Raw genomic sequence first — 57,671 nt, 5'->3', positions numbered from 1 at the left:
TTGAGCTCCATGCGGTAGATGATAAAGCCATCCTGGTGGTTTCTTATATTGGATATAAATCAAAAGAAGTTCCTGCAAACCAGGGAAGTCCGATGACCATCACACTGGAAATTAACCCGGGTTTATTGTCGGAAATTGCAGTGGTATCTACCGGATACCAGGATATTCCAAAAGAACGTGCAGCGGGTTCTTTCAGCGTAATCAATGCCGATAAAGACCTGAGTGGAAAGTTACAAGCGAATATCATGGACCGTATAGAGGGCATGTCTGCCGGATTGACCAGTTATAAAGTTGGTGGCGTACGAAAAACACAAATCCGTGGAATCTCCACCATAAGCGGAGAAAGCGCTCCGTTATATGTGCTGGATGGTGCGCCTTTTGAGGGAGACCCTCAGACTATAAATCCTGCCGACGTAGAAAGTGTCACCATTTTGAAAGATGCTACCGCAGCCTCTATTTACGGAGCGAGATCTGCAAACGGGGTCATTGTAATCAATACTAAAAGGGGTAAAAAAGGCCCTTTAAAAGTTAGTTATAACGCAACTATCCAGTTTACACCGCTTCCCGACCGAAGCTATGCCAACAAAATGAGTAGTGCAGAGCTGGTAGATTTTCAAAGGGAAATGTTCAATTACCGTTCAGGTTCTTATTCAGCGATAGACCCGCGTAAAGCAATGAATGATGTCTATAAATTATTCTACGAACAAAGAGAGGGGCACATCACGGAAGCAGAATTACAAACGGCTCTGGATGTTTACCGGAATAACGATCGTTATGACCAGGTCGTCAATGAGTTTATCCGTAAGACTGCGATAGATCATCAACATAACCTTTCCTTATCCGGAGGTTCAGATTTTTACACCTATAATTTTAGTGGCAATTACATGGGATCGAATCCCTATGAGCGGGAGCAAAGCACTAACCGGATTGGGTTCAATTTCAACAATACCCTCAATCTGAACAAATGGTTGAAGCTGAACATTGGGGTACTGGGTAGCAAACAGAAGGAGGATTACGACAATGGAATCAGTGGAGTGGGGATGTTGAATGCAGGTAAAGCTTCTTACTTTATGTTGAGAGATGGACAGGGCAATCCGGTAAACTGGTTAAATTCCAAATCACAGTTTGAAATAGACCGCCTGAATGGTTTGCGCTTGCAGGACGAAAATTTTGCTCCTGTAAATGAAATGAATACCAAACATTTAAACAACGAGAATAATTACCTGAATATCAATATAGGAACAAATATTAAGATCATAGATGGGCTGTCGCTGAACCTGCTTTATCAAAAGGAAAGAACAGATGAGTATTTCAAACAATATTATAATAGAAATGCCTATAACGTAAAAACGCAGATCAACGATGCGACGCTGATCAAACCTGATGGAACGATCACGAATTTGATTCCAGTTGGCGGACAGCTGAGTGAAATCCGCAGTGATAAAAACTCCCACACCTTGAGGGGCCAGCTTAATTTTAGTAAGTTATTTGGTAAACATCGTCTGGAAATGATTGCTGGTGCAGAACAACGTAAGATTCAGAGCTCAGGCACAAACATCTACAAATATGGATACGATGATTTTAACCTGAGCTATAAGTTGATCAATGAAGCTGCACTTGCGGTAGCGACACTAGGCACAGAGTCTATCAATAATCGTTTTCAATTAAACAGGCTCGAGAAAGGATTCGCTTCTACCGAAAACAGGTTTGTCTCTTTCTACGGTAATGGTTCTTATACCTATGACAATAAGATCACTGTCAGCGCCAGTATTCGTATGGATCAGTCTAACTTGTTCGGTACAGATCCTAAATACCAATACAAACCATTGTGGTCTGTAGGTTTAATGTATGTGATTTCTGAAAATCAGAACGACTGGCTGGATCGCCTTAGCGTTCGTGGTACCTATGGTATCAATGGTAATATCTCCAAATTGAATGGTCCTTATATGATCACCAGGGATGCGGGACCTAATTCCAACACGAACGAATCGCAGGCTTATGTTCAAAGTCCGCCAAATTCTGGTTTGCGTTGGGAAAAGACCAATGTAACCAATCTTGCCTTTGATTTTAGTCTCCTTAAGAACCGGTTCTTCGGATCTGTTGAGTTTTATAATAAATCTACGACTGATCTTCTGGGTTTTCAGACCACCGATCCTACGATTGGCTGGAGCTCTGTGATGCTGAATTATGGAAGCATGAGAAACCGTGGAACAGACATCTCGTTAACCAGTACAAATCTGACTACCCGTGATTTTAAGTGGAATACCACATTGAATTTCAACTATAATAAAAACGTCCTGACCAAACTGGAAAATGAAGGGAAGAGCGTATATTCTTATATTGATAAGGGCCAGAATAGAGTAGGGGTCCCGATGAATTCAATTTATAGTATTCGATATAAAGGACTGGATGATAAAGGAAAGCCCATTGCTTTAACCAAAGAGGGAAAGGAAGTTAAAAGTACCGATCAGTTGACGATATCTGACCTGATTCACGAAGGGACTGCAACTCCTCCTTATGCGGTTTCTTTGTCCAATAGCATGAGTTATAAGAATTTCGACCTCTTCTTTATGTTCATCTATTACGGAGGGCATGTGATGCGTGATGTCTACGCCCCTTATTTAACCAAATACGCGGAGTTAAACTATACCAGTAATATGGATAGGAATGCGTTGAACTATTGGAAAAAACCTGGAGATGAGTCTATTCCGGGAATAGCACCGGGTTTTACTTCGGCCGCGAGTTCTGTCATCACCAATATCTGGGAAGCGGGAAATCAGGGGATTCAAAAGGCGGATTACATCAAACTGCGTGACATCACTTTAAGCTATAACCTGTCGAATGCGTTGCTGAAAAGGAATCACATTCAGCGCCTTAGGTTTAGCCTTCAGGTACAGAATGCATGGCGTTGGTCGGCAAATAAGCAAAACCTGGATCCGGAAGTATGGCTGGGAACGACTAATTCTTCTGCGTTTAGCCCGCTTTCTCCTCCTACGAGAGGAATCCTGCTTCCGCCAACTTACACCTTTGGTCTTTCTGCTAATTTTTAATTCAAAACCATTATGAAAAAGATATTCACCATTTTATTCATCACCATAGTTGCCCTATCCGGATGTAAAAAATATCTGGATATAAAACCCAAAGGGTACACGATCCCGGAGTTTTATGACGATTACGAAAGGTTATTAAATAATTCTTCGCTATATGGAGTTTCTTCATCATATCCCGTTTACTTAACGGATGATGCACAATCCGGGGAAGTAAAAGATCCCAATAAATCTGCTGATTATCAAGGTTACGACCTCTTTAAACGAAATTTATATGAGTTTAAACCTGGGCGTATTTTTGAAGCCGGTCAATCAGACCAGTTTTATGAAGCCGCCTATGAGCATATCTTTGTTTACAATACCATTATCAATAATATAGAAAATGTAAAAGACAGAACGCTGGCTGATCGGATGCAATTGAAAGCGGAAGCGCAAATTGGCCGGGCATTCGAATACCTGACCATTGTAAATGCTTATGCCGCACATTACGATCCGGCCACTGCAGGAACGGATTTGGGCGTGCCTCTGGTGTTGACGGAAGATATCAATGTGAAGTATAAGAGAGGTACGGTTGCGGAGGTTTACGCTCAGATCCGGAAGGATCTGGATGAAGCACTTCCTCATTTATCACTGAGGGCTCCTAATAATTTCCACCCGACAAAGAGTGTGGGATATGCATTTTTAAGCCGGATGTACCTGTATATGGGGAAATATGCAGAGGCGCTGGAGAATGCAAATGAGGCCTTGAAACTAAATAGTAACCTGATTGATTACCGCATTTATACGAACAAAAAGGGAACCTGGGGAAGGGTTTGTACCATCGCAGACCAGACGGTTGTCTTTCCTCGTCCCAATGAAAGTAACGAAAGTATCTGGAGCCGTTTTGGTTCTTCCAGTAACGGACATGTATTTACGGAACTGTATGCAAGTGCCGATTTACTGGATGTTTATCAAAAGGACCTGCCGGCAAATGCTACAGATCAGCGTTTAAAACTTTTCTTCTGCGACGGACAAGCCAATTTTGGCGGAGCAATCACTGTTTTTCCGGGAAGAAAGCTTTGGGCAGCTTATGTAGAATTTAATCATGGATTTGGTACACCGGAACTTTACCTCATCGCCGCAGAATGTGAGGCAAGGGTGGGAAGTAAAGAGGTCGCTTTACAGCATCTGAACAAATTGAGAAACATGCGTATCGCAGGTAATCAGCCACTGGTTGCAGCAACTAAAGATGAGGCACTGCGGATGGCACTCGAAGAAAGAAGAAGAGAAACTCCTTATCAGGGAAGTACACGTCTGATCGATTTGAAAAGATTGAATAAAGATCCCCGTTTTGCAAAAACAGTGACCCATAAGAACGGAACGGAAACTTATACTTTACCGGCAAATGATAAGCGGTATATTCTTCCATTGCCACCGAATGTCCTGGAATTTAATCCTTCGATACCGGTGTACGACCGTTAAACCATCACCTGAATCAAATTCATAAAATAAAGGAACCTGCAATCAGTTGCCGCCTTATAAACAGGCGATAGTTGATGCAGGCTTCTAAACCTATATCAAAGAACATATGACCATAAAAAATATAACCACGATCCTGCTTCTACTAATTGGCGGAAGCATAAAAGCACAGGAAGGCATTAAATTTAACCAGACTTCAAACTGGAAGGAAACTACGGAAAAGGCTGCTGCCGAAAATAAACTGATCTTCATAGATTGTTATACCTCCTGGTGTGGGCCTTGTAAATGGATGGATCAGAATGTCTTTGTAGATCCGTCTGTGGGGGCTTTCTTCAACAAGAATTTCATCAATGCTAAAATTGATATGGAAAAAGGGGAGGGGATTGCTCTGGCGAAAAAATACAATGTGCGCTCTTTTCCGACTTTCCTGTTTGTCAATGATAAAGGAGAAGTAATCCATAGAACCGCTTCCAGGATGCCTGTTGCTGAATTTCTGGAAGAAGGGAAAATGGCCTCAGACCCAGGGAGAAATTTCTCCTCGATGAAGAAGAAATACGAATCCGGACAGAGAGACCTCGCTTTCGTATTGGACTATTACCTGACCTTACAAAAATCAGAACGTGGAACCGCCGATAATATCGGGAAAGACATCGTTGCAAAAATTACAGCGGAAGAATTGAATTCTGCATTGGGATGGAAAGCGGTAAAGGCCCTGGCCAGATCTGAAACGGATCGTCTGGGTGCTTATTTCATGGCAAATCAAGCCCGGTTCGCTGCATGGAGTAGCGTTGCAGAAAGAGAAGAACTAACAGACCGCCTGATCAGCAGCAGTATGTACGGATACATTTATGCCAAAGATGAGCCTGCTTTCATGAAGAAACTGGCTTTTTTCAATACCTCTGATAAGGCAGACCGTAGAAAACAAGGAGCAATGCTGGAAGCTGATTTTTACCTGGAACAAAATAGAACTGCCGACTATAAAAAGGTTACTGATGCAGCGCTAAAAGGGATCTTAAAAACAGATGCTGAAAAGCTGAGCTTTCTGGCCAGAAGGGCAGATTATAAAGCGGCTTCAAATCCCGAAATTTTAGAGCAGGCCTACCTGCTGGCAAAGCGATCCGTAGCACTGGCACCTGAGGAATATTCCATCCAAAGTACGTTTGCTAAAGTATGTCTCTCCCTGAAAAAGAAAGAGGAAGGCTTAAAAGCAGCAAAAAAATCGAGATTGCTGGCGGATGCGGAGACTTCCAAAATTCAGAAGCTGTCTCAGGAATTATTGGATAAGATTGAATTATTATAAGCTCATAAAACACAACAAATGAAAAAGACATTAAAAATTTCCATGCTTTCCTTGGCCATAGTTTCATTGGCAGGTATTGCGGGAGTCAATGCACAAAATACAAAAGGTTTTACCATTAAAGGGGAACTGACCGGCTTAAAAGAAGGAGATAAGGTGATGTTGATACATAGCATCGACCAACGTAAAATGGATACTGTTTTTCAAACGGTAAAAAACAACAGGTTTGAGCTGAAAGGGCGGGTGAAAAACGGAGCTGATTTTTACAGTTTAAGGATAGAAAATAAGCGCATCAGGTACAATGCTTTTTTGGACAATTCCTCTATGGTCCTGAAAGGCGATGCTGAGGACCTTTCCAAGGTTACGCTTTCCGGTTCTTCGGCTCATGACGACTACCAGAGATATACTGCAATCATGGCGCCGACAACCGCTAAAATCAGAAGTCTGAATAAGGAGTATCGTGATGCACGTACCGCGAAAAATGAAGAGCTGGTTAAGACGATCAGTAAACAATTCGACGAACTGGAAGAAGAACAGGCAAAGCTGACAAATGATTTTATCCTTAAAAATCCTCAGTCTTACTATACCCCGTATCTGATTTTTAACGGAGATATCGAACCATCAGTTACTGAACCTGTTTACAACGGTCTTGCTAAGGTGGTTAAAACGAGTACTTATGGGATTAAAGTTAAAGAACGTCTGGCCGATCTTTCCAGAGTAGCTCTGGGAATTAAGGCGCCTGATTTTAGTGCATTAACCCCTGAAGGAACAACACTTTCCTTAAATGAGGTGGTTAAAAAAGGAAAGTATACCTTGATTGATTTCTGGGCTTCATGGTGCGGACCATGCAGACAGGAGAACCCGAACGTCGTTGCTGCTTATGCTAAGTTTCATGAAAAGGGCTTGAACGTGCTGGGTGTTTCACTGGACAAAACCGAAGGCGCTGCCGCATGGAAAAAAGCAATTGCTGATGATCAGCTGACCTGGTATCAGATTTCAGATTTAAAGTACTGGGAAAGCCCGATGGTGAAGCTGTATGCCATAAGGGGAATTCCTCATTCTGTGTTAGTGGACGCAAACGGAATCATCGTGGCGAAAGACCTGCGGGGTAAAGCACTACACGATAAACTGGAGGAGTTGCTAAAATAATTTCCCTTGGGTAACCAAGCAAATCAAAACGGCCATATATTGAATATGGTCGTTTTTTTTAGGGCATAAAAAAGCCCCTGTTTCATAAGGGGCATTGTCTTTTCTTTATATGTTAGAAAGAAAAATCATCATTGTGATTCTTGTTTCCTGCGCCTTCGTGGTTCTCAGAATACTCGTAGCGTTTTTCTACAACATCCTGGTGGCTCTTAATATAGTCAACAGTCTCATTTAATCCTTCTGCAAATTTCTCAAAGTCTTCTTTATATAAGAAGATTTTATGTTTTACAAAAACACCGTCTTCCAGTCTTTTTTTACTCTCAGTTAAAGTTAGGTAATAGTCTCCTGATCTTGTTGCTTTTACGTCGAAAAAGTACGTTCTTTTACCGGCCCTTACTTTCTTCGAAAAAACCTCTTCTCTCTCTTTGTTGTCAAATTCTCCCATGGTTGGTATTGATCTTGGTTTTTGGTTCGGGTAAATATAAAGCAATAATTATTAAACTTCAAAATAGAAAATTACACAGAATACCTTTCGTCAGTGCAAAATTGTTAATTTATCGTTATTTTATTGCTTTTTGTGCTACTGAGGACCCTAAAATGAGTGTTTTCATTTTTCTAAGTCCTTATGTCAGCGGAGAATTACCAGAAGTCTCCTCTTCCAGCAATTGATTTTGATACATTTCAGCATAAGCACCTCCCAATTGGAGTAAATCTCTATGTGTACCTTGTTCAATGATCCTGCCATCGTCCAAAACAAGGATTTTATTGGCATTTTTAATCGTTGATATCCGGTGAGCAATGAGAATACTTGTTTTTCCTTTCATCACTCTTCCCAGGTTATTCAGAATCTCTTCTTCTGTACGGGTGTCTACTGCGGAAAGACAATCGTCGAAGATCAGGACTTTAGGTTCTTTAATTAAGGCACGGGCGATGGATACCCGTTGCTTTTGGCCACCGGAAAGGGTGATTCCTCTTTCCCCAAGCATGGTTTCAAATTTAAGGTCGAAATTGATGATGTTTTGATACACTGCTGCATTTTTGGCCGCATCTATCACTTCTTCCTCTGTTACCTGATCCAGTCCGAAGGCAATGTTATTTCTGATCGTATCGGAGAACAGGAAAACTTCCTGAGGCACAAACCCAAACTGACTGCGGTAATGCTGCAGGTTCAGCTGGCCAATCGCGGTTCCGTCCATTTTTATTTTCCCCTGATCTACATCGTACATGCGCATCAACAGGTTGGCAAGTGTTGATTTTCCAGAGCCTGTGCGGCCAATAATGGCGACAAACTGACCTTGTTCGATCTCAAAGCTAATGTCCTTTAAAGCCTGGATTCCGGTATCGGGATAGGTAAAACTTACATTTTCAAAACTAATATTTCCGTTTAGAGGAACAATTTCGCTGCTGCCGGAAGTGATGTCCGGTTGCAGCTGCAGGAACTCATTGATCCTTTTCTGAGAAGCGGAAGCGCGTTGGATCAGGGTCGTTACCCAACCCAGCATCGATACCGGAAAGGTCAGCTGATTTACATATACGATAAACTCCGCAATGTTTCCCGCACTGATCGATCCTTCGATCACCTGTTTCCCGCCAATATAAACGGTAAGGATGGTACTCAGTCCAACGAGTAACAACATGGTTGGATAAAATAAGGCCTGGACTTTTACCAGCCCCATAGCATTGTCTTTATAACCCTGGCTCTCCGCTGCAAATACATCTTTGGTATGGCTTTCCCTTACATATGATTTAATGACGCGGATTCCGGAGAATCTTTCCTGAACAAAACTACTCAGCCTGGAAAGTTGTTCCTGGATCTGTTCACTTCTTTTATTGATCAGGGTGTTGACAAAATAAATGATGACGACCAGAACTGGTAAAGGAAGCAAGGAGAAAATCGCTAGTGTACTGTTGACCGAGAACATGGCATAGATCACCAGTATAAAGAGTACTGCCGTATTGATCGTATACATGATTGCCGGACCTACATACATGCGGACCCTGTTGACATCCTCGGTTGCACGGTTCATCAAATCGCCGGTATTGTTTCTCCGGTAAAAACCGAGGCTCAGTTCCTGATAATGGGCGTAGATCTCATTTTTCATGTCATATTCTATATGTCTTGACATTAAAATAATCGTCTGACGCATGAAAAACAAAAAGAGACCCCTCATTAAATAAAGGACCAGCACCAATAAACCGAAATAAAACAGGCTGGTGCTGAAGATGTCATAGATGATGCTGCGGCGTTCGAAACCTTCGAACAAGCCATAGATCTGTATATTTTCTGTAATTAGATTAAAGGCATGCCCGATAACCTGAGCGGGGATTACACCAAAGATATTGGAGATGATTACAAAAAATACCCCCGGAATAATCCACCATTTATATTTATAGAAGTATTTGTTTAAGAATCTAAGGTGTTTCATGAGTTGGTAAAGTTAGCCAAATGAAGGTAATTTTTTTTAAGACTTTGGTTAAAACAGTGTAAATAATGTTTTTTTTATGCTAGTTTTGCGACATATCTGATAAACAAAATTATATGCCTGATAATAGTTCTCTTGTGAATTCAGTTTTAGACCAATTAAGTGCCGCAGGGCATAAAAAGGTCGTTTTTTGCAATGATCCCGATACTGGCTTGAAGGCAATTATAGCCATTCATGATACCACGCTTGGTCCGGCTTTAGGCGGAACACGCATGTGGAATTACGTTACAGAGGCTGAAGCATTGGAAGATGTACTCAGATTATCGAGAGGAATGACCTATAAAGCTGCGATCACAGGCCTGAATATTGGCGGTGGTAAAGCCGTAATTATCGGGGATTCCAGAAAAGGAAAATCGGAAGCGATGATGCGCAGCTACGGAAGGTTCATCAAAAACCTGAATGGAGAGTTCATTACTGCAGAAGATCTGGGAACGACCACAAAAGATATGGAGTATATCCGTATGGAAACAGGTCATGTTACCGGAGTTCCTGAATCTTTAGGTGGGGCAGGTAACCCGGCACCACATACTGCAAAAGGCGTATTCCTTGGGATTAAAGCTTGTGTAAAGGAAGTATTTGGAACAGATATGCTGGCAGGACGCTCGGTAGTAGTGCAGGGGATAGGAAATGTAGGAGAGCACCTGGTAGAGTTGTTGAGGGCTGAAAATGTAGAAGTATACATCAGTGACATCAATGAAGAACGGTTACAACATGTAGCACGTACTTATAAAGCGAAACCTATTGCTGCGGATAAAATCTTTGGAATTGATGCAGATATTTATGCACCATGTGCCTTAGGAGCTACCGTAAATGATAAGACCATTCCTAAAATGAAGTTTGCGATTATCGCAGGTTCTGCAAATAATCAATTGGCAGATGAGCAGACACACGGTAAACTGTTATTGGATAAAGGAATCTTATTTGCGCCCGATTACCTGATCAATGCCGGCGGATTAATCAGCTGTTATTCTGAATTAACCGGTTTCGGAAAGAAACGGACGATACAGCTGACAGAGAACATTTACAATGCCACGCGCGACGTGATTAAAATGTCTAAGAAAGACAACATCCCAACGATATGGGCTGCGAACCGCATTGCTGAACAAAGAATCATCGACATCAAAAAAATAAAATCATCATTTTAATAAACAATTTTAATAAACCGGTAATTTACCACTCGTTCTTACATTCATGTTAAACAGAAGGCACTTAAGAATTAAAGCTTTGCAGAATATTTTTGCATGGCAGATGACAGACAAGAGAGATTTAGCTTCTTCAAAGAAAGCATTAATGCAGAGTATTGACAGCGTGTACGAAATGTACATCTGGATGCTTTCGCTCCTTGTTGAGGTCACGGAATACACTAGCACGGATGCTACAGAAAGGTCAAATAAACATTTGCCTACAGCAGAGGATCTCAATCCAAACATGAAACTGCTCCACAATAAGTTTGCGGTTACATTGAAAGAGAACCCGGCCTTTATTGACATGGTTAACAAATACCAGATCAACTGGTTGTCTGACCCGGAATTTGTAAAAGGTATTTTCAATACCTTGAAAACCACTCCTGAATACCTGGCTTACCTTGCCGATGAGGACAACAGCCTGGAGGAATCCAAAACCATTATCAAATACATTTTCAGAAAGATTATTTTGAAAAGCCACAACATCATTCAGGCTTTTGAAGATAAGTTTATCAACTGGTCTGTAGATAAAGAAGTGATGCAGGGAATGGTGGCCAAGACTTTGAAGAATTTCACCTCTGAAGATCCACGTAAAAATAAACTGACGCCAATCAGTCAGGATTGGGATGAAGATAAGAAGTTTGTCGAAGACCTTTTTGTTTATACCTTGAAAAACAACAAGGAATATCAGGACCTGATCGCAGAGCGTACTAAAAACTGGGAATCGGAAAGGATTGCTTTAATGGATACCATTTTGATGAAAATGGCCATCTGTGAACTGTTAAACTTCCCATCTATACCAGTTAAGGTAACGATTAATGAATACCTGGATCTATCAAAAGATTACAGTACTCCGAAAAGTAATTCATTTATTAACGGTATCTTGGACAAAATTTTAGGTGACCTGAAAAGGACAGACAGCATCCATAAAATCGGTCGCGGACTTATAGAAGAATAACGATTATGAAACAAATCTTGTTATTGGCAATTGCAGCGATGACATTTGCATCATGCCAGCAAAACACAGCAAAAACTCCTGCAGAAAATACTGCAGTTACAGGTTCAACAGCGACAACTGAAGCTTCAGCAAATCCTGTTGCAGCAGCAGATGCGCCTGTAATCACCTTCGATAGCGGAATCTATAACTTTGGTAAAATAGCTCCGGGAGAAAAAGTGAATTATAGCTACAAATTTAAAAACACAGGTAAAAGCCCGCTGATCATCAGCAATGCTACTGCGACTTGTGGTTGTACGATTCCTGAACCTCCTAAAGAGCCAATTCCACCGGGTGGAGAAGGAGTGATTAAAGTGGTATTTGATAGCCATGGTAAATTTGGAATGCAGGATAAGGTGATCACTGTAACTTCAAATGCCAATCCATCGGTTGCAGAATTGCACCTGACCGGAGAGATTAAAGAAGTAAAATAGGCAATACAAAAATTTTATAAACAACAATATGATATCTACAGTAATCTTACAAGCAGGTGGCAGCAATATGCTAGGTACCCTGGTACCGATGGTTTTAATCATGGTCGTATTTTATTTCTTTATGATCAGACCGCAGGTTAAAAAAGCAAAAGACCATAAAAAACTGGTTGAAGACTTGAAAAAAGGTGATAAAATCGTAACTACTGCCGGAATTCACGGAAGAATCGTTGATATGAACGATACTACGTTTTTAATCGAAGTAGAAGGCGGTACTAAAATCCGTTTTGATAAAACTGCGATCTCTTTAGATGCAACGAAAGCTGCAGCTCCTAAAGTTGATCTTGCAAAAACTGACGCTCCTAAAGCATAGGTTTTCAGCTATACTGGTAAAAGCCGCATCCTTGTTTGGTGCGGCTTTTGCATTTCAGTATATTTGTTTACTTTACCACCATGCCAATCATCAAACTCACAAAAGTAGAGCAAAAGCGTTTTCTGGCGCTGGTCACCTGCCTGTTCCTGGCAGTTGGTGCATGGCTGTTCATGGCTTTGAACAACAAGTATGTCTATACCGCAAAGACGGTGCTGGACTATAGGAATTTCCCTCAGAAGAAAGCTTTCCATCCTTTGCAGTCGGACACGGTAGATTTACAGGTAGAAGGGACGGGATGGCAGTTGCTGTTTGCCCGTCTGCGGATTAAACCTCAATCCATCTCCATCAGTCTGGAAAAACTAAACAACAGGAATTTTGTGCTGTTTTCTGAGCAGCTGTTCAATGTGAACCGGCAACTGGAGACTTCTCAAAAGATCATTTCTGTAAAACCCGATACCCTTTACTTCGATTTTTCTGAAAGAAGGGTGAAACGTGTGCCTGTAAAGCTGGTCTCTAACCTGCATTATATGCCACAGTATGGAGTTTCGAATGAGATTCAGATCAATCCCAGTTATGTGACCATTTCCGGCCCTGAGCAGGACATTAGAAACATCAACGAATGGAATACCGATACTTTGAAAATAGAGAAAATCCAGGCGACCACAGTGGCCAGGGTAGCGATGATGCAAAATAAGATGAAGAACGTGAACATCTTTCCGACGAGTGTAGATGTGAAACTGCCGGTCGACGAATTCACGGAAAAAGTCATAGAGGTTCCGGTTAAAGTCATCAATAACAAAGAATATTACAATGTCAAACTTTACCCTAAAAAGGTGAAGATTACGCTATTGGTTGCCCTTTCTAAATATACGCAGGTAAATGAGGAGTTCATTGAGGCGGTGGTAGATATGAATGAGTGGAAAATTTTTCAGCACAATGAACTGAGGGTAAAGCTCATCCGCTTTCCGGATTATTGCAAGCTGGTGCAGTCACAACCAGCAAAAATTGATTTTATCATAGAAAAATAATGTTAAAAATAGGAATAACAGGAGGCATAGGAAGTGGGAAGACCACGGTGTGTAAGGTGTTCGGGAGCCTGGGCATTCCTGTCTTTTATGCAGATGCAGTAGCGAAGCAGATCATGGTCAGCGATCCGATCCTGGTTGCGGGTGTTAAAGCGGCTTTCGGAGCAGAAAGCTATGCTGCTGATGGCAGTTTGAATAATAAACATATTGCAGGTATCGTCTTTAATCAGGCCGAAGAACTGGCGAAATTAAATGCGCTGGTACATCCTGCCGTATTCCGTGCATTTGAACATTGGGTAAAAGATATTCCGGCAACGGTGCCTTATGTGCTGAAAGAAGCAGCCCTGCTTTTTGAAAGCGGTTCTTACCAGATGTGCGACCGGAACGTATTGGTGGTCGCCCCTTTAGCGCTCAAATTACAACGCGTGATGCAACGTGACGGGGTAACAGCAGAACAAGTTCAGGCCCGGATGGATAAACAGCTCTCCGATGAGGAGAAGGCGAAAATGGCGGATATGCTGATCCGCAATAATGAAACAGATTCTTTAATTATACAAGTGATGGAACTTCACCATCAATTTTTAAATATACTTCCTTAATGATATTAGATGATTTTATAGTTGCTACAAAAACAGGTTTATTTTGTAGATATGGTGATTTTTATCTGGATCCTAAGGAAATTGTAAAATACGCGGTGATTTCCCATGCCCATGGAGACCATGCCATAGGTGGAAACCTGAACGTATATTGCACGGAAGCTACGGCACTTTTTATGAAGCACCGGTATAAGAAATTTGCCGGTGGCGAATTTCACCTTAAAGCTTATGAGGAAACATTCGTTTTAAACGGTGTGAAGATCAGCTTTATTCCTGCCGGGCATATCCTGGGATCTGCGATGATTCTGATGGAATATGAGGGGATTAAATACCTGTATACCGGAGATTATAAGCTTCAACCTGATGATACCTGCGAGCCTATCGAATATGTGCAGGCAGATGTGCTGATCACGGAGACGACTTTTGCAGATCCCAATACCCGGCATCCTGCAGCGGAGGAAGAAATTCTGAAGTTGAATGCGACACAAAGTAACATCATGTTGGGTGCTTATGCCTTGGGGAAATGTCAGCGTCTGATCAGTCTGATGAATAAATATTGTCCGGAAAAGCGGATATTGGTACACCATAGTATGATGCCTTTTGTGAAGATTTATGAGCAGAAAGGTATAGACATGGGTAAATATGAGATGTACGACAGAAAGGTGATGAAGAACAACCAAACGAATATGGTTTATCTTGTGCCGCCGATGGTATTCAGGAGTTATTTCCGGGCGATCAATGTGATCAGGGTATTTGCGACCGGATGGAAACACTTGCAGAACAACAATGAAATCCAGTTGTATGTCTCTGATCATGCCGATTGGGAAGACATCATTTATACGATAGGGCAGGTTAAGCCTACGCAGGTCTGGACCAATCATGGGGATGGTTTACAATTAAAAAACCATTATGAAAATAGTTTGGTAGTTAAATTGCTTACTTAAAATGGAAGAAGGGGTAGACTATTATCTTAACGAAGATGGGTTAATGGTTTTCACAGCAGCTTATCATTTGAAAAGAGGGTATTGTTGCAAGAATAAATGCAGACATTGCCCCTGGGGATTTGGTAAAAAGAAGACCAAACCAAAAGAAGAGAACGATACTTAATGAAAAGATTGGAGATGCAGTTGCAGAAAGAAACAAAAACGTCAAAATTTGAAAACATTTACCAGCAGGCGATTGTAAATGTAGTGTTTACCTATAGTTGGTGTAATGAACATTTCAGGCAGGTCATTCAACCTTATGAAATCACGCCGCAACAATTCAATATTCTGAGGATTCTGAGGGGTCAATATCCTGCACCTTCTACCATTAACCTCCTGAAAGAGCGAATGTTGGATAAGATGTGTGATGCTTCCAGGATTACAGAGCGCCTGGTTCAAAAAGAGCTGGTCGTCAAAAAAGTAAATCCAAACGATAAACGGGCCGTAGATATTCTGATCAGCGATAAAGGACTCTCGCTATTGAAAAAGATGGACGAAGAGCTTGACCTTTCGGCACCGGTTTCCAAAAATCTGACCCAGGAAGAAGCCACGCTTTTAAATAATTTACTGGATAAAATGCGGGGATAACGCCCCGCTTAATGACTATGTCCGCCTGCCGAGAAATAACCGATCAGGGCGATTCCTACACCGCATAACACCGCAATCATCTTCCGCTTACTGACCTTATGGTCTACACTGGATTCAAACAGGATGGTGGTGGAGATGTGAAGGAAGATTCCGATTACAATTCCCATGATCTTGTTGAAGTAGTTTTCTACACCTCCAATGCTGCCATTGCTCAGTCCATAACTTACATAAAAACCAAGCGGGGCCATGATTGCAAAGATGCTGATGTAAAAAAGCACGTTGCTTCTGTTAAATTTACTTTGCATCAGGATGCTGGCCAGTGCAAAGGCTGCAGGAATATGGTGTAATGAAATTCCAAAAATCAGGGCGTTGTGCGGATCTTTTGCCAAAGGCATTCCTTCCAGGAAAGCATGCAGGCATAAACTGATCATGATGCCATAAGGGAAAGCTTTCGAATCCCCATGTTTATGAATATGCCCGTGTTCTACGCCTTCGGAGAACTGTTCCAGCAAGATTTGCAATAAAAAACCAATCAGGATAAAGATGCCGATTTCTGCATGGTCCGGACCGCTGTATGCATCAGGGATCAGGTGTAATACGGTAATGGCAAATAAATAGGCCCCACTAAAAGATAGGATTAACTTCAGCAGCTGCGACTTATCGCTCTTTACCAGAAAGATGGCAGAACCTCCTAAGAAGGCGCTAAAGAATAAAATAAACAGCTTCCAGACTTCCATTATACTTGCGGTTGTATTTTTTTATAGATAAAGGATGTTGCGATTCCGATGGAACTGCCGAGTATTGCGCCGGCCATGGTATCAATCGGGTAATGTACCCCAACATATATTTGTGAAAAAGAAATGATAAAGGCCCAGATCAAGGCAATGGGCAAAATAGGTTTCCATTTGTCGTAAAAGACAAAAATGAGAAAGAGGGCGATGGCGAAATGGTTGGTGGCATGTGCGGAGGGGAAGCTATAACCGCTTCCGCAGGGCACGCGATGGATCAGTTCATCTGCCAGGCTGAGGTCATTGCAGGGCCTGATGCGTGCCACGAGGGGTTTAATGACCCTGGAGGAGAATAAATCGCCTATGGCTACCGTAAAAAGCAACATACCGATGATGTACCATCCTTTTTTCTGATACTCTTTTACACAGAAGATGATGATAAACAGGTATAGGGGCGCCCAGAAGTAACGGTTCCTCATTAAAGGAAGCAGCCAATCGAAAAATGGATTTGCGAGCCCTCTGTGGATTTTAAGGAACAATTCGACATCAAACTGTTGCAGGCTTTCTATCATACTTTTTTGCAGATTAAGATCAGGCGGTCGGACTTGGTTTCGTCAAATGGCTCCAGGCCATAGCTTCCGAAAGTCTCGGTGATCTGCAGGCCGCTCTTCAGCAACATTCTTTCAAAATCTTCCAGCTGGAAGGCTTGTACGCGCTCTTCAAAAGCAAAGGCTTTGTTCCGGTGTTCAAAGTTGATGTGTTTGATGATCTTTCCTTCCGACACAAATTTATGGAGGTGGAATTCTATCCCTTCTACCGTTTTTGTTTCCTGCTGCGTTAGGTTTTTAATGATTTTCTGGGTGTTGAAATAGTCGATAACCAGCGTTCCATCAGCCTTTATTCCTTTTCTGAAGGATTTTAACGCATTCACATGGTCTTTTTCCGTATCAAAATATCCAAAGCTGGTAAACAGATTCATGGCGATGTCAAAATAATTGATGAAGGCCAGTTTGCGCATGTCATGAACAAAGAAATGAAGGTGTTTTTGTTCGAACTGCTGCGCATATTTTATGCTTTGTTCTGAAAGGTCTATTCCAGTCACATCATATCCTTTTTTATTCAGGTAAATGGAATGACGACCCCTGCCACAGGCAATGTCCAGAATCCTGGAATTTGCTGCAGGTTTTAAATAAGCTGAAAGGTTATCGATTAAGAATTCTGCTTCAGCATCATTACGTTGACTATATAAAATATGGTAATAGGGGGAATTGAACCAATATTGAAACCATTTACGCTGCATAGAGCCAGAATTTTTGATGTTTAGGAAAAAGACAAATATAGTATTTTGAAATGCAACAATGAGGATTATTTGAGCTTCATTGCCAATTTTAATGATGTTAATTTTACGATTGAGGGCCTTAAAAATCAATCATTCTGTTCTTTTTTTGCTATTTTTGAAAAAAAAACCGAATAACTTGACACTAATAAAATCTATCTCTGGAATAAGAGGAACCATCGGTGGAATTGCCGGTAATGGTTTGACTCCTATTGATATCGTTAAATTTACGGCAGCTTACGGCTCCTGGATCATCAATAAAACGAACATTAAAAAAATTGTTGTCGGTCGTGACGCCAGGATCTCCGGAGAAATGGTGAACCACCTCGTGATTGGCACACTTCAGGGCTTGGGAATTGAGGTCATTGACCTTGGCTTATCGACTACGCCAACTGTAGAAATCGCTGTTCCGCTTGAAAAAGCAGGTGGCGGAATCATCTTAACGGCAAGTCACAATCCTAAACAATGGAATGCTTTAAAATTACTCAATGAAAGAGGGGAATTCATCAGCGATGCGGATGGAAAAGAACTTTTAGACATTGCTGAAAAAGCAGAATTCAGCTTTGCTGATGTTGATGATCTGGGTAAAGTGACCAATAACGATACGTATTTACAGAAACATATAGATGCCGTTCTTGCCCTGCCATTGGTAGATGTAGAAGCGATCAAAGCAGCCAATTTTAAGATTGCCATTGATTGTGTAAACTCTACAGGAGGGATTTTTGTACCGGCTTTATTAAAGGCATTGGGCGTGAAAACCGTTTATGAGTTGTACTGTACTCCAGACGGTCATTTCCCTCACAACCCGGAACCATTGCCGGAAAACCTGACTGAAATTGCTAAACTCGTAAAAGAGAAAAATGCAGATTTAGGAATTGTAGTTGACCCGGATGTAGACCGTTTGGCCTTTGTATGTGAAGATGGCGGAATGTTTGGCGAAGAATATACCCTGGTTGCAGTTGCGGATTATGTAATTAAAAATACCCCTGGAAATACAGTTTCTAACTTGTCTTCGACCAGAGCATTGAGAGATGTGACGGAAAGAGCAGGAGGGGAGTATAATGCTTCTGCAGTGGGAGAGGTGAATGTAGTGAACCAAATGAAAGCAACCAATGCGGTGATTGGCGGTGAAGGTAATGGTGGAATCATCTATCCGGAATCTCATTACGGCCGCGATGCACTGGTTGGAATTGGATTATTCCTGACCCATCTCGCGAAGTTTGGCAAGTCTGTTTCTCTTTTGAGAAGTAGCTATCCAGCTTATTACATTTCTAAGAATAAAATTACCCTGACTCCTGAAATGGACATCGATGCTTTGTTGCTGAAAGTTCAGGAGAAATATAAAAACCAGCCTACCAGTACGATTGATGGGTTGAAAATTGAATTTGATAAAGAATGGGTTCATTTGCGCAGGTCAAATACTGAACCGATCATTCGTATTTACAGTGAGGCCGGCAGCGAAACTGTTGCAGAGAACCTTGCTTCGAAAATCATATCAGATATTAAAGAAATTTTAAAATTGAACTAATGCAGACAAACAGGATCTATTTGGATAACGCGGCAACGACGCCTCTTGATGCAGAGGTGATCGCGGAGATGGTGAACGTGATGACTAATCATTACGGAAATCCATCTGCAATTCATGCTCAGGGCAGAGAAGTACGTACATTGGTGGAAAAAGCAAGAAAAACAGTTGCCGGTCTTTTAAATGCGACTCCTGCAGAGATCTTTTTTACCTCTGGAGGTACGGAAGCAGACAATACCGCGATTCGTTGTGGCATTGCAGCCTATAATATTAAACATGCCATCACTTCGAAAATTGAGCACCATGCAGTAGAGCATACTTTAACGATGTTGTTGAAGCAGGGAGTGATCGACAAGCTGAGCTTTGTGAATATTGATGAAAAGGGAAATGTAGATTATGCACATCTGGAAGAGTTGTTGAAAGACAACGAACGCAGTTTTGTATCCCTGATGCATGCGAATAATGAACTGGGAACGCTAACAGATATTGAACGTGTAGGAGAGATCTGCGAGCAGTATGAGGCAATTTATCATTGTGATACAGTTCAGACCATGGGACATTATGTACATGATGTCAGGAAACTAAAGGCCCATTTCATCGTTTGTGCAGCACATAAATTACATGGACCAAAAGGGGTAGGTTTTCTTTTTGTAAACCATAACATCAAGATCAGTCCACTGATTCACGGTGGTGCCCAGGAGCGCAATATGCGTGGTGGAACAGAAAATGTATATGGTATTATTGGCTTGGCGAAGGCCCTGGAAATTGCTTATTCAGAAATGGAAAGTCACCAGCACCACATTCAGGAACTGAAAGATTACCTTAAAAACAGGTTGAGTACAGAAATTGCAGATCTAAATTTTAACGGGGAAACGGATGCGGATAAAAGTTTATATACCGTATTGAATGTTTCTTTTCCGGCGATGGACATGTCTGATATGCTGTTGTTTAACCTGGATATCAATGGCATCTCTGCTTCTGGTGGTAGCGCCTGTTCTTCGGGCTCTAATATCGGTTCACATGTACTGAATGGCATTAATGCCGATCCGAACCGACCTTCGGTAAGGTTCTCTTTCAGTAAGTACAATACTAAGGAAGAACTGGATATCGTGATCGATAAAGTAAAACATATTGTAAGTCAAAACGTTACTGCATAAAGTAATCTTTCTATGCAGTTTCAACGCATCACGTCGGTAAACGATCCGGCGCTGACTTTTATCAAAAAATTATATGAGGATGCCTTCCCTCCGCATGAGCGGAGGGACTGGGCTTCCCTTCTTCAACTGGTTCCTGATGCCAAAGAGATGCACCTTGATCTGGTGCATACTGCGGATGAAAACATTGGTTTGATCACCTGGTGGGAAATCGATGGTTGCTATTTCATTGAACATTTTGCAGTTGATTCCAGCCTTCGCGGACAAAATTATGGTGCCCGTGTGCTGGATCACTATAAGGAACAGTTACCGGGAACGATTATTCTGGAAGTAGAACACCCTGAAGATTCTTTTTCCATTAGAAGGATCGCTTTTTATGAAAGATTGGGTTATCATATCCTGTCTCTTCCTTACCGGCAGCCTGCTTATGGTAATCCGAAAGCATCTTTTCCTTTTCTATTGATGAGCAACAGGATGTTGTCCGATCAGGAGGCCAGTCCGCTTGCAGAAAAGATCAAAAATAAAGTCTATCTGACACCGGCTCGTTAAGCTGGTTTTAACACGCATGATATCTTCCTTTTAGCTGCTTTATACCTGCCTGGAAACAAGGCCGGAAATCACTTGTTTTATACTCAATATTTACACGTTGCTTACCCGTCTTTAACACGCTTTCAAGCGGGTGGGCACCGAGTATAGAGCGTGTATAGAGCCTGGTTAGAGCGCGTATAGGTAGAAGCAGGTATTTAGCTGTCCTGAAGCCGCCCCTGCGGTAAACTTTATTCAGGAATAAAATACTTTATTTTACGTCATTCCTGTCTAAACATGATCCTGGCTTTTACCTTTTTTGATGTTTAATTTCATTCAGATCAGTTCAATAAATAAAACGTTTTACTATCTCCCGGGCTCTTTAACCAAAATGTTATACTTTTTATTTAGTTATTCCACAAAAATCTATTACTTTAGAGCTTAGCTAAAACGTTTTTTAGATGAGAATATAAAAGAAATAACGAAAGACGAATTCCTCCATATCAACGTTGGATTCCGGCTTTGTGCCGATTTCGTATATGAGAAGCAAGATTTTGAACCAAATATTATAATTTTATTTATCAAGACCACAATGATGAAACGATACCTAACCGCATTATTAATTGCAGGCTGCTCTTCGGCTTTTGCGCAAAACTTGGGTAAGCTGAGCGATCCAGTAGAATGGATCAATCCTTTAATGGGAACAGCCAGCAAGCCTTCCATGTCTAACGGAAATACTTATCCCACCATTGCTTTACCATGGGGAATGAATTTCTGGACTCCTCAGACCGGTAAAATGGGTGATGGCTGGGCTTATACTTACGATGCCGATAAAATCCGCGGCTTTAAGCAAACCCATCAGCCATCTCCATGGATGAACGACTACGGACAATTCTCTATTATGCCGGTGACGGGTAAAAAGAAGTTTGAGCAGGACGATCGCGCCAGCTGGTATTCTCATAAAGCAGAAGTTGCGAAACCTTATTATTATAGTGTTTACCTTGCAGATGCAGATGTAACCACAGAAATTACGCCGACAGAAAGGGCTGCTCAGTTCAGATTTACTTTTCCAAAGTCCGACAGCTCTTTTGTCGTGCTGGATGCTTTTGATAAGGGATCTTACATTAAGATCTTCCCTAAAGAAAGAAAAATCATTGGTTATACTACCAGACACAGTCATAAGCTAACTCCGGAAAACTTCAAGAATTATTTTGTGGCTTATTTTGATAAGGACTTCAGCTCGGCAAATGCCTGGAAAGGAAAAGAATTGCTGAAGGATGAGCTGGAAATCAAAGCCGATCATTCCGGTGCGATTATCGGGTTTAAAACCACAAAAGGGGAAAAGGTAACGATGAAAGTGGCTTCCTCTTTCATTAGTTTTGAGCAGGCGGAGCTGAATTTAAAGAGAGAATTAGCGAATGATTCTTTCGATGCCACTAAAGCAAAAGCAAAAGCAATCTGGAATAAAACACTGAGCAGGGTAGCCGTAGAAGGTGGAACCGTAGATCAGACCAGAACCTTTTATTCGAGCTTTTACCGGACTTTGTTCTTTCCCAATAAACTATATGAATTGGATGCCAGCAATAAAATTGTACACTGGAGTCCTTATAATGGAAAGATCTTACCTGGCTATATGTTTGCCGGAACCGGATTTTGGGATACTTTCAGGGCCTTATATCCCTTCCTGAACCTGGTATATCCTTCAATCAATAAAGAAATGCAGGAAGGACTGATCAATGATTACAAAGAAGGAGGATGGTTGCCGGAATGGTCGAGCCCTGGATATGCCAATGTGATGGTAGGAAACAATTCTGCTTCTGTAGTGGCTGATGCCTACATTAAAGGACTTCGCGGTTACGATATCAATACTTTGTATGACGCATTGACACATGGAGCCAATAATGAAGGTCCTTTAGAAGCTGTAGGAAGGGCAGGAGTGAAGTATTACAATGAATTGGGATATGTACCCTATGATGTGAAAATCAATGAGAATGCAGCGCGTACTTTAGAATATGCCTATGATGATTTTACCATTTATCAATTGGGTAAAGCATTGAAAAAGCCAAAAGCAGAACTTGATTTATACGCAAAACGCAGTATGAACTATAAAAACCTGTTCGATCCTTCAAGTGGACTGATGAGGGGTAAAAATAAAGACGGTTCTTTCCAGTCGCCGTTTAATCCTTTTAAATGGGGTGATGCATTTACAGAAGGAAACAGCTGGCATTATTCCTGGTCTGTATTTCAGGATATCGACGGATTATCGAAGTTAATGGGCGGTAAAGAGAAGTTTGTCAGCAAACTTGATTCTGTTTTTAGCTTACCTCCGATATATGACGAAAGCTATTATGGAAGTGTCATTCATGAAATCCGCGAAATGCAGATCGCCAATATGGGACAGTATGCACATGGTAACCAGCCGATCCAGCACATGATCTATCTGTATAATTATGCAGGCGCACCATGGAAAACGCAATATTGGGTAAGAGAAACGATGGACCGTATGTATAAAGCGACACCTGATGGTTATTGTGGAGATGAAGATAACGGGCAGACTTCTGCATGGTACATCTTCTCTGCAATGGGCTTTTATCCGGTAACGCCTGCAACAGACCAGTATGTATTGGGTGCGCCTTTATTTAAAAAGGTTACCCTGAACCTGGAAAATGGCAAAACGGTAACGATCAATGCCGCCAATAACAGCGCAGACAACAAGTATGTTCAGGGGCTTAAATACAATGGTACTGCCTATCCTAAAAACTGGTTGAGCCATTCAGAACTAACCAAAGGGGCAACGCTGGACTTTAACATGTCTGCAACACCGAATAAACAAAGAGGAACCAAGGAAACAGATTTCCCTTACTCTTTCTCTACTGATCCGAATAAATAACGGAAATCAAGAACACAAAAAAGGCGGGAGTTTTGCTCCCGCCTTTTTTATTGAGTAAAATTTTTTATTAGTTGTTGAGCATTTTAAGGAAGGCAGCTAATTTCGCTTTCATCGCCCTGCGGTCAACAATAAAATCAAGGAAACCATGTTCCTGCACAAATTCTGCAGTTTGAAATCCTTTAGGAAGGTCTTTTTTAATCGTCTCTTTAATTACCCTTGGACCTGCAAAACCGATTAAGGCACCAGGCTCAGCAATATTAATATCGCCCAGCATCGCATACGAAGCCGTTACGCCACCTGTTGTCGGATCTGTGAGTAAAGAGATGTAAGGAATTTTAGCCTGGCTTAGCAGGGCTAATTTAGCCGAAGTTTTAGCCATTTGCATTAAAGAGAATGCGGCTTCCATCATTCTGGCACCTCCGGATTTGGAGATCATCAGGAATGGGATTTTGTTTTTGATACAGTAATCAATAGAACGGGCGATTTTTTCACCTACTACTGATCCCATAGAACCACCAATGAAATTGAAGTCCATACAGGCAATCACCAGGTCCTGGCCTTCGATTTTACCGTGTGCAGCTCTGATGGCGTCTTTTAAGCCAGTCTTAGCCTGACTTTCTACCAATCGTTCTACATAAGGTTTACTGTCTGTGAAATTCAAAGGATCACCTGAAGTCAGGTTCGGGAAAAGTTCTTTGAACTCATCGTTATCAAATAATACCTGAAAATATTCTTTTGATCCTACCCTTAAATGAAAGTCACAATATTGGCAAACGTATTTATTTTCAACCAGATCAGCACTGTGGAGTGCTTTTTTACAATTAGGACACTTGTTCCATAAACCGTCTGGCGCTTCTTTTTTTTCTTCTGTCAGTGTACTGATACCTTTTTTTTCTCTCTTAAACCAAGCCATGTTATTTGTTGAAAAATGCGAGTACAAAGAAACAAAAAAAAATTAGAACAGAAGCCCTTGTTTCTAACTGCCTCATACTTTATGATGAGGCAGTTAAAAAACAGGTGTTTACCAACCAAATATTTGTTTCAGATTAGGATTTAAAAGTACTTGTTGTTGTGGAACAGGGCGGTAATAATACTTAGGTTCTTCAAAGTTACGGGGTACAGATTCCGTCACAATAAGGCCTCCGGCAGTTCCGTTTTTCAGATAAACTGTGGCATCAGTACCGATTGCCCCAGTGCGGTAATACATCAGTTTTACGCCTAAAGAATTGGATTCTTTATTATCTTCTGCAGGAATGGTCATTGAACGGTCGATCAAAATGATGTCTTCTACGCCGTCTCCCGTCAGGTCATATTTACCTAAACCCTGGAAATACATGCCTTCCGGACTTTTGGCCAATAGTTTTCCTGCTTTCCATCGCATGATGTCATCATATCTGGTGTTTTCAAAAGCAAACTCTATTCTACGCTCTCTTCTAATTTCCAGAATGACACCGATGTTTGAGTTTACATTTTGAAATTGTTGTACCATCAATGGATCCGGGTTTGCATTTGCTGTTCCCATATTCAGGTTGGGCTGTCCGGCTCTTTTTCTAAGTAGGTTGACCGATTGATCCAGCTGAGTCTGGTTTAATGTGCCGAGCTCCGCCAAAGCTTCCGCATAAGTCAGCAGCACTTCTGCATAGCGGTAAACCGGGAAATCTACCCCATTCAGAATGCTTTGATCGGTGCTGTTTACATAACCTTTTAATTGATGATAACCAGTGAAGTTTTTATTTAAACTCTGGATGTAAGGTTTCGTATCCGGAACCCTGATCCATCCGGGATAGGCCATGGTTTGCATCAGGCGGGCATCGCGGTTTTCAAATTCTTTCACAAAGCTGATTTTATTAAAGTCCGGCAGGTCCGTGAAGCGGCTGCCATCCTTCATCAGGTAACTTTGAATCAAGTCTTTTGCCGGTGCCTGTTCGTAATCACCAAAAACTACAGAATTTACGTTCTGGCTCCTGTTTTTGCTCATGTCAAAAGCATTAACCAGGATGATTTCAGGGTTTGTACTCAGGTCCTGACTTCCAAATAAAGCAGCATAATCCTGTTCAGGTTTGCCGGTGTTATAGATCGAAAATTTATTGGAAGTCATGATTTCTCCGGCCACTCTCGCTGCAGTTTGAAGAAAGGCATTGGCCGTACCTTTCAGATTGAGCTCATCATGGTATTTACGGTAGGTACCTTCGTAAAGCGCAGCTCTGGCATAAAGTGTCGCTACAGACCATTTTCCCGGCGTTCCGCTCAATACTTTTTCCCTTGTATTTTTGTAAGCGAAATCCAGGTCTGCCATAATGCTATCGATCACCAGGGAGCGGGAATCCTGTGCTTTAAGTAACTTATCATCACCCGGATTTAAAGTGTTTGAATACCATGGGACATCTGAAAAGCGTTTCACCTTGTCCAGGTAAAATTCTGCGCGGTAGTATCTGGCTAGTCCGGCATAGTGATTTTTGATTTCGGTGCTTACTTTGGCTTTATTGTAATTCTCTAAAAAGTAATTGATGTTGCGTAACCTTTCCCAGTTCCATCCGGAGGTTATGTTCTGTGCATTGGCTTTGCCCCCCATAATGTTTTTTACTTCGACCGCAGCGGTGGTCGCCACGTTGTCGCTGCTCTGGTCGTTGAGATAACTGTTCCGGTCTGGTTGTGAGATCAGTCCGTTAACGTACAAGGCCAGGTCTTCTTCTGAGTTAAAGAAAAGCTCAGGTGCAATTTGTGTTTGTGGAAAGCGATCCAGATCTCCTTTTTTGCAGGCCATTAAGGTGCTGATAAGGACGATGAATAGGATATATATATTTTTCTTCATGACTGATTTTTTTATATTGATGAATACCTGATGGTTAAAAATCCAGATTCAGACCAACTGCATACTTTCTCTGAAAAGGGTATGCCCAGGCACTTGAACCCTGGTTTACCGCTTCCGGATCTACATACTTTTTGATCGTAGAGAATTCATAAAGATTTTCTCCGGATACATACACGCGAAGGCGACCTAGTTTGAGACGTTTGGTGATTTGTGCAGGTAAGGTATAACCCAGGGATATGTTTTTGATCCTCAGGTAGGCACCATTTAACAGGTATTTTGTTTGTGGGATGTCTAAGCCCTGACCAGTGTTGGCATCTGCCAGCCAGGATTGCAATACCGGATATTCTGAATTAAGATTTGCATCTGCCAGACCGGCGGCGATATAAGAGGCAGAGTGTTTTGCCCTTTGCTCCGGAGAATCCGCCGCACCTCTGTAAAAGTTCAGGTTCCATGGGTATACGTTGGCATAAGGCTGCTGGTATGGTCCCCAGAACAGGTAGTGATGCGGGTAGAAATCTCTTTTCAGTACGCCCTGAAGAAATATTCCCAAATCGAAACCATTCCAGTCCATATTCAGGTTGGCACCAACCGTGTAACGGTCTGTGCTGTTACCAATAATTCTGAGGTCTTTCGGGTCTTTGCTGCTCAGTCCTTTTTCTATCTTATGATCCCCATTCAGGTCTTTATATCTTGGCCATCCGGGAACGATGTCCAGAGCGCCCCATGGCACAATGCTGTTTTGATCCAAAGCGGCAATTTGTTCTTTATTCTGAAATAAGCCATCATTTTCTAATCCCCAGATCTCGCCGATGTATTGATCTTCCCGATAATTAGAAAAGAGCTTCTGTTCATTTTTGAATTTGGTGATTTTAGCACGGGAATCGGCAAGGGTAAACTTCGTTTCGAAACTAAACGGTTTAGAACCCAGGTCAAAACGGTCTCTGTAAGTCACAGATAGTTCCCAGCCTTTTGTTCTTAAATTCGCCGAATTTTGTTTGGGTAATGCTGTTCCAAGAACGCCCGGTAATTCCTGAGCTCCGGTCAGCATTCCTTTGGTATCACGAATGAAATAATCGAATGCAATCAGAATCTTATCTTTAAACAGTCCGATGTCCGTTCCCATATTCAAGGTTGACACTTTTTCCCAGGTATAGGTGTTTGGATCAACGGCGAGTGCCGGAGCGCTGGTGATCACCTGTTGCTGCGTTCCATTGATGAGGTAAGGTGAGGGGCCTGTAGGTAAGGTCTGGATGTATCCGAAATCTCTCAGGTAAGGATTGGAAGAGGGGTTTTGGTTTCCAAGATTACCATAAGAAGTCCGGAGTTTAAAGGTCGAAAGCACATTGGCAAGCGGTTGAAAGAACTCTTCTGCACTTGCAATCCATGCTCCGGAGACCGAAGGAAAGAATCCCCAGCGTCTGGAAATCGGGAAACGGGAGGATCCATCATACCTTCCTGTTGCTTCTAAGATATACCGTTCTTTAAAGGTATAATTTAAGCGGCCAAATGCACTTGTTGTCGCATAGGCTTCATATCCTGCCCCGAGCCTCATTTCCCCGCTAGTCAGACTGAGGTAAGGCAATGAGGAAGAGATCAGCCCTTGTCTTGAGGCGTTAACCGTCGAGTATCGGTAGTTTTCACTATTGTAACCGGCCATGGCGCTGAAAAAATGATCGCCTATGGTTTTCTTGTAAGTGGTGTATAAGTTAAATGCATTGGTATACAAATAACCATTGTTTTCTGTCACAAAGCCATTGCCACCTTCCAGTCTGACATCATTCGGGCCGTAGCCAATGCTATATTTTTTAGAATCGAAATGGTATTTCCACAGTTCTCTTTTAAAGGATGCATCTCCATTTACCTGTAGGTCGCCATTTAAAAAGGTAGCGGTTGCGCTGGTGATGTTCTGGAATCCGATCATATTTTCTATGTTCTTACCTCCATCTGTTAAGCGGGCTGCCAGGTTACCTGCTCCGGTATTTGCCCAGGTTCCGTCTGGATTTTTAGCCACATCAGTTGGGCGTAAGTAATAAAGATCCGTGATACTGGCATTTGGCAATGCCTTTTTTGTCTCGTAAATATTAAGGTTATTGTCCAGTTTAAGCCAGTTTAAAGGAGAGAAACCAAGCTTGGAACGCAGGCCGTATCTATCCCAGAAATCGTCTGTTAACTTATTTAATCCATTTTCTTTGGTGTAATCCGCAGAAAGGTAATAGCTTAAGGGTTTCTCGTTGATTGTAACCCCACCTGAAAAGGCAAGGGAATGGTTTTGAGAGAAACTGGCTTTATTAAAGAAGTAATCGTACCAGTCGTTACTCCCCATGTATGCCCATTTTGTAGGGTCATTGGGGTTTATTCTGGTATCTGCGATGGAGGGATTTTCAGACCTTTCTTTTGCCCATCGGTAATGCTCATCTGAATAGTTTACATAATCCCATGGCGTATTGTCTGTTGCCGTTTCCAAAACTCTCGAGAAAATATAAGGATCGGTTACCGGTTTAGGAAGAAGGGTAGGCTTCCCCCAGGACGCATAAGTGTTATAGCTGATGGTTTGTTTACCAATAGCCCCTTGTTTTGTTGTGATCAGAATTACTCCGAAAGCTGCTCTGGCCCCATAAATCGCAGCAGAAGCCGCATCCCTCAATACCGTAAATGAGGAGATGTCGGAAGGATTTAGGCGGAGCATATCGTCGGTGCTTGTGGCAGGAATTCCATCAATAACGACCAAAGGAGATCCTCCGTTAATGGAAGTATAGCCCCTGATGTTAATGACAGGGAGGGTTCCCGGTGCGCCACCGCCATAAGTGATGTTAAGGCCCGGACTCAAGCCCTGAAGCGCCTGTACGACATTGGCTGCAGGTCTGGATTCCAGTGCTTTGCCTGAGATCTGATCTATGGCTCCTGCAATGTTTATCTTTTTTTTGCTTCCGAAACCGACTACAACGACTTCATCCAGTTTACCGTAATCCGGACTCAGGCTGATGTTGAGTTGGGTTTGCCCGCTAAGTTTTCTTTCTTCCTGTTTGTATCCAATGTAAGTAAAGAGGATGACTGATCCGGAAGGAACCATGTTGAGTACGTAATTTCCGTTTACATCAGTACTGGCCCTGAGCGTACTTCCCTTTACGCTGACATTGACCGAGGGAATCGGACCGTTGTTCTCTGCATCCTTAACCACACCTTTTAAGGTGATGGTCTGTGCAAAGCTGATGGTGCTGCTGAACAGGAGGCAGATCGTCCAAAATAATGGATACACCTTGTTCCTCCATTCGGGAGAAAATGGTAATTTTTTTTTCATAATAACATTAATCTTAAGTTGGTTTGGTTAGAAATTTATCCCCTTCAAGGCGGCGCTAAGTTCTTGTGCTCATGTTATTTCAATGTTAAGATCAAATTAATAATTTAATTGAACATTCATTCAATCTATTAAAATAAATTTGTGTGATAACATTACTTTTGATTAGTTTGCCGTATCAGAACTATTAAAGCGTATGGGCAGAAAAAGTCTTAAAGAAGAAAGACAAAGGGAAATTATAAAAGTGTTTTATAAGGTAGCCAAAAAAGAGGGGTACGAAAATACTTCAATCGCGAAAATTGCGAAGGTGATGGACATCAATCCAAGCCTCGTGATTCATTATTTTGAAACCAAGGAAGACCTGACTTATGCATTAATAGATTACATCTTAGAACGATATTTGCTGATTTTCAGCGTAGAGCAAAAAAAAGGGGTGACGATTGCGGACCTGCAGAAAACGATAGAAATGCTTTTCTCCAAAAAATGGAATCTCCTTTTTGATGACGGACTTTTCTATACCTTTTATGCCCTGGCCTTCAGGGAGAAGAAGATTAAGGTAAAATATAAAGCGATTCTTGACTCTCTTCGGTTTACGCTGGCCACGATCATTGACCAATGCAATAAAGCAAATATGTTGAAGATTTCAGATCCGCAGGGGACTGCTGATCTAATTTTTGTATTGGTAGACGGCGCTTATTTTTACCTTTCTCTGGAGAGTGATAAGCAGGCTTATGGGGAGCGGCTGGATTATTATAAAAACAAAGCCTATCAGGTTTTAGGGATAGCACCTGCTATTTCTTCGACGGATTCCGCTGAGTTTTTAGCTGACGGCCAAGTGCATACAGACCTATAAACATCCAAAGCAGGTTTGCTACCGCATTTGGCAGGTCATTACTCTCTAAGGCAATGGTGACCAGGCAAAGCCCGCCAATAATGTTCAGTAATTGAAAAATCCGGGATTCTGCAGTGAGGACCTTGACGCTTAATAAGAAATAGCCCAAAGTGCAGAATATGACTCCAAGCCAGCCAATGCAAGTGAATAAGGTCTGTAGCATAATAAGATGTGTCGGGTTAAAGTTATTAAATAAGTTTAGATTTTGTTGCCCTTAGATTTGGTCAGCGTGATATTTTTCATAACTTCGGCATATAAAAAATTATAAAAAATGAGTTTAAAAGGCTATAAAGGCGTAATTTACGGAGATGCCGTTCAGGAACTATTTGAACAGGCTAAAAAACATCAGTTTGCATTACCTGCAGTTAATGTTACCGGTACCAATACCATTAATGCGGTAATGGAAACGGCTAAGGCGGTTAATTCACCTGTTATGATTCAGCTGTCAAATGGCGGTGCTCAGTTTTACGCAGGAAAGACATTGAATAATGATAACTTAAATGCTTGTGTATTGGGTGCGGTATCTGCTGCTAAACACGTTCATTTATTAGCAGAACATTATGGTGTTGCAGTCGTCTTACATACGGATCATGCGGCTAAGAAATTATTGCCATGGATCGACGGATTGTTGGACCATGGAGAAAAATTCTTCGCAGAGCACGGTAAACCATTGTTCTCTTCTCATATGCTTGATTTATCTGAAGAGCCTATCGAAGAAAATATGGAGATCTCTGCTAAATATCTTGCCCGTATGGCAAAGATGGGAATGACCATTGAAATCGAACTTGGTGTAACAGGTGGTGAAGAAGATGGTGTAGACAACAGCGATGTTGATAGCTCTAAATTATATACTCAGCCTTCAGAAGTAGCTTATGCTTACGAAGAATTGAGTAAAGTAAGTGATAAATTTACTGTAGCTGCTGCTTTTGGTAATGTTCACGGAGTTTATAAACCAGGTAACGTAAAATTACAACCGGTAATTCTTAAAAACTCTCAGGACTTCATCAAAGAGAAATTCGGATTGACTGCTGAAAAGCCGATCAATTTTGTATTCCATGGTGGATCAGGTTCTTCTCAGGAAGAAATCAGAGAGGCGATCTCTTACGGTGCAATCAAAATGAATATCGATACAGATATGCAATGGGCATTCTGGGAAGGTATCTTAGATTATTACACGGCTAATGAAGCTTATCTTCAAGGCCAGATCGGTAATCCTGATGGAGAAGATAAACCAAATAAGAAATATTATGATCCACGCGTATGGTTACGTAAAGGTGAAGAAGCTTTTGTTAAACGTTTAACTCAGGCTTTTGAAGATTTAAACTGTAAAGACGCAAGCGATAAACTATAAGTTTTATTGAGGAGTTTAAAAGCGTGCTGAATTTATTTTCAGCACGCTTTTTTTTGAAGGTTATTTTAGCGGCTGTTTTTACCTTAGAATGGTAATAGACCCGGTGAGGATTTTTTGTCCGTCGTGTAAGTTAATCATATAGTAATACGTTCCTACGGGGACATTCACTCCATTACGTTTCCCGTCCCAGCTTTTCTGACCTGATCCTGAACTGAAAATCCGTTCCCCATAACGGTTTACAATTTTAATCTCTGCTTCCGGGTAGGATTCCAATGCAGGAATGTTCCATACGTCATTAATACCGTCGCCATTTGGGGTGATGGTATTCGGTATTTCCAGTTTCTTATACACTTTAATGGAAACGTCAGAAGTAATGCCCGGGCAACCATTTTCAGACCAGACATTCAAGGTATAGGTGATGTCTTGAGGTGGATTGGCTATGGGGTTCAGTTTCGATGGGTCGTCGAGATAATTGGAAGGTGTCCAGAAATAGCGGATATGATCGCCGGAGACTTTACCATTCAAAGTAACGGATTGTCCTTCAATGATTGCCCTGTTGCTCCCGGCATCAGCTGTCGCTTCCTGAAAAACATTTACGATCACATAAACCGTACTTTCGCAGGCACCGTTGGAAACGGTCAGGCCATATACGGTGGTAATGGAGGGTGATGCAACGGGATTGGCGATGTCGGTAGCGGATAATCCTTCCGATGGGGACCATTTGTAAGTCGTACCTCCGGATGCCTGCAACGTAACTGAAGCGCCTTTGCAAATGGAAACCGACTGCTGATCAACAACAGCTATGGGGCGTGGTAAAACACTGACGTTAACCTGGGCAACAGCTGAGCAACCTCCTGAAGTAACGGTTACCTGGTAGAGCCCTGCATGAGCTAAAGTCGCATTTTCAATGATCGGTGACCGTTCTGTCGAACTGAAATTGTTGGGCCCGGTCCAGGAGTATATCCCTTCGGTACCGCTAAGCTCCATGCTGATGTTATTTCCAATGCAAACACTTTGACGGTTGGAAATGATGAGGTTTGGCGTGGGGTTTACCTGTACTTTAACCGGAGGAGAGGCCGTTCTGCATGCTATGGAGCCAAAGTTAGCCGGCTCCGCAGCCACCAGTCGGTATTGATAGCTACCCGGAGGCAACGATTGAGCAGGAATGGTCATTTGAGTGGCGGTTTCATTGTTTAGGTCAACCCAGTCTCCACCGCTGTTTCTTTGCCATAAATATTGAAGGCTTGGTGATCCCTGCACATTTGCTGAAACAACTACCGGGGTGTTGTCATTTTCACAAATGGTTTTTTCTGTCTCGCCCATATTGCCTATGGTAGCCGTAATTTTAGGGCCACAGGCTCTAAAAGTGATGTCGTCCAAAACCAGGTCGTTGCCTGAGCCTCCCGGTGCATTATTGATAATTCGGATTTTAACTTTCGACGCATTCCCGACGGTGCTGAATAAAAAGCCATATTGTTTCCATTCCGGCACCGGTGTTTCAGGAATATCGTCGGTACTGTAGGTGCCCAGAACTTGATTATCCATGTTCAGTACCATAAAGCGAAGGTTCGGTTTTATCCCGTTCCCTTTGCCAATATTGGCTACCCAGGCTGCAAATTCGTAGGTAGTATTTGGACATAGTTCTGTAGAATCGGTAGTTTCATAAAAAATACCCGGATCAAAACTGGCGTTTACCATCATCATGTATCCATCGGGATCATTAGGGGTATGATTGTTAATAGAATTCCAGGGTGTTCCACCTTGTATCCTCTTTTCTATGGTGTAAAAGCCATCATAGGGGATTGCTGCAGGAATGTATTTGTAATTGGTATTGTTATTGTCCAATGGCGGACCAAAAACATTGCTGCCTCTGCCAAAATCAATATGTACAACAGGATCGCCAAAACTTCCCTGACAAATTTGTGAAAAAGTTTTGTTGCTGAAGAGAAAAAAACTGCATAAAGCAGTCGTTAGAAGAGTTTTATTCATCTTTTGTTTCAGTTAGTCTCATCAATCAATGTTTTACAGCGCTATTTTTAGCACTACAAAACGCTGATTACAGAAGTATCCCCCCTCTGAATTAAAGACATTTTACTAATCTAAAGAGATGTATTGTGTTAACCAAGCATTTGGATGACAATGATTTGGTAGTTAATTAATTAAAATGACATGATTGTAATTTTAATTATTTTAACTACAAAATTCTGTAAAATGGTCTTGTTTTTATTCCTGACCGGGTCATCCATTAGATTTTTAGCATATTTGTATAAATCTATTCGATATGGAAGCACTGTTTGTAAATAAGGCAACGAATAAAGAGGAACTGGAAAAGGTATTCGCGATCAGAAAGACGGTCTTTGTAGAAGAGCAAAATTGTCCGCCTGAACTGGAATGGGAACATGAAGAGGAATCTGTTCATTTTCTCGCCCTGATGGATAATCAGCCTTGCGGCGCTTGTCGCTGGAGAAAAACAGACAATGGTTATAAATTGGAAAGGTTTGCGGTGTTGAAGGAATTCAGGGGGAAAAGAATTGGGCAGGCATTGGTTGCCGCTGCCTTATCTGACCTTCCTGAAGATGCACATTACATTTATTTGAATGCACAGTTAACGGCCATGCCTTTATACGCAAGGTTTGGGTTTGTAGCCGAAGGGCCACAGTTTGAAGAAGCGGGAATCCAACATTTTAAAATGGTTAAAAAAGGGTAGAAGCGGCTGCGGATCTACCCGCGGATTATTTACAGGAAGATTTTTGAGGAGAGCTGTACCGCAGCTTTCCATTTTTCCATGTTCAGGTTTAGTTTTTCAGCCTTGCTTTCCAGAAACCAGATCAGGTCTTCTGTGGCCAGGTTTCCGGTGAGGTCATCAGCGGCCATCGGACAGCCTCCAAAGCCTTTCAATGCACTGTCAAAGCGTAAACAGCCACTTTCATAAGCCGCCTCGATCTTTTCAATTCTCGTTTCCGGAGTACTGTGTAAATGGACGCCTATTTCTATCTCTGGAAATTTTGCGATCAGTCCGGGTAAAATTACTTTTATCCTTTCCGGAGAGGATACACCGGTAGTATCCGACAAGGATAAAATTTTAACGCCGTTTTCTGCGAGTATACCCGCCCAGTTTTCTACGATTTCCTCATTCCATTCATCTCCATAAGGATTTCCGAAGCCCATAGACAAATAAACCACTGCAGTTTTATCATGTTGGTCACAAAGTTCCAGCATTTGTTTCACGGTATCCAGTGATGCCGCAATGGTGGAATTGGTATTACGCATTTGGAAGGTCTCAGAGATAGAGAAAGGAAAACCGAGGTAATTGATCTCTTTATGTTTCACGGCGTCTTCTACGCCTCTTAAATTGGCTACAATGGCTAACAGTTTAGACTTTGACTGGCTCAGGTCAAGTTTAGAGAGTACCTCGGCTGTATCTTTCAGCTGAGGAATGGCTTTCGGAGACACAAAACTGCCAAAATCGATGGTATCAAAGCCCACTTGTAATAATAAATTGATATACTCGGCTTTCAGGTCGGTATCAATGAAATGGTGAATGCCTTGCATGGCATCCCTTGGGCATTCTATCAGTTTAATCGATTTTTGCTGGTTCATGTTGTTCTTTCTTGTGGTATGGGCGAATGATTAATCGGGTTCCGCGGTCGTAACTAAAATAACTCCAAACCCAGTTTACAAAAACCACGAGTTTATTTCTAAAGCCTACGAGCGTCATCAAATGTACAAACATCCAGGTAAACCACGCGAATACACCCTGAAATCTGATTTTATGAAGGTCAACTACGGCACGGTTTCTTCCAACGGTTGCCATCGCTCCTTTGTCAAAATATTTAAAGTTTTCGGTAGGTTTCTTTTCTATGATATTCAATAGATTTTTAGCCAGTAATTTTCCTTGCTGGATTGCGGCGGGGGCTACGCCGGGATGTCCGTTGGGAAATTCCGTTGTGATCATTGCTGCCACATCGCCGATGGCATAAATGTTTTCATAATGTTCTACTTTGCTGACCTCATTTACTTTCAGTCTGTTTCCTCTTACAACGGCATCCGGACTTAAGCCATCTAAAACGACGCCTTTTACTCCGGCAGACCAGATGACGTTTGAAGAAGGTATTTTCTGGCCATCAGCAAGTGATAACTCTTTTCCATTAAAAGACTGAACCCTGGACTCTGTCATGATTTTGACGCCGAGTTCTGTCAGGAAATCATGGGCTTTCTTTTGTGCCTGTGGAGACATCGCACCCAGTAATTCGGGAGAGCCTTCGATCAGATAAATATGAACTTTATTGATGTCCAGTTCCGGATAGTCACTTTTCAGCACGTGTTTCTTCAACTCTGCAATCGCACCTGCGGTTTCTACGCCTGTTGGTCCGCCACCAACTACTACAAAACTAAGGAGTTCATTTACAGTTAATGCATCCGGGGCGATCTGTGCCGCTTCTAAATTCTGTAAAATCAGACTTCTCAGGTTTAAGGCTTCAGGGATGGATTTCATCGGCATGGCATTTTCTTCGATTGCTGTGTTGCCAAAGAAATTACTGGTGGAACCTGTGGCAATCACCAGATGGTCATAGTCAATGGTACCTATGGAAGTTTCTATATAGTTGTTTTCGGGATTTACCTTTTTCACTTCAGCCACGCGGAAGGTCAGGTTCTTTTGCCCTTTAAAGATTTTTCTAAGTGGGAAAGCAATGGAGTCCGCTTCCAGTCCTCCGGTAGCCACCTGATAGAGCAGGGGCTGGAAAGTATGGTAGTTGTGTTTGTCTACCATAATGATTTCAATATCTTTATTTCTTAATTTCTTTGCCAGTTCTATTCCTCCAAATCCTCCGCCTACAATTACTATTCTGGTTTTGTTGCCTTTTGGGAAATGCTGCTCCATAATGATCTGTTTTCGTAAAGATAAGTAATCATCAAAAAGGTGTCCAAAAAGGAATGATTCAGATTTAATTCTGTCAGATTAGATTACTTTTTTGAAGGAGATAAACGGAATGTTAGTGATAAAAAAAGAGCCGCATCATTGATGCGGCTCTTTTTTTATTTCAGTAAGTAATTTCTTACTTGTTCTTTCCTAAATCAATTACAATCGGAGTAGAGATACATAACGAAGAGTATGTACCGATTACACGGCCGATCAATAAGGCGAAGATAAATCCACGGATACTTGCTCCACCGAAGATGAAGATGACAAGTAATACGAAGAATACAGTTAGTGAAGTCAAAATAGTACGACTCAATGTGCTGTTTAGGGCAAAATTGATCAGTTTATTACGTTCTTCCCCATGTAGGTCTTCTTTTCCGCTTTCTGCCAGTTTCTCACGGATACGGTCAAATACAACCACTGTCTCTGTCATGGTATAACCCATTACTGTTAAGATCGCCGCGATGAAATCCTGTCCGATCTCTAAAGAGAATGGTAAAACACCATCTAAGATCGTATAGAATGAAAGTACCAGTAACACGTCATGGAATAACGCGATTACCGCACCTAAACCATAATTCAGTTTCTTAAACCTGACTACGATATAGATAAACATCACTAAACAAGAGAATAGGATAGATCCGTAAGCTCTGGTCACAATGTCACTGGCAATGATTGGTCCTACCTTCTCATTACTTTCAATGGTATAGTTAACACCTGTTTTAGCCAGACCATCTTTTAACGCTTTCTCTACCAGTTTATCTGCGCCGGTATTCTGGTCAGTGATGTGGAAAGTTGTCGTGATTTTTAATTCATTGTCTGCACCTGCAGTTTTAACGATGGTTTCAGACTCAGGGAATACTTCTGCTAATTTAGATTTAACATCTTCTGTATGCATTCCTTTATCGAAGTGAACGATATAAGTTCTACCACCTTTAAAGTCGATACCCAGGTTTAACCCACCATTTTTGAAATAGAAGATGAAACCAAGAACGATGATTGCAGTAGAGATTGCATAATAGATTTTTCTATGTCCTACGAAGTTAAACGCAATGTTTTTGAAAGCGTGAATCGTGTGTTTGTTACCAAAAGTAATGTTTGATTTTTTCTCTAATAACCATTCGAATACTAAACGTGAGATCAATACTGCACAGAATAGTGAAGAAAGGATACCGATACAAAGTGTCGTTGCAAAACCTTGAACCGGACCTGTACCGAAGATGAAAAGGATCACACCCAATACCAATACCGTAACGTTGGAGTCAATGATAGAAGACATCGCATGTTTGAAACCTTCTTTGATCGCAACTGGTGTTGGCTTTCCTAAAGTCAGCTCTTCCCTTACACGCTCAAAGATCAGGATGTTCGCATCCACGGATAAACCAATTACCAATACGATACCTGCGATACCTGGCAAGGTCAGTACGGCGCCCAGTGAAACCAGGATTCCCATGATGAAGAATAAGTTGATCACCAATGCAAGGTTAGCTACCCATCCTGCTTTGTTGTAATATAAAGCCATGAAGACTAAGATTACGATAAAGGCAAGGACAAATGATAGTAAACCATTGTCAATTGCAGCTTGTCCTAATGAAGGACCAACAACGAACTCACCAACGATTCTTGCCGGAGCAGGAAGTTTACCCGCTTTTAAGATGTTTGCTAAATCCTGAGTATCATTCACGGTAAAGTTACCGGTGATAGAAGAGATACCGTTAGGGATTTCGTTCTGTACAGTAGGAGCAGAGTAAACGGTATTGTCTAATACAATGGCAATAGATTTTTTATTGTTTACATCAGCCGCAGCTTCAGCAGTAATTTTTTTCCATTTTGCAGCACCGTCACCAGTCATGTACATGGTTACTTCCGGTCTGCCTTTCTGATCGTAATCATGACGGGCATCGCTGATCGCATCACCACCTAAGTCTGGCTTACCATCCATAGCTGTTGCTTTGATGGCATACAATTCAAAAACCTTAGCACCATTAGTGGTGGTTACGTCCATTGGTTTAACACTCCACATGAACTTGAAGCTCTGAGGAATGATAGAAGCAATTTCTGGTCTTTTGAAGTAAGCGTTTACTTTAGCAGTATCTTTTTGAGCTACCCAACCTACCACTGGTCCCGGACGCAATGAAGTCTGCCCATTTTCTCCCTGGTAAGTAGGAACGTTTAATACAGCGAATAAAGGATTTGATTTTGTAAGTTCTTTCGTTTTTACAGATGCAGAATCTTTAGTGTCTTTATTTTTAGCCAGACCTGCAAGTTTACTTTCAGATTTAGCAGCAGTGTCTGTTGTTGTTGCCGGAGCAGCAGTTTCAGCAATTTTCAACGTTGAAGCAAGTGTTTTGTTGATGTTCTCCATGATCGAGTACACTTCCTCATTGTTGTATACCTGCCAGAATTGTAATTCTGCGGAACCTTGCAATAATTTGTGAACCCTTTCTTTATCCTGAACACCTGGCATTTCAATCAGGATACGGTTGGTACCTTCTTGTTTCTGCATGTTCGGACTTACCACACCGAAACCATCGATACGGCTTCTGATGATGATGAAGGAACGGTCAATCGCACTTGTCGCTTCTTTCGACAAATAATTTTTTACCTCTGAATTGCTTGCGTTCGCTTTCAGCAATTTAGCGTTGTCCTGATTCGAGAAGAAATCGGCTAACTTCACATTTGGAGAAAGTTTTTCGAATTCATCTACAAATAAAGCGATGAAATCTTTTCCACCTGCGTTTAGTTGTGTTTGTGCAGTAGACAATGCTTTGTTGAAATTAGCATCATCGGTATTGCCGGCTAAAGATTTAACCAATTCAGATAACGAGATCTCCATCGTTACGTTCATACCACCTTTAAGGTCAAGCCCAAGGTTAATTTCTTTTTCTTTACAGAACTGGTAGTTAAATCCAAAAACAGGATACACCGGCACTGTGGCCATGGAGTCTAAATAAGCTTTTTCCTTATCCACATTCCCTTTAGCATAAGCTTTTGCGTCTTTTTCAACTTTCGAAGTGACAAAGTTGAATGAGAGAGAATACACACAGACAATACCTAAAAGTATTGCCATAAATTTAATAAAACCTTTACCCTGCATTTGTTTGTAATTATTAGTCTATATAAGCTATATATTTTTTTAACAAGTCGGCAAATCTAATTATTTTTTTAAATAATAGGCCACGTTATTAAAGTTTTTATTATGGGGACTTAACTATTTGCGTTCAAGCGTTGAAAACGTATAAGCAAGCCCATTTTTTTCATCTGGCTGATGATTTTCTATACTTGTTTCATTCCAGGTTCCGGGCGCTATTTCGGGGAAAAAAGTATCCGCGTCATAGGTATGGTGAACTCTGGTCAGGTAAATTCTGTCTGTTGCTTCCAGTGCATGTTTGTAGAGTTCGGCACCACCGATGATGAATACCTCTTCTTCTGCAGCACAAAGACGCAATGCTTCTTCCAGGCTATTGGTCACTTCGGTTCCAGGCAAATTCAGTTCCGCGTTTCTTGTAATTACAATATTACGTCGGTTGGGAAGGGGCCTGCCAATAGAATCATAGGTTTTTCTACCCATGATGATGGTATGTCCGCTGGTGATGTCTTTGAAATGTTTTAAGTCGGCAGGAAGGTGCCACAACAATTGGTTGTCTTTTCCTATGGCGTTATTCTCAGCAATGGCGACTACTATGGAAAGGATCATACGGCAACGGCTCCTTTAATATGAGGGTGTGGCTCATAACCTTGCAGGTTGAAATCTTCAAATTTGAAATCCAGCAGGTCTTTGACCCCGGGGTTAATCTCCATCGTTGGTAATTTTTTCGGCTCCCTGCTCAATTGCAGCCTGGCCTGTTCAATATGGTTATTGTACAAGTGGGCATCTCCAAGGGTATGGATGAAGTCTCCGTACTGAAGTCCGCATACCTGGGCAACCATCATGGTCAATAAGGCGTAAGATGCAATATTAAACGGAACTCCCAAAAAGATATCTGCACTTCTTTGGTATAACTGGCAGCTTAATTTGCCATCTGCTACATAAAACTGGAAAAAAGCATGGCATGGAGGTAAAGCCATCTCTTCAATATCTGCTACATTCCATGCAGAAACAATAATTCTTCTGGAATCAGGATTGTTTTTAATGGTGTTGATGATCTGACTGATCTGATCAATTTTCCGGCCATCTGGTGTTGGCCATGATCTCCATTGTGATCCATATACGGGACCGAGATTTCCATTGGCATCTGCCCATTCATCCCAGATCTTTACGCCGTTATCTTTCAGGTATTTTATATTGGTATCTCCACTCAGGAACCAGATCAGTTCGTGGATAATAGATTTTAAGTGTAATTTCTTGGTGGTGACCATTGGAAAGCCTTCCTGAAGGTTAAACCTCATCTGATAGCCAAATACACTAATCGTCCCTGTCCCCGTCCGGTCATGCTTCTGTGTGCCATGATCCAGCACATGCTGCATTAAATCTAAATATTGTTTCATGTATTGTTAAGCTCCTTTTTCTTTCTCCGATGCTTTAGCGCAAGATACTATGTTATCCTGGTTTTCACAGGATCGTACAAAATTAAAAAATAATAATTGAGCATTGTTCAAATCGGGTCTTTTTTTCAGGATTGCTTTGTCTGACTCGTCCCGCCCTGAGTTTACCTACAAAATATTAACGTTTGGTAATCGAAGAGAATCTTTATGTAAGTTTGCGATACAATCAGAAAATCAATGCTTGCATTTGCCAACGCCAAAATTAACCTTGGGTTGCATGTTACCGGAAAACGTGCAGACGGTTATCATAACCTGGAAACCATTTTTTATCCGGTAAAGATTTATGACGTCGTCGAGATACTGGATGCAGATGTTTTAAGTTGTACCATTCGCGGTACGGATATTCCCGGGAATACTGAAGACAACATCTGCCTCAAAGCCTATCATTTGCTGAAAAAAGATTTTGACTTGCCTACGCAGCACATCTGTTTATTGAAAAATATTCCGATTGGCGCAGGACTCGGCGGAGGTTCTGCTGATGCGGCTTTTCTGATTAAACTGCTCAACGATAAATTCCAATTGTCTCTTTCGCAGGAACAGATGGAAAATTATGCAAGGCAGCTTGGTGCAGATTGTGCTTTCTTCATCCTGAACGAGGCAGTCTATGCAGAAGGAAAAGGGGATGAGTTCAGTGAGATTAGTGTAGACCTTAGCGGATATTTTCTGGTACTCGTGAAACCAGACGTTCATGTTTCCACCGCAGCGGCTTACGATGGAATAAAGTCTACTAAACCTATTACTTCGCTAAAAGATTTAATACATTTGCCTTTGAGTGAATGGAAAGCGAACCTGAAAAATGATTTTGAGGCTTCTGTGTTTCTGAAATATCCTGAAATTGAAGCCATAAAAAACAGTCTTTACCAAAGCGGGGCAATCTATGCCTCGATGAGTGGCAGCGGATCTTGTGTTTATGCAATTTTTGGATCAGCAGTAAAACTTCCTGAGCTCGAAAGAACCAATAAAGTATTTTACAACGTTTAGTGAATTATGGAAATCAACCTGATAAGAAAAAGCGGTAAATTTAATTTTGAAGCAGAAAACTCCGGCGGACATACCGTGGAACTGGATGCTAAACCTGAAATAGGTGGAGAAGGGAAAGGCTTCAGGCCAATGGAAATGTTGCTGATCGGCCTGGGAGGTTGCAGTGGAATCGACATGGTCAATGTACTAAATAAACAAAAAGAACCTTTGGACGATGTGAAAATCAAAATCAAGGCAACAAGAAAAACAGCCGAAATGCCCCCGATTTTTGAGGTGATTGACATTCATTTTGAATTGTATGGTGCGCTAAATGTTCAAAAAGTAGAGCGTGCTCTGGCACTTACCTTTGATAAATATTGTTCGGTATCCAATATCCTTGGACGCTCTGCTACGATAAACTTCAGCTACACCATTCATCAGTAAGCGTAGTTAACTGATATAATCGCGATCTTCATCGCTGATAATTTTTTTATGATCCTCGGGTTTTACCTGGGGATTTTCATTTTTGTCGTAACTGCTCACCGTCACTTTTGGTCTGCCAACCCAATAACCAAGAATAAAACCTATAAAAGTACAAACCCCCACGACTAAAAGTTTAGAGATGTCTTTCTTAACGAATATGAAATTGAACTCTACGACATCTGTGTTGATCATTAAAAAGATGGTGATGAGCACCGTAAAAATGATGATGAAAATTGTTTTAGTACGCATGACTTAAAAGGTATAATTTAAAATTAATTCTAATATAGGGTTTTGGTTGTAGATTTTGTTCACAAAAACGACCCTTCCCCCGACATCTACCAGTGGTTTGTAACGAAGCAGGTTCATACTACTACGTAATTCGAAGCCAAAAGTTTTAGGTTCTGCGAGATTTGTTTCTTCACCCAGGTTTTCATAATGACAGAAAAAGCCACCACGAAGATTTCTGATATAAGCCAAAGGTCCGATCTCCGCATCAGGAAAGACAATTGGAAAACGGTAATTGAGGAGCAGCGTATTGCTGAGTTTACTTCTCGCAGGAATGTTGCTGTATCCGTAAACGGTATTGATCTCCCGGTCATATCTTCTGATCCCTGAAGTTCTCTGGAAACTGAAATTGGCCAGAAAGGAGTGGTTCCTTGCGATGCCTGGGAAATAAAGAAAACTTTCTGCGGAAAAAAGATCACCGCCTAATTGTTTGTCGAATGGCTGATGAAGGTATGTCAGTCTGAGGATTTGTGCCCATTTCGGTGCAATGTCTCTTTCCGACTGGCGGGTGGTATGAGTAAATGTGAAATTGTATTCCATTGGGAACTTCAAAGTAGTGATGTAATCCTTTGGCATATTTTCAGGAAGGTACCTCTGGGTATAGCTGGTTGCGGTATTCAGCGAGAAATTGTAACTGTCATTCAGCGCATTCAGGCTAATGGGAAGCGAGGCCTGAACCTTTACGTAATTTTCCCTCCAATCGCCTTGCTGTATGCCTGATTTGCTGTTGTAGAACGTTCTTCTTGGCCTGTTCCTGTAAACGGCACTCAATACCGGATAAAACCCTTTGTAGGTTAGTCCTGCGTTATATTCGAAACGGTTGAGGTCACGGAAATAATTTACGCCAGCGAAAGCGTTCATGGTGCTGAGCAGGTTGTCCGAGTTGATCTGTAAACCGCCGCGGTATTCATCTTCAATTACCGGAATGATGCTGTGGACATTGAACAGATTTCCAAACGCATGGTAAGGCTTGGAATCAAAAGTGCTGTCAGGGATTGCTGTAAACACATTCCCCGAATTTTCCTGAGCTGCAGCAGCTGCACCTAGAAAAACGAAGTTGTTTTCTCCAGGTATTTCTGCCTTTATCGGGCTTTCAGCAATTTCATAGCCCTGAACGCCATAATTGTTGAAAACGATGGCCTGCCCATCTGGTGTAGGGCTTGGGTTGAAGGCGCCGTATTTTGCTGCGCTCAGAGCGCTTATCTTTTTGCTGACAGGTTCTACCAGGTAAATGTTGTCGATCCCGTTGTAATGCGCATTAAAAGCGATTCCCTGAGGAAGGTAAACCGGCCTGCTCAGTTGCTGTTGAGATTCTTCAATCAGGATGCTCGTTTTTCCGGAGTGATCAATGAGGCGCAACGCCTTTCCTTTTTCGCTGACAGAGATGAAGGCAACCTCTTCTCCATCCGGCCGGTAGGCAGGAGTCTGAAGAATCAGGTTATCTGGATTCGGATAAGTGTGAAGCAATGTTCCATTGAAGGCATCGATCTCCACCAGGTTACACTGATTACTCAGGTCAAACCGTACTGCAATAATTTTTTTGCCATCGGCCGACAGCGTAGGGGAGAAGAGCCTGCTGCGTGAGCTGAGCTTTTTTGTCCGTCCGCTTTGGAGGTCATAACTGCTAATGACACTGTAACTCCTCTGTCTATACCTGGGGTCGTACCTTACCTCATCCCAAACGACAACTCCATTGGCATAGCTGAACCAGGGTTGTTCCTGGTATCCGATGGACAATAGTTTTTTTTCTTTCTGGTCCGGACCGATTAATGCAAAATGTGCAGGTTCAGACTTGCTTTGTTTCAAGGTCAGGATTTGCTGGTCATTGATTTTTACAGGCAAGAACCAGCTGGTCGCATAGCTTGCTTTTTTGTTGAGAGAAGGGTAGGGTTTTGAAGGTGTCTTTTCTGCTTGCTGTGCCCATTCTTTCCGGAGGTTTTCACTGGTGTTGTCAAACCATTCTTTGCTGCCTTTTCCGCTGAATTTTTTTAAGCTTCCGGAGAAGGGGTAAGGACGAAGCGGGCGTCGTTTGATATCGGTCAGGACGCTGTCAAAAATGTTTTTTCCGGACTGCTTTCTGAGGTTGGAAGCGATGACATATCCAAGCTGGTAATAGCCGGGAGTAAGGTCTTTATCCGAGTCGAAATTTACCTTGCTGTAGGAGAATTTTTTTCCCTCCAGGAGCTGTGTCCGGTAGGGCATAATCCAGGAAGGTATCCTTCCACGTCCGGCATTGGTTAAGGACGTTTCGGTACTTACAGCATCACCCTCAAAGAACCATAACGGAATACTTACCCCAAACCAGGCGAGGTAAATATCTTCAGGGAAAGGATGCGCCTGTCCACCGGTCAGTTTGTCGAATTGTGCAACGTGACGAAGCTCATGGACTGCGAGATTATTTAGCCAGTCCTGACTATCAAATTGCTGAGGTGGGGTGGTGTAGAATTCCGATTTTTTGGGCCCCAACTGGACAAAGCCATTGGCAATCACTCCGCGGTTTTGAAGCAGGATAGGGATGCTGGTATTCCTCCTTCCGATACTCGCTCCGACATAAGGATAGATGTGTCTCAGGGTATTGGTCATTCGTTGTGCCTCCTTCTCGAGTTCATCGGGATAGATGACCCTAAATCCTGAAGCGTTAATTTGTCTCCATTTTACACCAGGTGGGTTTTGTTCTGAGTTGAAGATCTGAGAAAAGCCGGTATGTGATATTAAACTTAATGCAAGTGTGATTATTGTACTGAGTATTAGTTTTTTATTTCTTCTTATTATTGTCATTATTTTGTGGTGCTAAAATAATTAGTTTTTTAAATTTTATGAGGTTTTTTTTATTTGATCTTTAATTTTAATTGATGATGTTTATTGGGTTGGTATTTAGTGTTTTGTGATTTTTTATTGAAATGTGATGCTTGGATTTAGGGTCTTTTTCTATTGAAAAATCAGTATTTTTTTGTTGATTTTCACTTTGAAATATACCGGGTAAGAATCAGGGCTTAAGGTACACCATTTGATGGTTAGTTACAATATGAAAATTGGACGAAATATTTGATTTTTATAGGTCATCATCTATGATTTATGTTTTAAACAGCCGGGAATATTGCTGGATTTTGAGGCTGTTTTTCTCTCCCCTACCCCGGGGGATTGAGCGGTCTATGAAAAATAACATCCATTATTCTGACCAAATTGCCAACTGATTTCTATAGGAATCTGAGTCTTTGAGAGGGACTTATGTGGAGGTGTATCTAATGGATTGTGGATATCGATTGGCCGTTATTTGCGTCTTGTTGTTGCCGTGTTATTTAACTGTGTTTTCTTATGCTGACCTCGCGTGTTGTCTTTGGATTGGGTGAAAAAATGAGGTCCTACTTTGGTGTTGTTCAGAAGAATTCGGGCTGCTTTTATGAGGTGACTGATCAGAATTAAGAGATGGTTTTGGTTCTTGGTCCGGGGAAATATTTAAGTTAAATTCCTGCGTTTTTTGTAGATCGGGTATAGAAATACGGCCCCGATAATTAAGATAGCGCCGAGGTAAAAACCAATGGACATGGTCTCCTTGCTGCCAAAGAATATGAAGGCTAAAAGGATTCCGTAAACAGGTTCAAGATTGGTAATTAATGCTACCCGAAAAGCGGATAAAGTACGCATCACAGAGACCCCTGCAACATAAGCTAAAGCGGTGCATATGGTGCCTAGTAAAAGCAGGTAGGACCAGTCCTTAACGCTTAAATTAAAGGACTCTGAAAGTAGAGATTTGTCAAACAAACGGTAGAGTGTGATCCAGAAAAAAGCTCCGGTCATTTCATAAAAACCAATGATTTTCGGATCACTTTTTTGCACTAATGTCGAGTTGATTGTACTGAACAAGCTCGAAGCTAAGGCCGATAAAAGGCCTAAAATGATACCTAATGTATAACCCGATTCGAATTTAAAGACCATATAGATGCCCAGGATCATAATTAATCCGATGACGACATCTGGTATTAAAATAGATTTTTTCTTGATCAGCGGCTCTAATATTGCCGTAAACAGGGTGTAAGAGGAGAGGGCGACGAGTGTAACGGAGACCGTAGAGACTTTAATGGCATGAAAAAATAGAATCCAGTGGGCGGCGACAATACTTCCTGTAAAGAAAAATTGTAAAAATTGCTTTTTTGAAATCCTTAAACTGGTCTTGGTAATCAGGAAGTAAGCCAGTAAGCTAAGGCTGGCAATGAGTACTCTGTACCATACTAATTGTACAGCATTGATGGAAATAACTGCGCCAAGAATACCGGTAAATCCCCAGATAAAAACAGTAAAATGTAAGATTAACAGGTTTCTATTTGGATGACTATCGACTGGATTGCTCATTTTATTTTGGTGCTTTTCGGAGTAAATAGTATCCCAGTAATCCGAAAAATATGGTAGGTACGAGTACAGCAAATAGCGGTGAAATACCCCCTTTAAGAGAGAACATTTTCGCGAATTGATTCAATACTATATAACAGAAGCTTAAAATAATGCCTATTCCAAGTGGAAGTCCCACGCCTCCACGGACCTTCCTGGAGGATAAGGCGACGCCGATCAGGGTGAGTACGAAGGCCGATAAAGGTTGCAAATAACGTTTATAACGCTCAAAAAGCAGGTCGTTCATGATACCAGAACCTCTGATTCTTTCTTTTTTAATCTTATCCGAAAGGTCTTTGTTGGACAGGTTTTCGAAGATATTATCATAGGCCGAGAAGTCGTCAGGACGCATATCCAGAATGGTGTCTTTGGTTTTTGTTGCGCCATTGACCATGCTTTCTTTCAGGCCGTCTATGTTCCTTACGGAATAGTTGGTTAGCCTCCATGACCGCTTTAATGAGTCCCATTTGATCTCATCAGCCACAATCTTCCTGGTCAGTATATCGCCTTTAAAGTTGTCTAATGAGAACTGGCTTCCTACTTTACTCCTGTTGTCAAAGCTCCTCATGTAGATATAAGTATGATCATCCAGTTTCATGTGAATATCAGTCTTACTGGTCGGATCATTCTTCTTTATAAAGGTGTTTTCGAAGTTATTCTTTATCTGATTGGTATAGGGAAGGATGTATAGATTAGAAGCGAGGTTAATGGAAAAAATGATAAATGCGGATATAAAATAGGGCAATAAGAATCGGTTAAAGCTGACTCCTCCACTTAATATGGGTACAATCTCCGTTTGATCGGCCATCTTTGCGGTGAAAAATATCACCGCAATGAAATTGATCAGCGGGGAGAGCATATTCACATAAAAGGGAATAGAGCCCGCATAATATAAGGAAATCACTTGCCAGAAGGTCAGGTTGTTGCCAAGAAAATCGTCCAGTTTCTCTGAAAGGTCAAAGATCACAATGATGACTACAAATAGCGTCAGAGTATAAATAAATGTACCCAGATACTTGCTGATAATATACCAGTCGATAATCTTAATCCTGCCTTTGATAAAGTTCATTTACAATTTATTACCTAATATAGTCACCATTTTGTTCTTCCAGGCGTAAAACTCGCCACTGATAATTTTCTCCCTGGCTGTTTTAACGAGCCACAGGTAAAAATGCAGGTTGTGAAGGGTTGCAATTTGTGCGCCAAGCATCTCTTTTGAATGCATTAGGTGTCTTAAATAGGCTTTAGAATATACCTGATCTGCATGAAGGTCACTTTCCGCATCAATCGGAGAGAAGTCATCTGCCCATTTCTTATTTCCGATGTTAATGATGCCGTTCCTGGTAAATAACATTCCGTTTCTTGCATTTCTGGTAGGCATTACGCAGTCGAACATGTCGACGCCTAAAGCAATGTTTTCCAGTATATTAATTGGTGTTCCTACCCCCATCAGGTATCTCGGTTTGTCGTACGGAAGAATGTCACAGACTACTTCTGTCATTCCGTACATCTCCTCTGCAGGTTCCCCTACGGATAATCCACCGATTGCATTTCCCTCACGGTTCATTCCTGCAATAAATTCAGCAGATTTCTTCCTCAGGTCTTTATACACTGATCCCTGTACAATAGGGAATAAGGTTTGGTTGAATCCGTATTTTGGTTCTGTTGAGTCAAACCTGTTGCAGCAACGCTTTAACCAGCGGTGGGTCATGTTGATGGAATTTGCCGCGTATTTATAATCACAAGGATAAGGTGTACATTCATCAAAAGCCATAATGATATCTGCACCAATGGTACGTTGGATATCCATGGCATACTCCGGTGTAAAAAGGTGTTTCGAACCATCAATATGCGAGCGAAAAGTAACGCCTTCTTCCTTAATCTTCCTTACTTTACTCAAGGAATAAACCTGATAACCTCCGCTATCGGTTAAAATCGGACGGTCCCAGCCAATAAATTTATGCAATCCACCGCTTCCTTCTATAATATCTAAGCCTGGTCTCAGGTATAAATGATAGGTATTGCCCAAAATGATCTTGGCGTCAATATCGTTTTTAAGTTCCCGTTGATGAACTGCTTTTACAGTTCCTGCAGTGCCCACAGGCATGAAAATAGGAGTTTGTATGTCTCCGTGATCTGTTGTTACTGTTCCTGCTCTTGCCTTTGAATGTGTATCGTTTGCCTGTAAGGTAAATTTCATAAATCTGTATGCTCCACTAAAATCTGCCAAAAGTAGCAAAAATAGCGCTATAAATGGGCTAAATTTTTTATCAACAAAAAGGAACATTACAGATTAAAAAGCAGAAATTTGGCAGCTACAAAAATACATCGTGGAATTAACCTTAATAGAGAGTTGTCTGCTCGGCTCATTGATCTTCTGTTTCTTAATACAATTATACTTTAGTTTATTTGTTCACCTGAAACTGGCTTTTTTTCCGGTAGAACCCATACCGGAAACTGCTGCAAAACCCTTAAGCGTTGTCATTTGTGCACGCAATGAAGTGGACAATCTAAGAAATTACCTGCCTTCAGTTCTGGAACAAAATCATCCTGATTTTGAGGTGGTTGTTGTAAATGACCGATCCTGGGATGGAACCAGACAGCTTTTAGAAGAGTTTGCCAAACAATATAAGCGGTTGAAGATCGTAACGATCTCAGAAGGGGAAAAGTTTATTGCAGGCAAAAAATTTGCCGTTACCATGGGAATTAAAGCCGCTTCCAACGACTGGCTGGTATTTACAGATGCCGATTGTGTTCCCGCTTCAGCAAACTGGTTGTTGGGGATGCAACAGTCTGAAGATCCAAAGGTGGAGATTGTTTTGGGTTATTCCCCATACCTTAAAAAGAGAGGTATTCTAAATGCTTTAATTCGTTTTGAAACGTTTTTTACCGCTGTAAACTATCTTTCTTACGCGATTAAAGGTATGCCATATATGGGCGTAGGAAGAAATATGGCTTATAGAAAGACGCTTTTCTTCAAGAACAAAGGTTTTGCTGCGCACATGCATATTCCTTCTGGTGATGATGATCTGTTTGTAAATGCGAATGCACATTCCCGCAATACAGAGATCCGGATCAACAAAGAGAGTCAGGTATGGTCTGAACCGAATACCAGCTTTGGCGCTTACCTGAGACAAAAGAAAAGACATTTCGGGGCGGGTAAGTTATATAAAGGGAAACATAAGTTTATCCTTTCCTGCCAGATCATCTTTCAGTTTCTTTTCTATGCTTTCTTTGCCGCATTATTATGCTTCAAAGCGACATTATACCCTGCTTTAGGTGTTTTGTTGGTGAGTATTGTGATCAGATGTTTCATCTATCCCCGCATTTTAAAACGGTTAAATTATAGTGATTTACGATGGTGTTTTCCCATCCTGGACATTCTCTTGTTCATTTTTCTCGTGTTTAATGGCATTCTGTCTATATTTGTTAAAAAAGTAAAGTGGAAATAAGATCAACGCTAATACAAGAATATTTTAAGGATCTGACTGATGAACAAATTGCTCAGTTTGATCAGTTGTACGATTTATATAGTTTCTGGAATGCCCAGATCAATGTAATCTCCAGAAAAGATATTGATGAACTCTATGTTCGCCATATCCTTCATTCTCTTGGTATTGCAAAATTTTGCACTTTCAAACCGGGAGAAAAAGTACTGGATGTGGGAACCGGAGGAGGTTTTCCAGGAATTCCTTTGGCCATTCTATTCCCTGAAACTCAGTTCCATTTGGTGGATTCTATCGGAAAAAAGATTAAAGTGGTTACTGAAGTTGCGGCTGGACTGGGATTGAAAAATGTGAAGGCCAGCCATTTAAGGGCCGAACAGGTAACTGATAAGTATGATTTTGTCGTATCCAGAGCTGTTACAAGGCTTATTGACTTTTATCCATGGGTAAGAGGGAAGTTTAATAAAGATTCTAAAAATGCAATCCCCAATGGTATCCTTTACCTAAAAGGTGGTGATCTTGCTGAAGAAATCGAAGAATCCAGGTTGAAAGCAGAGTTGTATCCACTGGCAGACTATTTTAAAGAAGATTTTTTCGAAACTAAATTTGTGGTTTATATTCCTCAATAACAAGGTTCTTCTCTTTGAAGAAATACTATAAAAAGCAGATATACTTTTCATCCCCGAATCTTTGCTGAAGGGCAAATATTCGAATGTCTTCAAAGTACATCTGCTTTTTTTATGAAATCCTGCATGCAATCATCACAGGGAATGCTGTCCCAAATCATTCCAGGCCGGATTAAAAGCCTATGTCATTTTGTAATGCCTTAATCTCCTCTTCTCTGTGAACTGGAAATATCGGTTATTGAAGTTAGATATGCTATTTTTTCTACTTCCAATTGACTGAAAATGGGGGGCAAGTCAGATATGTGAATTTTTCGTACTCCTGATTAATTCAAACTAAGGGGGGTTGAAGTTGAGTATCCTAGTGCTCCTGTTTTGGTTACAACGATCGCTGTTGAGGCAGAGCGCCCTTAATACTTTATCTGGAGCAATATTTCTCCTGAAAAAGATGCGTTCCGGGAAAAGGCATAGAAAATTTTGGGCTTCTTCAGCCCAAAAGATTTCCGCCTTTGAGTGGTAATGCTTCTTTTTTCAGCAAGATATTTCTCTTCTATAGTGATTATTCAAGCGATAAGTTATAAGTTAGCCAATGAGCTTAATACATAAAATCGCCCTTACCATGATCAAAAATGTAGGGCACATTACTGCTAAAAATCTATTGGCACATTTCCTTAGCCCTGAAGCGATCTTTGGTGCAAATGCGAAAGAATTGATGGAGGTACCAGGGATTGGGTTACAAACCGCAACATTAATTCTTGGGAAAGAGGCCATGGCCAAGGCTAAAATACAATTGGAATTTATTAAGAAATATCAGGTTCAGGTGTTATTTCTGACAGATGATAATTATCCTGTCCGACTAAAAAATTGTGCGGATGCGCCTGTCTTATTGTACTACAGAGGGAATGCGGATTTAAATCATTCCCGGATCATTAGTGTGGTCGGTACCCGTCAGGCCACAGCCTATGGTAAGCTGCTCTGTAAGCAACTTGCGGAGACACTTGCAGGTTATGAGGTGCTGATCGTAAGCGGGCTTGCTTATGGGATCGATGTAACTGCTCATCAGGAGAGTCTCCAAAATGGGATTCCAACAGTAGGGGTTTTAGCTCACGGATTAGATCGTATGTATCCCCAGGCCCATAGTCATATTGCGAAGAAGATGGTTCTTAATGGCGGTTTGCTTACCGAATTCCCATCGCTTACCAATCCGGATAAGGAGAATTTTCCAAAAAGAAACCGGATCATCGCAGGGATCTCAGATGTGACCATTGTAGTAGAAGCGGCATCAAAAGGTGGGGCGCTCATTACGGCAGATATAGCGAATTCTTATCACCGGGACGTTTTTGCTTTTCCGGGAAGGGTGAACGACCTGAGTTCTGAAGGTTGTAACTTCCTGATTAAGACCAATAGGGCTGGGCTGATCAGTCACGCCAGGGATCTTGCTTATTACCTTGGCTGGGAGCTTCGTAGAACTGAGAAGATGACGGTAAGAACAAATTTTCCTGTTGAATTGAGTCCGGAGGAGCAACAGATTCTTCAGGCCCTGACGATTTCAGCAATTGCTATAGACGAGTTGGAGCTGCGTCTGGAAATTCCAAAAAGTAAGCTTGCTTTGCATTTATTGAACCTGGAAATGCAGGGGATCTTGACTTCTCTGCCTGGGAAGTTGTACCAGCTGAATCAGGATATTTCCTCTTTACCTATAAAATAGATTGCAGATAAGTCTATTGGACTAGTAGAGTAAAATGTTATTTTGTTTATTTTTATTTTTTAAAATTAAATATTGAATTATCATTTGTAAATAGAATTCTAAGCCTCAATTTGTATTTTTGTATCATGTGGTACAATAATATTTTGGAAACCATTGGCAATACGCCACTGGTAAAATTGAATAACATTACGAAAGAAATCCCGGCTACAGTGCTGGCTAAAATTGAGACCACCAATCCTGGTAACTCGATTAAAGATCGTATGGCAGTCAAAATGATTGAAGATGCAGAGAAAAGCGGCAAGCTTAAACCTGGTGGAACAATCATTGAAGGAACATCCGGAAATACCGGGATGGGTCTTGCTATGGCTGCGATCATTAAGGGATACAAATGTATTTTCACTACTACGGATAAACAATCTAAAGAAAAGGTAGATGCTTTACGTGCTTTTGGTGCGGAAGTTATCGTATGTCCTACTAACGTAGAGCCTGAAGATCCAAGGTCATATTATTCGGTTTCTTCGCGTTTGGAACGCGAAGTTCCAAACTCATGGAAGCCAAATCAATATGATAACCTTTCTAACTCACAGGCCCATTATGAGCAGACAGGTCCTGAAATCTGGGAACAAACGGAAGGAAAGATCACGCATTTGGTGGTTGGTGTTGGAACTGGCGGGACCATCTCAGGTACTGGAAAATATTTAAAAGAGAAAAATCCGAACATTCAGGTTTGGGGAATTGATACTTATGGTTCTGTATTTAAAAAATATAAGGAGACCGGAATTCTGGATAAGAATGAAATCTATCCATATATTACAGAAGGTATTGGAGAAGATTTTCTGCCGAAGAATGTGAATTTTGACATCATTGACCTGTTCGAAAAAGTAACAGATAAAGATGCGGCACTGATGACCCGGGATATCGCACGTAAAGAAGGGATCTTTGTTGGAAACTCCGCAGGGTCAGCCATCGCAGGACTTCTTCAGTTAAAGGATAAATTAAAGCCTGAGGATGTAGTGGTGGTGATCTTTCATGACCATGGTAGCCGCTACATGGGCAAAATGTATAACGAAGACTGGTTGAGAGAACGCGGCTTCCTGAAAGACGAAAAGCTGACAGCAAGGGCTATTCTTGCAAAGAGAGAAGCAACTGACATTGTTACGATCGACTGTGAGAAGACAATTCTTGAGGCGATCAATAACATGAATACCTTAAATATATCTCAGATTCCGGTAACTCAGAAGGGGATGGTGGTAGGAAAAGTTGCAGAAAGTGACATTCTTAAAGCACTTCTGGAGAATCCGTCTTTAAAATCTGCTCCAGTTCAGGAGATCATGTCCAGCACTTTTCCTTTTGTAGATATGAACACTTCAATTGATAAGATCTCTGCACTGATTAACAAAGAAAATAGTGCGGTATTGGTGGAAGATGAGCAAGGCAAAATTGAAATTATTACGCAATATGACATCATCAATGCAATCTCCGGATAGGGGGATTTGATCAATAATAAAAAAAGTCCAGGAATATTTTCCTGGACTTTTTTTATATCCTGTGTTTTCGTAGGATTAAATGTGCTTAATGACTTGGGCTTGAAGCGTCGACACGTTTAATTTGGGCACCTAAAGCACGCAAACGTGTATCGATATCCTGGTAACCACGTTCAATCTGCTCAATATTGAAGATTGTTGAGGTTCCTTCTGCAGATAATGCTGCGATCAGAAGGGAAACACCTGCACGGATATCCGGGGAAGTCATGCTGATTCCTCTTAATTTATATTGTTTGTTGATTCCGTTTACAGTCGCTCTGTGTGGATCACAAAGTATGATCTGCGCGCCCATATCGATCAGCTTGTCGACAAAGAACAGACGGCTTTCAAACATTTTTTGGTGAATCAATACAGAACCTTTAGCCTGTGTCGCAACTACCAGTACAATACTCAATAAGTCTGGAGTGAAACCTGGCCATGGTGAATCTGCAATAGTAAGCATTGAACCATCGATAAATGACTCAATTACATAATGTTTCTGAGAAGGAATGAAGATATCATCACCTCTTAATTCAAATTTTATACCCAGCTTTCTGAATACTTCAGGAATGATCCCGAGCTCAGAATAGCATACGTTTTTAATGGTAATTTCTGATTCTGTCATGGCCGCAAGGCCAATAAAGGATCCGATTTCAATCATATCAGGCAACATGCGGTGTTCTGTTCCGCCTAATTTTGTAACGCCTTCAATGGTCAGCAGGTTCGAGCCTACTCCGCTGATCTTAGCACCCATGCGGTTCAGCATTTTGCACAACTGCTGTAGGTAAGGCTCACAGGCAGCATTATAAATGGTCGTAATTCCTTTGGCCATTACGGCAGTCATCACGATGTTGGCAGTACCGGTTACGGAAGCCTCGTCCATTAATATATAAGCACCCTGTAAATTTGTAGCATCTACGTTAAAGAACTCTTTTTTAGCATCATAGACGAATTTAGCGCCTAATTTTTCAAATCCCAGGAAATGGGTGTCCAGTCTTCTGCGGCCGATTTTATCACCTCCCGGTTTAGGGATAGCTGCCTTTCCAAAACGGGCTAAAAGCGGTCCAACGATCATGATAGATCCTCTTAAGCTGCCTCCTTTGGCTTTAAATACATCCGATTGGAAGAATTCCAGGTTGATATTTTTTGCTTCAAAAGTATAGGTGTCTTTAGATAAGCGTTCTACTGTTACTCCTAAATCTCCTAAAAGTTCGATGAGTTTATTGACATCTTTAATATCAGGGATATTGCTGATGGTGACTTTCTGGTCGGTTAATAAAACGGCTGAGATAATTTGCAGGGCTTCATTCTTTGCGCCCTGAGGCTGGATTTCACCCTTTAACTTTTTTCCACCAATTATTTCGAATGCGTTCATGTTGTATTAAGCTTGTATAGTATAAAAATTGGTAAAATCTAGTGTCTTTGTTTTGGATTGTTGTTGCGTTGAGTGCGGTTATTGCTGTTGTTATTGTTGTTTTGTCTGCCTTTACCGTTGTTGTTATTCCTTCCGCGGTTATTGTTGTTGTTGGCTGGTCTGGCCACTACAGGTTTGAATTCAACTTTATTTAGATTGATGTTATCGTCTAATTGCAGTTGTCCGCCAGATAGTTCGCGCAAGTTCTTTAGAATGGTCTCATCAGCTACACTGTCTTTGTTCCAGGTCACGTAAGCCATTTTCATGAAATTGGCGATTCCCTGCACCATTGCAGCTCTGCGTTCCGGTTCTTCCACTGCTTTGGCTTTCTCGATCATTGTTTCTACGGTTTTACCATAGTGTTTGTAGGTGATCTTTTGCTGAGGGTAACCGATGTGTTGTGGTTTTACCAAAGCATCCTCGGGACTGGGCTTTGGATATGGGCTGTCTACATCGATCTTATAACCGGAGATGATGTGTAAATGATCCCATAACTTATGCTTAAAATCAGCTACATCACGCAAATGAGGATTTAAAAATCCCATAAGGTCTATGACTGCCTGAGCATATTTATTACGTTCTTCAAGGTCGGGTAATTCAATAATGTACTTCACCATGTTCTGTACATTACGGCCGTATTCGGCGAGGATTAACTCGTTTCTTGTGGTATTATAATCGAAATTCATCTGTATAATTATACTTTTTATTTTAATATTCGACCGGTTCTTTAATCCGGCCGGCCCTTTTGGGCATATTGAATCTTATTGAGTAAGCTATTTTCTGCCAGAGCTTTGTCGTATCAGGAGATAACGAAATAAAGTTAGATTAGGTATGTTCAAACTCATGCAGATTCTGTAAAGATATATTTTATTTAACAATTCGCAATTTAGCAAATTTTAATAATAACTGCTTATTACCCAGACCTTGAAAAAATACCGTCGCTTTTACATCAGGAAGTGTACCCTCCAGACTCACAATCTTACCAAAGCCAAACTTTTCATGTTCTACTTCCATTCCATTTTGGAAGAGGTTTGCCGCATCGGGGGCAAAACCAGGAGTAGGAACGTGTGCTTTTGGCAACATTGACGTTGTTTTCGGTCTTGGCGCAGTAGATGTACCACTTGTATTCGCTGATGATGCTGGTTTTGGCTTGCTGAAAGTATCCCTTTGTTGTGTCCAGCTTTTTCTTTCTGAAGAGAAGCTGTCGTCATTTAAAGTGCTTTTAGCTGGCTTTGCCACTTCAATTTCCAGGTAACGCGCATTG

The 57,671-nt window shown here is 41.4% G+C and carries 49 protein-coding genes (2 of these 49 only partly in view); 26 read left to right on the top strand and 23 right to left on the bottom strand.

All coding sequences use genetic code 11. From position 1 onward, the window contains the following. The 4 genes from AAFF35_RS22465 to AAFF35_RS22450 form a co-directional block, all read left to right on the top strand. Positions 1–3,050, top strand: the 3' portion of a protein-coding gene (locus AAFF35_RS22465) for a SusC/RagA family TonB-linked outer membrane protein (RefSeq protein WP_342328786.1). It extends 571 nt beyond the left edge of the window; 3,050 of the gene's 3,621 nt are visible here — the last part of the coding sequence; its start codon lies beyond the left edge, outside the window; it ends in the stop codon at positions 3,048–3,050. Between the two features lie 12 nt (positions 3,051–3,062). After that, positions 3,063–4,508: a RagB/SusD family nutrient uptake outer membrane protein gene (locus AAFF35_RS22460; protein ID WP_342328785.1), complete on the top strand. Its 1,446-nt coding sequence runs from the start codon at positions 3,063–3,065 to the stop codon at positions 4,506–4,508. A 106-nt stretch (positions 4,509–4,614) separates the two neighbouring features. Then, positions 4,615–5,805 (top strand): thioredoxin family protein, encoded by a 1,191-nt coding sequence (locus AAFF35_RS22455; protein ID WP_342328783.1) that lies wholly within the window; start codon positions 4,615–4,617, stop codon positions 5,803–5,805. Positions 5,806–5,823: 18 nt separating this feature from the next. Beyond that, a complete protein-coding gene (locus tag AAFF35_RS22450; RefSeq protein ID WP_342328781.1) occupies positions 5,824–6,951 on the top strand; it encodes a TlpA disulfide reductase family protein in 1,128 nt (375 codons plus the stop codon). 112 nt (positions 6,952–7,063) lie between these two features. Here AAFF35_RS22450 and AAFF35_RS22445 read toward each other — a convergent pair whose 3' ends face one another. Together AAFF35_RS22445 and AAFF35_RS22440 are read right to left on the bottom strand one after the other, a co-directional pair. Continuing rightward, a complete protein-coding gene (locus AAFF35_RS22445) occupies positions 7,064–7,393 on the bottom strand; it encodes a DUF3276 family protein (RefSeq protein ID WP_069377834.1) in 330 nt (109 codons plus the stop codon). Between the two features lie 178 nt (positions 7,394–7,571). Further along, positions 7,572–9,374: an ABC transporter ATP-binding protein gene (locus AAFF35_RS22440; RefSeq protein WP_342328780.1), complete on the bottom strand. Its 1,803-nt coding sequence runs from the start codon at positions 9,372–9,374 to the stop codon at positions 7,572–7,574. Between the two features lie 113 nt (positions 9,375–9,487). On the opposite strand from AAFF35_RS22440, the gene AAFF35_RS22435 reads away from it, so the two are divergent. From AAFF35_RS22435 to AAFF35_RS22395, 9 genes are all read left to right on the top strand, one after another. Next, positions 9,488–10,576: a Glu/Leu/Phe/Val dehydrogenase gene (locus AAFF35_RS22435; RefSeq protein ID WP_074606233.1), complete on the top strand. Its 1,089-nt coding sequence runs from the start codon at positions 9,488–9,490 to the stop codon at positions 10,574–10,576. A 46-nt stretch (positions 10,577–10,622) separates the two neighbouring features. Further along, positions 10,623–11,573 carry a transcription antitermination factor NusB gene (nusB, locus tag AAFF35_RS22430; RefSeq protein WP_342328778.1) on the top strand — a complete coding sequence of 317 codons (951 nt, stop codon included), beginning with the start codon at positions 10,623–10,625 and terminating at the stop codon, positions 11,571–11,573. Positions 11,574–11,578: 5 nt separating this feature from the next. After that, positions 11,579–12,043, top strand: coding sequence for a DUF1573 domain-containing protein (locus AAFF35_RS22425; protein WP_342328777.1), 465 nt, complete (start codon positions 11,579–11,581; stop codon positions 12,041–12,043). 28 nt (positions 12,044–12,071) lie between these two features. After that, positions 12,072–12,413 (top strand): preprotein translocase subunit YajC, encoded by a 342-nt coding sequence (gene yajC, locus AAFF35_RS22420; RefSeq protein WP_342328776.1) that lies wholly within the window; start codon positions 12,072–12,074, stop codon positions 12,411–12,413. A gap of 80 nt (positions 12,414–12,493) precedes the next feature. After that, positions 12,494–13,441 carry a CdaR family protein gene (locus AAFF35_RS22415; protein WP_342328774.1) on the top strand — a complete coding sequence of 316 codons (948 nt, stop codon included), beginning with the start codon at positions 12,494–12,496 and terminating at the stop codon, positions 13,439–13,441. After that, positions 13,441–14,037, top strand: coding sequence for a dephospho-CoA kinase (coaE, locus tag AAFF35_RS22410; protein ID WP_342328773.1), 597 nt, complete (start codon positions 13,441–13,443; stop codon positions 14,035–14,037). The genes AAFF35_RS22415 and coaE overlap by 1 nt, the downstream gene beginning before the upstream one ends. Beyond that, on the top strand, positions 14,037–14,978 hold the full coding sequence (locus AAFF35_RS22405) for an exonuclease (protein WP_342328772.1): 942 nt from the start codon (positions 14,037–14,039) through the stop codon (positions 14,976–14,978). Before coaE ends, AAFF35_RS22405 begins: the two co-directional genes overlap by 1 nt. 1 nt (position 14,979) lies before the next feature. Next, a complete protein-coding gene (locus tag AAFF35_RS22400; protein ID WP_342328771.1) occupies positions 14,980–15,141 on the top strand; it encodes a DUF5522 domain-containing protein in 162 nt (53 codons plus the stop codon). Next, positions 15,141–15,605, top strand: a complete 465-nt coding sequence (locus tag AAFF35_RS22395; protein ID WP_342328770.1) for a MarR family transcriptional regulator — start codon at positions 15,141–15,143, stop codon at positions 15,603–15,605. The genes AAFF35_RS22400 and AAFF35_RS22395 overlap by 1 nt, the downstream gene beginning before the upstream one ends. A gap of 8 nt (positions 15,606–15,613) precedes the next feature. Here AAFF35_RS22395 and AAFF35_RS22390 read toward each other — a convergent pair whose 3' ends face one another. From AAFF35_RS22390 to AAFF35_RS22380, 3 genes are read right to left on the bottom strand one after another with little or no spacing between them, the layout of a single operon-like run. Continuing rightward, the gene (locus AAFF35_RS22390; protein WP_342328769.1) at positions 15,614–16,342 is read right to left on the bottom strand and encodes a ZIP family metal transporter; all 729 of its coding nucleotides are present in this window, start codon (positions 16,340–16,342) and stop codon (positions 15,614–15,616) included. After that, positions 16,342–16,905, bottom strand: coding sequence for a phosphatase PAP2 family protein (locus AAFF35_RS22385; RefSeq protein WP_342328768.1), 564 nt, complete (start codon positions 16,903–16,905; stop codon positions 16,342–16,344). The genes AAFF35_RS22390 and AAFF35_RS22385 overlap by 1 nt, the downstream gene beginning before the upstream one ends. Further along, positions 16,902–17,633 (bottom strand): class I SAM-dependent methyltransferase, encoded by a 732-nt coding sequence (locus AAFF35_RS22380; protein ID WP_342328767.1) that lies wholly within the window; start codon positions 17,631–17,633, stop codon positions 16,902–16,904. Before AAFF35_RS22380 ends, AAFF35_RS22385 begins: the two co-directional genes overlap by 4 nt. Positions 17,634–17,808: 175 nt before the next feature. Here AAFF35_RS22380 and glmM point away from each other — a divergent pair, with 175 nt between their 5' ends. The 4 genes from glmM to AAFF35_RS22360 all read left to right on the top strand — a co-directional run bounded on the left by glmM (position 17,809) and on the right by AAFF35_RS22360 (position 23,763). Continuing rightward, a complete protein-coding gene (glmM, locus tag AAFF35_RS22375) occupies positions 17,809–19,197 on the top strand; it encodes a phosphoglucosamine mutase (RefSeq protein ID WP_342328766.1) in 1,389 nt (462 codons plus the stop codon). Next, positions 19,197–20,351, top strand: a complete 1,155-nt coding sequence (locus tag AAFF35_RS22370) for a cysteine desulfurase family protein (RefSeq protein ID WP_342328765.1) — start codon at positions 19,197–19,199, stop codon at positions 20,349–20,351. The genes glmM and AAFF35_RS22370 overlap by 1 nt, the downstream gene beginning before the upstream one ends. Positions 20,352–20,363: 12 nt before the next feature. Next, positions 20,364–20,897, top strand: coding sequence for a GNAT family N-acetyltransferase (locus tag AAFF35_RS22365; RefSeq protein ID WP_342328764.1), 534 nt, complete (start codon positions 20,364–20,366; stop codon positions 20,895–20,897). Positions 20,898–21,468: 571 nt separating this feature from the next. Continuing rightward, positions 21,469–23,763 (top strand): GH92 family glycosyl hydrolase, encoded by a 2,295-nt coding sequence (locus AAFF35_RS22360; RefSeq protein WP_342333371.1) that lies wholly within the window; start codon positions 21,469–21,471, stop codon positions 23,761–23,763. 67 nt (positions 23,764–23,830) lie between these two features. Here AAFF35_RS22360 and accD read toward each other — a convergent pair whose 3' ends face one another. From accD to AAFF35_RS22345, 3 genes are all read right to left on the bottom strand, one after another. Beyond that, positions 23,831–24,676, bottom strand: a complete 846-nt coding sequence (gene accD / locus AAFF35_RS22355) for an acetyl-CoA carboxylase, carboxyltransferase subunit beta (RefSeq protein WP_342328763.1) — start codon at positions 24,674–24,676, stop codon at positions 23,831–23,833. Between the two features lie 108 nt (positions 24,677–24,784). Then, positions 24,785–26,575 carry a RagB/SusD family nutrient uptake outer membrane protein gene (locus AAFF35_RS22350; protein WP_342328762.1) on the bottom strand — a complete coding sequence of 597 codons (1,791 nt, stop codon included), beginning with the start codon at positions 26,573–26,575 and terminating at the stop codon, positions 24,785–24,787. 34 nt (positions 26,576–26,609) lie between these two features. Further along, positions 26,610–29,873, bottom strand: a complete 3,264-nt coding sequence (locus tag AAFF35_RS22345; RefSeq protein WP_342328761.1) for a TonB-dependent receptor — start codon at positions 29,871–29,873, stop codon at positions 26,610–26,612. 193 nt (positions 29,874–30,066) lie between these two features. On the opposite strand from AAFF35_RS22345, the gene AAFF35_RS22340 reads away from it, so the two are divergent. Next, the gene (locus AAFF35_RS22340; protein ID WP_342328760.1) at positions 30,067–30,723 is read left to right on the top strand and encodes a TetR family transcriptional regulator; all 657 of its coding nucleotides are present in this window, start codon (positions 30,067–30,069) and stop codon (positions 30,721–30,723) included. Here AAFF35_RS22340 and AAFF35_RS22335 read toward each other — a convergent pair. After that, positions 30,662–30,925 carry a hypothetical protein gene (locus AAFF35_RS22335; RefSeq protein WP_342328759.1) on the bottom strand — a complete coding sequence of 88 codons (264 nt, stop codon included), beginning with the start codon at positions 30,923–30,925 and terminating at the stop codon, positions 30,662–30,664. The two genes, AAFF35_RS22340 and AAFF35_RS22335, sit on opposite strands and share 62 nt — an antisense overlap. Before the next feature lie 108 nt (positions 30,926–31,033). Between AAFF35_RS22335 and fbaA the strand changes: the two genes are divergently transcribed. After that, positions 31,034–32,113: a class II fructose-bisphosphate aldolase gene (gene fbaA, locus AAFF35_RS22330; RefSeq protein WP_069377817.1), complete on the top strand. Its 1,080-nt coding sequence runs from the start codon at positions 31,034–31,036 to the stop codon at positions 32,111–32,113. Between the two features lie 78 nt (positions 32,114–32,191). On the opposite strand, the gene AAFF35_RS22325 is transcribed toward fbaA, so the two are convergent. Then, positions 32,192–34,102, bottom strand: a complete 1,911-nt coding sequence (locus tag AAFF35_RS22325) for a gliding motility-associated C-terminal domain-containing protein (protein ID WP_342328758.1) — start codon at positions 34,100–34,102, stop codon at positions 32,192–32,194. Positions 34,103–34,394: 292 nt separating this feature from the next. On the opposite strand from AAFF35_RS22325, the gene AAFF35_RS22320 reads away from it, so the two are divergent. Beyond that, the gene (locus AAFF35_RS22320) at positions 34,395–34,820 is read left to right on the top strand and encodes a GNAT family N-acetyltransferase (RefSeq protein WP_342328757.1); all 426 of its coding nucleotides are present in this window, start codon (positions 34,395–34,397) and stop codon (positions 34,818–34,820) included. A gap of 29 nt (positions 34,821–34,849) precedes the next feature. On the opposite strand, the gene AAFF35_RS22315 is transcribed toward AAFF35_RS22320, so the two are convergent. The 5 genes from AAFF35_RS22315 to AAFF35_RS22295 form a co-directional block, all read right to left on the bottom strand. After that, positions 34,850–35,713, bottom strand: a complete 864-nt coding sequence (locus tag AAFF35_RS22315; protein WP_342328756.1) for a hydroxymethylglutaryl-CoA lyase — start codon at positions 35,711–35,713, stop codon at positions 34,850–34,852. Further along, entirely contained in the window at positions 35,691–36,995 is a 1,305-nt protein-coding gene (locus AAFF35_RS22310) for an NAD(P)/FAD-dependent oxidoreductase (protein ID WP_342328755.1), read from the bottom strand. Before AAFF35_RS22310 ends, AAFF35_RS22315 begins: the two co-directional genes overlap by 23 nt. Before the next feature lie 175 nt (positions 36,996–37,170). After that, positions 37,171–40,131, bottom strand: coding sequence for a protein translocase subunit SecDF (gene secDF / locus AAFF35_RS22305; protein ID WP_342328754.1), 2,961 nt, complete (start codon positions 40,129–40,131; stop codon positions 37,171–37,173). Between the two features lie 114 nt (positions 40,132–40,245). Then, complete coding sequence (locus AAFF35_RS22300) at positions 40,246–40,731, bottom strand: dihydrofolate reductase (RefSeq protein ID WP_342328753.1); 486 nt, start codon at positions 40,729–40,731, stop codon at positions 40,246–40,248. Further along, positions 40,728–41,522 (bottom strand): thymidylate synthase, encoded by a 795-nt coding sequence (locus AAFF35_RS22295; protein ID WP_342328752.1) that lies wholly within the window; start codon positions 41,520–41,522, stop codon positions 40,728–40,730. Before AAFF35_RS22295 ends, AAFF35_RS22300 begins: the two co-directional genes overlap by 4 nt. Positions 41,523–41,756: 234 nt before the next feature. Between AAFF35_RS22295 and ispE the strand changes: the two genes are divergently transcribed. Both ispE and AAFF35_RS22285 read left to right on the top strand, forming a co-directional pair. Further along, a complete protein-coding gene (ispE, locus tag AAFF35_RS22290) occupies positions 41,757–42,560 on the top strand; it encodes a 4-(cytidine 5'-diphospho)-2-C-methyl-D-erythritol kinase (RefSeq protein ID WP_342328751.1) in 804 nt (267 codons plus the stop codon). 6 nt (positions 42,561–42,566) lie between these two features. Further along, positions 42,567–42,983, top strand: coding sequence for an OsmC family protein (locus AAFF35_RS22285; protein ID WP_342328750.1), 417 nt, complete (start codon positions 42,567–42,569; stop codon positions 42,981–42,983). A gap of 6 nt (positions 42,984–42,989) precedes the next feature. Here AAFF35_RS22285 and AAFF35_RS22280 read toward each other — a convergent pair whose 3' ends face one another. The 5 genes from AAFF35_RS22280 to tgt form a co-directional block, all read right to left on the bottom strand. After that, positions 42,990–43,271 (bottom strand): hypothetical protein, encoded by a 282-nt coding sequence (locus AAFF35_RS22280; protein WP_342328749.1) that lies wholly within the window; start codon positions 43,269–43,271, stop codon positions 42,990–42,992. Positions 43,272–43,274: 3 nt separating this feature from the next. After that, on the bottom strand, positions 43,275–46,085 hold the full coding sequence (locus AAFF35_RS22275) for a hypothetical protein (RefSeq protein WP_342328748.1): 2,811 nt from the start codon (positions 46,083–46,085) through the stop codon (positions 43,275–43,277). Positions 46,086–46,763: 678 nt separating this feature from the next. Beyond that, on the bottom strand, positions 46,764–47,657 hold the full coding sequence (locus AAFF35_RS22270) for a DMT family transporter (RefSeq protein WP_342328747.1): 894 nt from the start codon (positions 47,655–47,657) through the stop codon (positions 46,764–46,766). A gap of 1 nt (position 47,658) precedes the next feature. Further along, the gene (locus AAFF35_RS22265; protein ID WP_342328745.1) at positions 47,659–48,762 is read right to left on the bottom strand and encodes an LptF/LptG family permease; all 1,104 of its coding nucleotides are present in this window, start codon (positions 48,760–48,762) and stop codon (positions 47,659–47,661) included. Continuing rightward, complete coding sequence (tgt, locus tag AAFF35_RS22260; RefSeq protein WP_342328744.1) at positions 48,763–49,893, bottom strand: tRNA guanosine(34) transglycosylase Tgt; 1,131 nt, start codon at positions 49,891–49,893, stop codon at positions 48,763–48,765. Positions 49,894–50,023: 130 nt separating this feature from the next. On the opposite strand from tgt, the gene AAFF35_RS22255 reads away from it, so the two are divergent. The 4 genes from AAFF35_RS22255 to AAFF35_RS22240 all read left to right on the top strand — a co-directional run bounded on the left by AAFF35_RS22255 (position 50,024) and on the right by AAFF35_RS22240 (position 54,957). Continuing rightward, positions 50,024–51,145 carry a glycosyltransferase gene (locus AAFF35_RS22255; protein ID WP_342328743.1) on the top strand — a complete coding sequence of 374 codons (1,122 nt, stop codon included), beginning with the start codon at positions 50,024–50,026 and terminating at the stop codon, positions 51,143–51,145. After that, on the top strand, positions 51,136–51,768 hold the full coding sequence (rsmG, locus tag AAFF35_RS22250; RefSeq protein ID WP_124584147.1) for a 16S rRNA (guanine(527)-N(7))-methyltransferase RsmG: 633 nt from the start codon (positions 51,136–51,138) through the stop codon (positions 51,766–51,768). Before AAFF35_RS22255 ends, rsmG begins: the two co-directional genes overlap by 10 nt. 583 nt (positions 51,769–52,351) lie before the next feature. Continuing rightward, entirely contained in the window at positions 52,352–53,470 is a 1,119-nt protein-coding gene (gene dprA / locus AAFF35_RS22245; RefSeq protein WP_342328742.1) for a DNA-processing protein DprA, read from the top strand. Positions 53,471–53,595: 125 nt separating this feature from the next. After that, the gene (locus AAFF35_RS22240; protein ID WP_124584143.1) at positions 53,596–54,957 is read left to right on the top strand and encodes a pyridoxal-phosphate dependent enzyme; all 1,362 of its coding nucleotides are present in this window, start codon (positions 53,596–53,598) and stop codon (positions 54,955–54,957) included. An 85-nt stretch (positions 54,958–55,042) separates the two neighbouring features. Here AAFF35_RS22240 and murA read toward each other — a convergent pair whose 3' ends face one another. From murA to AAFF35_RS22225, 3 genes are all read right to left on the bottom strand, one after another. Further along, positions 55,043–56,368, bottom strand: coding sequence for a UDP-N-acetylglucosamine 1-carboxyvinyltransferase (gene murA, locus AAFF35_RS22235; protein WP_342328741.1), 1,326 nt, complete (start codon positions 56,366–56,368; stop codon positions 55,043–55,045). A 38-nt stretch (positions 56,369–56,406) separates the two neighbouring features. Then, entirely contained in the window at positions 56,407–57,093 is a 687-nt protein-coding gene (locus tag AAFF35_RS22230) for a DUF4290 domain-containing protein (protein ID WP_342328740.1), read from the bottom strand. Positions 57,094–57,274: 181 nt separating this feature from the next. Then, positions 57,275–57,671: the end of a UvrD-helicase domain-containing protein gene (locus AAFF35_RS22225; protein ID WP_342328739.1), read on the bottom strand. 1,913 nt of this gene lie beyond the right edge of the window; 397 of the gene's 2,310 nt are visible here — the last part of the coding sequence; its start codon lies off the right edge, out of view; its stop codon occupies positions 57,275–57,277.

The organism is Pedobacter sp. FW305-3-2-15-E-R2A2 (genome assembly GCF_038446955.1).
GTDB lineage: Bacteria > Bacteroidota > Bacteroidia > Sphingobacteriales > Sphingobacteriaceae > Pedobacter.
The sequence above is the reverse complement of the archived record's forward strand: the minus strand, read 5'-3'. Positions and strand labels throughout refer to the sequence as shown.

Coding starts and splice junctions, on each gene's coding strand:
- AAFF35_RS22460 (WP_342328785.1), top strand. CDS start 3,063: ATGAAAAAGATATTCACCATTTTATTCATCACCATAGTTGCCCTATCC.
- AAFF35_RS22455 (WP_342328783.1), top strand. CDS start 4,615: ATGACCATAAAAAATATAACCACGATCCTGCTTCTACTAATTGGCGGA.
- AAFF35_RS22450 (WP_342328781.1), top strand. CDS start 5,824: ATGAAAAAGACATTAAAAATTTCCATGCTTTCCTTGGCCATAGTTTCA.
- AAFF35_RS22445 (WP_069377834.1), bottom strand. CDS start 7,393: ATGGGAGAATTTGACAACAAAGAGAGAGAAGAGGTTTTTTCGAAGAAA.
- AAFF35_RS22440 (WP_342328780.1), bottom strand. CDS start 9,374: ATGAAACACCTTAGATTCTTAAACAAATACTTCTATAAATATAAATGG.
- AAFF35_RS22435 (WP_074606233.1), top strand. CDS start 9,488: ATGCCTGATAATAGTTCTCTTGTGAATTCAGTTTTAGACCAATTAAGT.
- nusB (WP_342328778.1), top strand. CDS start 10,623: ATGTTAAACAGAAGGCACTTAAGAATTAAAGCTTTGCAGAATATTTTT.
- AAFF35_RS22425 (WP_342328777.1), top strand. CDS start 11,579: ATGAAACAAATCTTGTTATTGGCAATTGCAGCGATGACATTTGCATCA.
- yajC (WP_342328776.1), top strand. CDS start 12,072: ATGATATCTACAGTAATCTTACAAGCAGGTGGCAGCAATATGCTAGGT.
- AAFF35_RS22415 (WP_342328774.1), top strand. CDS start 12,494: ATGCCAATCATCAAACTCACAAAAGTAGAGCAAAAGCGTTTTCTGGCG.
- coaE (WP_342328773.1), top strand. CDS start 13,441: ATGTTAAAAATAGGAATAACAGGAGGCATAGGAAGTGGGAAGACCACG.
- AAFF35_RS22405 (WP_342328772.1), top strand. CDS start 14,037: ATGATATTAGATGATTTTATAGTTGCTACAAAAACAGGTTTATTTTGT.
- AAFF35_RS22400 (WP_342328771.1), top strand. CDS start 14,980: ATGGAAGAAGGGGTAGACTATTATCTTAACGAAGATGGGTTAATGGTT.
- AAFF35_RS22395 (WP_342328770.1), top strand. CDS start 15,141: ATGAAAAGATTGGAGATGCAGTTGCAGAAAGAAACAAAAACGTCAAAA.
- AAFF35_RS22390 (WP_342328769.1), bottom strand. CDS start 16,342: ATGGAAGTCTGGAAGCTGTTTATTTTATTCTTTAGCGCCTTCTTAGGA.
- AAFF35_RS22385 (WP_342328768.1), bottom strand. CDS start 16,905: ATGATAGAAAGCCTGCAACAGTTTGATGTCGAATTGTTCCTTAAAATC.
- AAFF35_RS22380 (WP_342328767.1), bottom strand. CDS start 17,633: ATGCAGCGTAAATGGTTTCAATATTGGTTCAATTCCCCCTATTACCAT.
- AAFF35_RS22370 (WP_342328765.1), top strand. CDS start 19,197: ATGCAGACAAACAGGATCTATTTGGATAACGCGGCAACGACGCCTCTT.
- AAFF35_RS22365 (WP_342328764.1), top strand. CDS start 20,364: ATGCAGTTTCAACGCATCACGTCGGTAAACGATCCGGCGCTGACTTTT.
- AAFF35_RS22360 (WP_342333371.1), top strand. CDS start 21,469: ATGAAACGATACCTAACCGCATTATTAATTGCAGGCTGCTCTTCGGCT.
- accD (WP_342328763.1), bottom strand. CDS start 24,676: ATGGCTTGGTTTAAGAGAGAAAAAAAAGGTATCAGTACACTGACAGAA.
- AAFF35_RS22350 (WP_342328762.1), bottom strand. CDS start 26,575: ATGAAGAAAAATATATATATCCTATTCATCGTCCTTATCAGCACCTTA.
- AAFF35_RS22345 (WP_342328761.1), bottom strand. CDS start 29,873: ATGAAAAAAAAATTACCATTTTCTCCCGAATGGAGGAACAAGGTGTAT.
- AAFF35_RS22340 (WP_342328760.1), top strand. CDS start 30,067: ATGGGCAGAAAAAGTCTTAAAGAAGAAAGACAAAGGGAAATTATAAAA.
- AAFF35_RS22335 (WP_342328759.1), bottom strand. CDS start 30,925: ATGCTACAGACCTTATTCACTTGCATTGGCTGGCTTGGAGTCATATTC.
- fbaA (WP_069377817.1), top strand. CDS start 31,034: ATGAGTTTAAAAGGCTATAAAGGCGTAATTTACGGAGATGCCGTTCAG.
- AAFF35_RS22325 (WP_342328758.1), bottom strand. CDS start 34,102: ATGAATAAAACTCTTCTAACGACTGCTTTATGCAGTTTTTTTCTCTTC.
- AAFF35_RS22320 (WP_342328757.1), top strand. CDS start 34,395: ATGGAAGCACTGTTTGTAAATAAGGCAACGAATAAAGAGGAACTGGAA.
- AAFF35_RS22315 (WP_342328756.1), bottom strand. CDS start 35,713: ATGAACCAGCAAAAATCGATTAAACTGATAGAATGCCCAAGGGATGCC.
- AAFF35_RS22310 (WP_342328755.1), bottom strand. CDS start 36,995: ATGGAGCAGCATTTCCCAAAAGGCAACAAAACCAGAATAGTAATTGTA.
- secDF (WP_342328754.1), bottom strand. CDS start 40,131: ATGCAGGGTAAAGGTTTTATTAAATTTATGGCAATACTTTTAGGTATT.
- AAFF35_RS22300 (WP_342328753.1), bottom strand. CDS start 40,731: ATGATCCTTTCCATAGTAGTCGCCATTGCTGAGAATAACGCCATAGGA.
- AAFF35_RS22295 (WP_342328752.1), bottom strand. CDS start 41,522: ATGAAACAATATTTAGATTTAATGCAGCATGTGCTGGATCATGGCACA.
- ispE (WP_342328751.1), top strand. CDS start 41,757: ATGCTTGCATTTGCCAACGCCAAAATTAACCTTGGGTTGCATGTTACC.
- AAFF35_RS22285 (WP_342328750.1), top strand. CDS start 42,567: ATGGAAATCAACCTGATAAGAAAAAGCGGTAAATTTAATTTTGAAGCA.
- AAFF35_RS22280 (WP_342328749.1), bottom strand. CDS start 43,271: ATGCGTACTAAAACAATTTTCATCATCATTTTTACGGTGCTCATCACC.
- AAFF35_RS22275 (WP_342328748.1), bottom strand. CDS start 46,085: ATGACAATAATAAGAAGAAATAAAAAACTAATACTCAGTACAATAATC.
- AAFF35_RS22270 (WP_342328747.1), bottom strand. CDS start 47,657: ATGAGCAATCCAGTCGATAGTCATCCAAATAGAAACCTGTTAATCTTA.
- AAFF35_RS22265 (WP_342328745.1), bottom strand. CDS start 48,762: ATGAACTTTATCAAAGGCAGGATTAAGATTATCGACTGGTATATTATC.
- tgt (WP_342328744.1), bottom strand. CDS start 49,893: ATGAAATTTACCTTACAGGCAAACGATACACATTCAAAGGCAAGAGCA.
- dprA (WP_342328742.1), top strand. CDS start 52,352: ATGAGCTTAATACATAAAATCGCCCTTACCATGATCAAAAATGTAGGG.
- AAFF35_RS22240 (WP_124584143.1), top strand. CDS start 53,596: ATGTGGTACAATAATATTTTGGAAACCATTGGCAATACGCCACTGGTA.
- murA (WP_342328741.1), bottom strand. CDS start 56,368: ATGAACGCATTCGAAATAATTGGTGGAAAAAAGTTAAAGGGTGAAATC.
- AAFF35_RS22230 (WP_342328740.1), bottom strand. CDS start 57,093: ATGAATTTCGATTATAATACCACAAGAAACGAGTTAATCCTCGCCGAA.